Below are 55,634 nucleotides of genomic sequence, written 5' to 3'. Positions count from 1 at the left end.
CCCCGGCTTTGTGTGTAGGAGTAACAATTAATCTATACTCAAAGGTTGATTTGGAAACAAGTACTGCAGCAGCTCCTGCTACATGGAAGCCTATTACAAATAACACCACAAGTTCCACCAGCGGTGCATTATCCTTAGGAAGCTTATCTCCGGGAGCTATTGATGTAGGACAGTCACTAGTTCTTACTTATGTAGGCAGCTTTGAAGCAGGCGACAATTTAAGACTTAGGTTCTATGGGAACCAGAACATTGGAACAGGGGTTTGTACCGGCATTATTGGCGGAAATATATTGTCTTTTTCAATGAATACTACAGGAAACGCAGTGTCAGAAATCATTGTTGAAAAAATAAATATGCAATAAAATGAAAAAGATAATATTAATTTTAGTGTGTTTATTTCAATACGGCTTAAATGCACAGGTAGTCATTGGTGACAACATTCCCAGCAATCAGAATATATTAAAAATAAAAGACGGAACCAGAGGAGCAATACTTCCTTATTCCAATACCTATACCACTTTTCCTAAATATGATGCTGCATCACCGGATCTCTTTAGTGATTATCCTAACCTTGTAGGAGGGCTTATATATGATAAAGCCGACGATCAATATTATAAATACGATGGCTATGCCTGGAACCCTGCAAGACAGATACAGGGAATCTTTCAGCCTAAAGGTTCAAGATTGGGAATTTCTTCCGGGATTACAATCCCCTGCCTGGCTTTTGGTCTTGGAATATGCCTTTCCTTAGGATCTCCCCAGTATCTTGCACCGGATGATAAAAGCCAGGTTCTTGTTGATAACCTTCTTATGAAAAATGCAAGTTCGGTGACCATAAAACAAAATGGAATGTATGATGTAGCAGCAGCTCTAGGTTTTACCGGGGGCAGTGTGGGAGCCCAGATAGGTGTTACAGAATTTAAATTGACACTGCAGGTTAAATATACTCCGGCTTCGGCTTGGGAAACTGTTGTTACCAAGAGTAATTATTCTATTATATTTATCATTGATACTCAGGGAAGTAAAACATCCAGTTTTTCCCAAACAATATCCTTACCTGCTGGTGCAGAACTGAGAGTTGTTCCAACGATAACAACTATTGGGGGGTCCGGAGGATCTCTTGCTGCATACGGAACGGATAGCAGTTCTATCAACTCATATATTGGAGCCCGTTTAATTAAAGCTTATTAGTGATGAAAAAATATATATTCTGCCTGTTCTTGTTTTCAATAAGCATTTACAGTGCGCAAGTTAATTTTACAAACATACCAAACCCTGATTCCAATGCTAATGGTAATGATCAGGTAATGATGTACATAACAAATACAAGTGAAGCAACCGGAGTTAAAGGTTTCGGTTTACCTGCGGTTGAAACTGCCACCGATTTGCCTTATACCGGAGTAAACGCTCCTGCCACAAGGATAGAAGTTTTAAGAGGCATGCTCATATTTGTGAAAAGTACAGGCCAGGTAATGGTATTCGACGGGCTTGTGTGGAGCAAAGCCTTTGAAATTGAATCTGATAATATTTCCAGGTTTACGATAAATCCTGTCAATACGACTTCAGGTTCTGTAATGTTGCCTATTAATTCCTTAATTGACAAGCCTAATTTTTTAGCAGATCCGTTAAAGCTTAAAACAAATGTTCCGACAACAGGTGCAGATCTAAACAGGCTTTATATCCGTCAAAGCGGTTTGTACAGAATTAATGTAAGCCTGAACTTTACAGGTGCTGCAGGTACATTTAGCAGCAGACTGGGAGCAAGTTTATATGTCAACGATGCCAAGAGATTCCAGCTTTTGGAAAATGCGGTGAATTTTGATGGCACGGTCAGAAAAATCAGCCTGGATTTTTCAGTGTATGCAGTTCAGGGACAGTATATTACTTTAGAAGCCATTTCTGAAGTCGGGGGAACAACTGCTTATAATGTGATTAACAACAGTTATGTAACAGTCGAAAAAGTACTTTAAATTAGTCTTCTACTTTTTATTATTTATATTAAATTACCCTTGAGATCATCAGGGGTGATTTTTTTATTCCCGACAGATAATTTCTACATGTGCTGAATCTTTTTTAGCTTTGCTGAAAATTTTTGCGAAATGGAAATGCATAAAGACTTTTTTATATATCAGGCACAGACCACAAAATTTGCCGCAGGTTTTGAAGTGGAAAAGGCAGAAGGAAGTTATATCTACGGAACAGATGGAAAAAAATATCTGGATTTCGTGGCAGGCGTTTCTGCCAATACTTTAGGGCATTCACATCCTAAAGTGGTGGAAGCCATTAAGGAGCAGGCAGACAAATACCTGCATGTAATGGTATATGGAGAATATGCACAGGAAAAACCTGTAGCATTGTGCAAACTTCTTGCAGAAGCTACTCCCGATCCCTTGGAAATTACCTACCTGGTAAACAGTGGGGCAGAAGCTATTGACGGAAGTCTTAAGCTGGCTAAGCGTTATACAGGAAGAGAAGAAATTGTTTCCTTTAAAAATTCATATCACGGTAACACGCACGGCGCATTGAGTGTGTCCGGAAACGAAACCCATAAAAGAGAATTCCGCCCGCTGTTGCCTATGGTCAGCTTTATAGAATTCAATAATGAAAATGATCTGGATAAAATTACAGATAAAACTGCTTGTGTAATTCTTGAAACCATTCAGGGAGCAGCAGGATTTTTAGTTCCGGAAGGCAATTATTTAATCAAGCTTAAAAGAAGATGTGAAGAAGTAGGTGCACTTCTGATCCTCGATGAAATTCAGCCCGGGTTTGGTAGAACCGGTAAATTATTCTCTTTCGAGCATTTCGGAATTGTTCCGGATATCCTTGTAATGGGCAAAGGAATGGGCGGAGGAGTGCCGGTAGGTGCTTTTATGAGCTCCAGGGAAATTATGGAAACCTTGTCACATTCACCAAAGTTGGGACATATTACAACATTTGGAGGCAATCCTCTGATTGCAGCCGCCAGTTATGCTACCTTGAAAGAAGTTTTAGAAAGCGGTCTGATGGATGAAACCGTAGAAAAAGAAAAACTGTTCAGAGAACTGCTTGTCCATCCAAAGATTAAAAATATCAACGGAAAAGGCTTAATGCTGGCCGTAAATCTCAGAACACCAGAATATACCCTTGAAGTGGCTAAAAAGTGTATGGAAAAGGGGCTTATTGTATTTTGGCAGCTCTACAGAAATGAATACATGAGAATTTCGCCGCCACTTACTATTTCGATGGATGAAATCAGACAGGGATGCCAGATCATTCTGGATGTTTTAAATGAAAAATAGACGATAAAACTCTCCATTTTGGAGAGTTTTTTTATGTATTACATGGCAGTTTTCGGACTGAAAATTATATTCATAAAATATTTAAAAGCTGTGATAAATATCATGAAGATTCTTTAAAAAAATAACCGCTTTTTAGTGTAATAAAAAAATTAATTTATATATTGCGGGACGATAAAAACAAAGATTATATGGCTAAACATAAAGTCCATTACGAATTTCCAATGCATTGTTTATCAGAGATTTTATACGAATATCTGGCGACGGCAGAGGGATTATCTGAATGGTTTGCGGATGAGGTAACAGAGAAAGGCGATGATTTCTTTTTTAGCTGGGGAGGAGGACCTGCTGAAAAGGCCACTTTGATTAGATATAAGCCTGAAGGTTTCGTTCGTTTCAGATGGGAAGAAGATGAGGGAACTAAAAATTTCTTTGAAATGACGATCACAATAGATGATATTACAGAAGATTTGGCTTTAAATATTACAGATTTCTGTGAAGAAGGTGGTGAAGAAGAAAATGCACTGTATTGGGAAAACCTTATAGAAAACCTTAGAATAAAATTAGGTGCGGCATAAGCCGTACACTATTGAATGGTAAAACTGATGAACGATTTATCGTTCATTATTTTTTTATAAATAAATCACTTCAAAAATTGGAAAATCAATATTTTACATCAGACGGATTAAATGTAAAGAACAGAGCGTTCCTTTTGGGCGACGCAGTGAAGGTTTCTTTCTTCGTGAGAAACGGAGAATTGATTATGGATGAGGAATGTTATTTCTTCTTAATGGCCTCCATGAGAAAAATGAGAATGAATATTCCGCTTACCTATACCCTGGAATTTTTTCAGACCCTTTTTCATAAAGATGTTATTGATGGCAGAGGAATAAAAAATGGAATAATCAATTTTCAGGTTTTCAGAAATAATGATGCGGTGACCGTTTCAAAATCTTCCGTATCATATTTTTATGAAGTAACGGAATCGGACGATGTACTTGCGGTTCACCAGAGAGCACTGGAAATGGATCTTATCAAGGAAATCAATGTAAACAATAATTTGTTAAGCAATATCAGGGTTCATTGTCCGGAAAATATTTACGGAGGCATTTATGCGGAAGAAAATGATTTGGATGATGTCATTCTGCTTAATCCGAACAAAAGGATTGCGCGTACAACTTCCGGAAATTTATTATTTTTAGAAGGAAATGTCATAAAAGTTCCCAAGCAGTCCGAAGGGGCATACATCTCTCCTTTGATGGAGAATTTCGTGACTTTCTTACATAAAAATAACCTTGCCGATGTTCAGGAACATGAGATAATAGCTTTTGAATCACAAAAGGCAGAAGAGATTTTAATGATCTCTGATGAGAAAGGCATATTTTGTGTAGGTAAAATAAGAAATAAGACTTTTGAAAGTTCCCGTTTTATAGAAATGGTGGAAAGCTGGAAGAATAGTTTTTAAAATTGACAAACCCGGTAAACAACAAAGTACCCAAGTCCTTTACCGGGTTTTATTCTGAATAATCAGAAATTGTTTCTTATTTAGTATTCACGGATGATCTCTGTGAATTTTTGAGCGATTTCTTTTTGTCCGTTTTCGCTGGTAACATATTCCCTGTCTTTAGTATTATTAATAAAGCCAAGTTCTACCAATACTGCAGGAGCTTTTGTTTCTCTCAGCATGTGGAGATTACGTTCCTCGATTTTAGCGACATTAAATTTCTTTGAAATTTTTTCTGCAAGTTTTTTTGAGCCGTCAGTATTCTGAATATACACTTCAGTCCCTTGTTTTGGAGTTTCCTTGTGAGGGCTGCTATTCATATGAAGAGAAATAACAATTTCAGGATTCAGCTTGTTGATTATGGCTGTTCTATCCTGAAGGGTTGGAGATGTGTCAGAATCCCGCGTCAATACCACTTCATACTGATCATGATTTTCACTCAGTTTCTGGATCTCTCTGGCAATATTTATTGTAATCTCTTTTTCAGAGAATTTATCGAATACTGACCCCATATCATTTCCGCCATGTCCGGCATCAATGACAATATACTTTTTATTGATAGGAGTAAATGATAAAAATGAAGCAGAAAAGACTGATAAAGCAAGTAATTTGATTCCTTTCATGTCAGTGGTTTTGGTTTTTCAAATAACGTGAATTCTTTCTTTAAAATTGGTTAACATAATCTTAAAATTTGTTAATGTTTTTAAAGTGTATCAGATAGGAATTCAGCTAGTTAAGAGAAATGTCTTCAGGGGAATTTGCCCATAGCAGATATTCCCCGCCGAGGTTCTGCATAATCGACTTCCAGAGGGTCTGATCATTAGGAAGTGTATAGTCTAAATTATAAATATCTACTACAGTCCACATCTTCCTCTGTATCTCATCATCCAGCTGTCCGGCAGACCATCCTGAGTATCCTGAGAAAATTTTCACATCATTGATGCTGAGTTCTTTATTAAGAACAGCACTGATAATGCTTTCAATGTCTTCCGTAATATAAAATCCCTTACTGATCTCAGAATAGACCTCGGTAACCTTTTTTTCTTTAACGATAAAAAAGACCTTGTCGTTTTCCACAGGACCACCATCATAAACCTCTATTTTGAAATCAAAAAAGTTTTTGAACTTACTACTCATCTGGCTGTTTTTTTTGTTCAATATCAAACCAAATGCCCCGCTTTCGTTATGCTCAACGATCAACACCACCGATCTCGAAAAAATATCGCCGGAAATGTCAGGTGTGGAAATTAATATTTTACCTTTGTATGAGTAATTCATACTCAAATTTAATAAAAAATATTTATGGAAAACCTGCACGACAAGAGAAAAGTGTATGAGAAATCCCAACTTATTGAAAGTGAGATAAAACAAAATCCCATTGAACAGTTTAGAGACTGGTTTCTCGAGGCCAGCAATAGTCCGGCGGTCTCAGAAGCCAATGCCATGGCTGTTTCTACTTTAGAAGAAGATGGATGTCCGAGGACCAGAATGGTGCTGCTTAAGGAATATACTTATGAAGGATTTATTTTCTATACCAACTATACCAGTAGAAAAGGAAAAGCAATAGAAAACAACCATAAGGCCTGTCTTAGTTTTTTCTGGCCAAATCTCGAAAGGCAGATCATTATTAAAGCAGATCTTGAAAGAATTGCAGAAAACCTGAGTGACGGATATTTCCATTCAAGGCCTAAAGGAAGTCAGCTTGGAGCGGTCGTTTCCCCCCAAAGTCAGGCAATTCCGAACAGGGAGTTTCTGGAAGAAAAGTTAAAAGAATTGGAAAAAGAATATGAAACCAGTGAGGTCCCAAGACCTGCTAACTGGGGCGGATATATTGCAAAACCCTATGAGATTGAATTCTGGCAAGGAAGACCCAACCGCCTTCATGACAGGATTGTTTATCGGCTTGAAGACCTGGACTGGAAAATTTCTAGATTGGCACCATAGGAATTAGAAGCTAGAAATTAGAAGTTAAAGGGTGGATGCCGGAGGATGGGAGTTTTGATAGATTTATCAGAATTTGGTAGTCTTTATTCAAAGAATATTCCTGATCTCTTTAATCTTGAAAAATATCATTTAAAATTCAATAGGAGCGGGCTTTAGCCCGCTTTCAATTTATAAACAGTGAAACGGCTTTAGCCAAAACTTAAAGATCAGAATCACTTCTTTTTTGCTTCAATATTTCTGGATGACGGAGGTCCCGAAGCCATTTATATCCATAAAAAAAGACCATTTCCTTAGAAACGGCCTTTGAATTTTTAATCTGAATGATTATTTTTTCTTAGCACCAGAAACTGCATTAGATAAATCAGCTCCTGCTTTGAATTTAGCAACTTTTTTAGCAGCAATTTTGATTGGTTTTTTAGTTGCAGGGTTGATCCCTTGTCTAGCAGCTCTCTCAGCTACTGAGAAAGTACCGAATCCTACTAAAGAAACTTTTCCGTCTTTTTTCTTTAGAGTAGTAGTTACGTTACCAATGAATGATTCTAAAGCAGCTTTAGCTGCAACTTTAGTGATTCCTGCATCTTTTGCGATTGCGTCGATTAATTCAGACTTGTTCATAATTTTTAATATTAAGTTAGTTCGTAATTATAGCAAATATAATACTATTTTCTAATTGTGCAATTATTTTATTAAAAGTTATAAAATTTTTTTGCTTTTTGATGAAAACAGTTAAAATATGATAATTTCACTTTCCACGTAAAATCTACGTTACCGCTCACTAAAATCATGCCAAATGCTTATGAGTATTGACTTTAGCAAAAAATTAATATTATTTCCTGTATTTATTAAATCCTAAATTATGTATAAAGAATTAATATTTTTATCGATATGTTTGTTGATTTTATAAATAATAGCCTGAAAGCTTGTGTAGTACAAAATTAAATGGCTGGGTTTATGGGAGTTTTAAAATGATTTCAAAAGACCGATTTATTAATTTTTATTAATAAATTTGCAGAATGTTAATAGAAGTTTTCAAGTCTAAGATCCATAGGGTACGGGTTACGGCCTCAGACCTTAATTATATTGGGAGTATAACGATCGACGAAGATCTTATAGAAGCTGCCGGTCTGGTAGTAGGAGAAAGAGTCTATATCGTCAATGTGAATAATGGAGAACGTTTTGATACCTATGTTATCAAAGGGAAAAGGAAATCCGGAGAAGTATGCTTAAATGGGCCTGCTGCAAGAAAAGTACAGAGAGATGATATTATTATCATTATTGCTTATGCACAGATGACACCCGAGGAAGCGAAAGTATTCCAGCCAAAAATTGTTTTCCCGGATGAAAAAACAAATCTTCTAACCTAGTCTATGGAGAAAAAATCAAAGAATCCTTTAAAATCAATACTAACAATAGTAATATCGCTTGCTTTTGCAGGCTTTTTTTTATGGCTTGCTTTAAAAGGTCTTGATTTTAAGGTTATTAAGGCATCTTTAGCGAAAGCTAACTACCTGTGGGTACTGTTTGCTTCTGTTTTCGGTATACTGGCTTACTGGTTCAGGGCTGTGCGCTGGAATCTGATGCTGGAACCGATGGGACATAAAATATCTAACTCAAATTCACTTTGGTCCATATCTTTCGGATACCTGATGAATCTTACCATTCCGAGAAGTGGTGAAGTAGCAAGGGCTACAGCTTTATATGGTGTGGAAAAAGTTCCTGTTGACAAATCTTTCGGAACAATTATCCTGGAAAGAGTAGTGGATCTTATCTGTATGCTGGGATTTCTGGGATTGACGATAATATTTAAGTTTGATGCAATAATTTCATTTTATAAATTTGTTACAGAGCAAAAAGCTAAAAAAACTAAATTTGAACCTAATTTTGTTGAAAGATTATTAATGAAAATTGGAGTTAATGATTTTGATTCATTTTATTTTTATTTAAAAATTTCAATAGGTGTATTACTAATATTAGGCTTAATAGTTTTTTATAAATACAAGAAAGAAAAAGTAATCAATTTTGGAAAAGGAATTCTTCAAGGCTTAACTTCTGTATTTAAATTAAAAGAAAAAGGGAAATTCATCCTTTATACTATAGGAATATGGGTTTGCTACTATTTTGCAGCTTATCTTGTGTGTTTTGCACTTCCTGAAACCTCTAATTTTACTATTGCCGATGGCTTTTTTATTATCGTTGTTGGTACTTTAGGAATGATCGTTCCTGCAAGCGGAGGGATTGGTGCATTTAATCTGGCTATGAAGTATGGATTTATGGCTTTATTTATCTCAATGGGGAAAAGCGCGGAATTAGGAGGTGAAATGGGACTGACCTATTCATTTATTTCACTTCCGTTGCAGATCACCATTATGTTGGTGATGGGACTTATTTCTATTCCGATGTTAGCTAAAGCAAGAGAAAAAGCAGTTTCTGAAAAAGAATTTGAAAATTAAGTTCAACAATAACTTTTAATGATACAGTCCAATTTTATAATTGGGCTTTTTTTATGTTAAAACCCTATTAAAATGAAGCATTACCGCATGTCATTCATTTTTTTATCAATAAATTTGGTCATTCCACAAATCACATTTATCTTAAACAAAAAATAATTAATAATCTAAAACACTATGGCAATTAATTTACAGAAAGGACAGAAGATCGAGATAGGACTGACAAAAATGACGATAGGGCTGGGCTGGGATCCGAATGAAGGGACCGGTTTCGACTTCGATCTGGATGCTTCTGCCATCATGATTGACTCCGACAGAAAATTAATCAATGAGGAATGTTTTGTTTTTTATAATAACCTTCAGTCTCCCGATGGTGCACTGACGCATACAGGAGATGATCCGAGCGGTAAAAACAGTGACGGTGACGATGATGAGGCGATTATTGTAGATCTTGAAAAAGTAGATCCGAAAGCTGAAGAAATTCTTTTCGTGGTCACTATTGAAGACTTTGAAAGGAGAAAGCAGAACTTCGGACAGGTAAGAAATTCATACATCAGAATTGTGGATAACAGTACCAATCAGGAGATCGCAAAATATGAGCTGGATGAAGATTTCTCTATCGAAACCGGAGTAGAATTCGGACGTTTATACAAAAGAAACGGAAGCTGGAAATTCGAAGCCTCAGGAATAGGCTACAGGGCAGACCTTGCTTTCTTCCTTGAGAAATACTACAAAGGACAGATCATAAAATAACTATATTTTCAAATACACAAAAACGATAACTATGGCAATTAATTTACAGAAAGGTCAGACGATTGATTTAAGAAAAAATGACCGTGGCGAAAGTGTTTACGACCTTTCAAAAGTAACGATCGGCTTAGGATGGGATGTAAGGAAACAGGGCGGTTTCTTTGGAAAACTGTTCAGCAAAGAGGCGGAGTATGATCTGGATGCCGTTGCTTTTCTTTTAGACGGAAACGGTAAAGTAGCCAATCTTGGAAAAACGGTACAGACTAACGAGGGAAGGCAGATCGCATTGTATCAGGGTGATGTGGTCTTTTTTAATTCCATGCAGCATCCAAGCGGTAATATATGGCTTACAGGAGACAACAGAACTGGTGCCGGAGATGGTGATGATGAGCAGATCATCGTCAAACTCGACCAATTGGACCAGAGTTATCAGAAAATATTATTCCTGGTGACCATTTACCAGGGAAAGCAGAATAACCAGCATTTCGGAATGATCGAGAATGCCTTTATCAGAGCCGTAGATGCCAAAGGTAAAGAGATTACAAAATACAGCCTTTCAGGGGATGCCAGTATGAATGGTAAATGTGCGATGGTTTTTGCTGAAGCCTACCGTCACAATGGTGACTGGAAGTTCCGTGCTATCGGAGAGCCACATCAGACCGATAATTTTATTGAGATCCTTAAACAATACGCATATTCCAATTAGTCCCAGGTTTTTATCAAACATAAAGCCGGCAGGGAAGTTTTCAACTTCCGCTGCCGGCTTCAGAATTAACATCATACCATGAGCAGGAGATTATTAGCATACTTTTTACTGGATACTTCAGGTTCTATGAACGGAGAACCCATCCAGGCACTGAATAACGGATTTAACGGGCTGATAAGCATGCTCCGGGCAGATCCCCAGGCGATGGACAGCCTTCATCTGAGTGTGATTACTTTCGACCGTGAGGTTAAAAATATCATTCCGTTGACCGATCTGGCCAGTTTTTATCCTATGGAAATTACCTGTCCGGACAGTGGACCCACCCATACTGGTGCGGCATTGGAGATGGTTGCGGAATTGGTGAAAAAAGAACTGATCAAAGGATCTTCGGATGAAAAAGAAGACTGGCGGCCGCTGCTGTTCATATTTACTGACGGAAAGCCTTCCGATATCCAGAAATACAGACAAATGATCCCTGTAATCAGAGATCTTGAATTTGGGGCTATCGTAGGTTGTGCTGCAGGTCCAAAAGCAGATGAACAGTTCCTGAAGGAGCTTACAGATCACGTGGTAAAACTGGATACTACCGATGCGATTACGCTTTCCTCATTTTTCAAATGGGTAAGTTCATCCATCACCATGGGAGGGAAATCGCAGGGAACGGGAGAAAGCGCACCGTTGCCTCCGCCGCCATCCGAGCTTAATATTATTATCTAAATCACTTGTCTTTATAATCATGAGAAGACTGCCCATTTATTTTTTAGTCGATGTCTCCGAATCTATGGTTGGAGAACCTATTGAGCAGGTACAGGAAGGTATTGCCAATATCATCAGAGAATTAAAGAAAGACCCGTATTCGTTGGAAACGGTCTATATTTCCATTATAGGTTTCGCGGGAGAGGCTGAGGTCATTACGCCGCTTCAGGATATCATCAGCTTTTATCCTCCAAGAATCCCGATTGGAAGCGGTACATCGCTGTCTCAGGGGCTTATTAAAGTGATGGGCTGCATAGACAGGGATATTGTGAAGACAACTTACGAAAGAAAAGGCGACTGGAAACCGATTGTTTTTCTTTTTACAGACGGCGTTCCTACCGATGATGCTACAAAAGCTATCGAAAGATGGAACAATAAATACCATGGAAAACCCAATACGATTGCGGTTTCGATAGGCGAAAATACCAATTATAAGCTGCTTGGGACTTTGGCGGACAATGTTTTACTGTTCAATAATTCTGATGAAAATTCCTATAAAGAATTTTTCAAATGGGTGACAGATTCCATTAAAACAACCAGCCAGAGTGTTACCGAAGCTAATAAAGAAGGAATTAATCTTTCCAAAATTGATTCTATTATTCTCGAAAAAGTAGACCCTGAACTCGAGCAGAAGTTTCCGGACAATAATTTTGTTGTTTTAAACGGAAAATGCTCAGAAACGGAGAAACTGTATTTAATGAAGTTTAAAAAGACATTCGCCGAATCAAGCATACCGGGAATGTCTACCAGATATTACAGATTGGATGGAGCCTATAAAATTGACGAGAAATCCTATTACAGGCTTTCCTCTTCCCAGAAAAATAATCTTAAAATTTCCATAGAAGAACTTCAGGGAGGAACGTCATGTCCTCATTGTGCCAATCCCATCGCATTGGCAACCTGTTCGTGTGGCGGAATTCACTGTTTGAAAGGAGAAGGGTACAACAAATGCCCATGGTGCGGAACTTCGGATTATTACGGATTTTCCAGTGAAGGATTTGATATTAACCGAACGCTGGGATAACGAAAGGAAATCCTATTGCCGAAACCCAACACAAAACCATGGAAAAAGCTCTTATTTACAGAGAAATAGAAGAATTTAAAGAAGTTCATCTGGTGCTTAAAAATGCCAGTTCAAAGCAGTTTTATGAATACCGTTTTGAGATGGATGACTTTCCGAATATAAAGATTAAAAATATCACCAATCTCCGGGAGACAGGACTTACCTTCGAGAACAACAAAATATCCGGAATTCCGTATGTAAACAGTGTCCATGATCTGGATATTGAATTCTATCATACCCATGATGAAGACAGTACGGAAATCAAAAAAGTACATCTGTTCGTGAATGCAGATCCGAAAGACCTTTGGAAGAATATTCCATCCGACACCAATGATGTTTACCATAAACCTGATGAAACCTCCTACGAAGGGAAATTTCTGGATAAAAAAATCACCATTGTTTCAAAAAGAGGACGTTCACATGCCCATGAAGGAAAATTCAGAGATGATGATTTTGCGGTGAACGAGCTTCCCGGAGGTTGGAGCATTGTTTCAGTTGCTGATGGTGCCGGCTCCGCAATTATGGCAAGAGAAGGTTCAAGATTGGCAGTCGTTTCTGTAAACAGTTTTTTCAATTCAGAAGAAATTTTAAACAGAATCGAACAAAATATTGAAATCGTTTATAATAGTTCTGATTCATCAAAAGAAATACAGTCCGAAGCCGGAGAAAATGTTTTAAAGCTCTTGTATAAAGGTATTCTTCATGTTTATGATATTTTGGATCAAACGGCAGCAGAGCATTCATTTTCTATAAAAGACTTCCACACAACACTGATTTTTGCACTGACAAAAAAGTTTGATTTCGGTTATGTCATTCTCACTTTTGGAGTGGGAGACTGCCCGATCAACCTGATCAGTCCTGATTTTTCTGAAGTAAAGCTTCTGAATCAAATGGATGTAGGAGAATTTGGCGGCGGAACCCGTTTTATCACGATGAAAGAGATCTTCAGTGATGATATGGTTTCAAGATTTGGAATAACCTGTGTGAATGATTTTTCCTATCTCGTACTGATGACGGATGGTATTTACGACCCGAAATTCATGACAGAAAACAAGCTTGAAGATATTGACAGCTGGAAAGCATTCTTTAATGATCTGGCCGGCAACAACGATGACCGGGCGAAAGTAGATTTTATTAACGACACCCATATTGATCAACAGCTTCTTGCCTGGACCGATTTCTGGAGCCGGGGAAATCATGATGACAGAACACTGGCCATAATCTATTAAACATGAAAAAAACCGTTAAAGTTGCTTCTATCCTGGATACAGCAAAATCTTATGAATACGTAGATGAAAGTCCGATTCGGGGCGGAGTGAAAGATGTCTATTTTTCGCCGGACAGGGAATATGTGGTGGCATTTTACCGCACTCCTCTGGATGCCGGACAGAAAGAGCGTATCATGAGGATTGTTTCCACTTATCTCGGAAATATACAGAACGGAAATTCATCGGATTATTTTCTGAACGAAATATTCAGATGGCCGTATGATATTGTAGAAAAAAATAAGCTGACAGGAATTGTGGTTCCTGTTTACCATAAAAAATTCTTCTTTGCGAAGGGATACATCGGATCAGATAATATCAAGGGTCAGGATAAGGTTGGGAAATGGTTCACTGCTCCCATGTTCAGAAACCAGCAATATCCGCTGCGGCTGGATCATTCGGAACTCGGAGATTGGCTGAGCTATTTTCAGATCACCATCAATATCAGCAGAGGGGTGAAAAAGCTTCATCAGATGGGACTGGCGCATTCCGATCTTTCCTACAACAATATTCTGATAGATCCAGTGACGAAATCTGCCTGTATTATTGATATAGACGGATTGGTTGTTCCAAAGCTCTTCCCGCCGGAAGTCATCGGAACGGCAGATTTTATTGCTCCTGAAGTTTTAAAGACCAAACATCTGAGCATGCAGGATCCCGGAAGGCATCTGCCTAATCAGAAGACTGATCTTCATGCACTGGCGGTGCTGATTTATATGTACCTGTTCAGAAGACATCCTTTGAGAGGAGGGAAAATCTGGGATCTGGATTCCGAAAAAGATGAGATCATTTCTATGGGTGAAAAAGCTTTATTCATAGAACATTTCCAGGATCCGTCCAATCAGGTAAAAGCTGACCACCTCAGAAAATGGGATGCATTTTGGGGCGATCCTCAGAAAATTCCTTTTACGGCTGCGGGTCCTTATCTTTCCGAACTGTTTAAAAAAGCATTTATAGACGGGCTTCACGATCCAATCAGACGTCCCACCGCCAATGAATGGGAAACTGCCCTGTTAAAAACCGCCGATCTGATTCAGCCTTGCCACAATCCGGAATGTACCGAAAAATGGTACGTCTTCGATAATACCAGTAACCCGAAATGCCCTTTCTGCGGAACACCACACCGGGGAACGCTTCCTGTACTGGATCTGTATTTTAAATTTGATGATGAGGTCTGGAAACCTGAAAACCACCGATTGATGGTTTATAACAACCAGTATTTATTCAAATGGCATGTGTCAAGAAAGGTCATCAGAAATGAAAATCTTACGATGCAGGATAAAATGCCGGTCGGATATTTCACTTTTCATGAAGGAAGATGGGTGCTGGTGAATCAGAGTCTGACTTCGATGAAGGATGTTACCGAACAGAAAGAGATTCCACCCGGATCTATGGTAGAGCTTACTGATGGAAAGAAAATACTTTTGTCTGCCGAAGAAGGAGGGAGGCTCATCTTTGTTACTTTAGCGAATCAATCATAATTTTTTTAGAGTTAATAATCTTTTTTTAACCACGGATTGCACAGATTTTCACGGATGTTTATGGATATTATCTGAATAAAAATCTTCGATTTTTTCTTAAAACTTCTGTGTGCTTCTTATTCACAAGGTATTTAACTTAGAAAAATAACTTAAGTGTTTAAAATCTTTTGTGACTTTTGTGGTTGATGTTTTTTAACCACGGATTGCACAGATTTTCACGGATGTTTACGCATATTATCCAGTATAAAAATCTTTGATTTTTGAGAACTTATGTGTACTTCTTATCCACCAAGTATTTAGCTTAAAAAATAACTTAAGTGTTTAAAAACTTCTGAGGCTATTGTGGTTAAACTAATCTAAAGCCACCTTGAAACTCCATAAAATAAGAATGCTCATCCTCATCCACAACTTTAAAGCCTAAACTTTTATATAAGTTTTGGGCCTTATTGGTTTTTAATACACTTAATGAGACTATTTTTTCTTCTGCGGAAGCTTCCTTCAGAATATCTGTTAAAATCGTTTTTCCCAGTCCTTTCCCTTGTTGGCTAGGGTCTATCTGAAGCTGCAGAACTTCTGTTTTATCCTCAGCTTTGCTGATCTTTAGTAATCCGGCAGGTTCATTGTTTAAAAGAATGATATGGGCTTTCTCAAATTGATACAGAATTCTCTGAAGTGTTGTTTCTTTATCCGTTGGGAGGTTGGAATCGGCATAGTGCGGATTCATGGTTTTTGTTCTTAAATCAAGAAGATAATCAATGTCGTTTTCTGAGGCTTTTCTATAGGTGATAATCATGTTCATAAGTTGTTTTTGAGATCCGGTTTTAAGCAATAAGGTGATCTTATTTTAGCGCGATCTTTAACCCCATTTCCTTTTTCATATACAGCAAAACTTCGGCATTTCCTTTTGCATCGTCTACAGGATGATGCGTGTGTTCTGTTTTACGGAGATGTTTCCATTGCGCGAAAGTATCTTTTTCCAGCCCGCAATACAGATCAGAAAGCCTTCTTGATGAATAACCGAAAGGATTTTTCCCGGTAAAATGATGAAAGTACCAGCAGATAAACATCCAGTCGAAACCGTTATTATCACTGATGAAAATAGGTCTTCCTTTGGAGTTTTTCTCAATCCATTCTTCAAATTCCAGCATCACTTCTTTTGGATCATCAAACTGCATCGTTTCTTCCCTGCTGAAGCCCGAAACAGCCAAAGCATCCGGATTGAATTTTTCCGAAACAGGTTTCAGTTTTCCGTAGAACGTAGTATCCAGTTCCTCATTCACAAGGACTGCTCCGAAACAGATCATTGAAAAATCTCCGGGAATCGGGCCATCCGATTCAATATCGACCATAATATAGCTCATCACTTTTATTTAATGAAACGAATATATTGAAAATTACCTCACGATTCTGAAGATTCAAACGAGTTCAAAAAAATCTCTTCTTCCGATTTTTACTTTTGTCTGTGAAAGTAATTCAATCTCTTCATCAGGATCCGTTATTTTGATATGATTAACCTGAATGCCTCCGCTTTGGATCATTCTTCGAACCGCCGATTTGCTGAGGTCACTTTTTAACTGACTGCAGAGTTCTACCAGTGTTATCAGCTTTTTTCTATGACGAAGTGAAGCTAGAGAAACAGGTTCATAGACTTTTTCTTCAGCATTTTTGCTTTGAAATTGGCTGCTGAAAAATTCTTCTGCAAGCTCTGCTGCTGCACGGTCATGGTATTGGGTAATGATATTCTTAGCAATCAGCTTCTTAATATTCATTGGGTTTTCACCATTCTCTAATTTTAATTTCAAATCAATTTTTTCTTCAGCAGAAAAATCAGAAGCCAGATCAATGAATTCATTAATCAGGCTATCCGGGATCGACATGGTTTTTCCAAACATTTCATTAGGTTCATCAGTCAGGCCAATAATATTGTTCAGCGACTTACTCATTTTTTCTTTACCGTCAAGACCCTTCAGAAGAGGCATACACATCACAACCTGCGCTGACATAAGATGAACTTCCTGGAGCTGTCTTCCCATGGTGCAGTTAAAAAGCTGATCCGTTCCGCCCATTTCAATATCACTTTCAATCTGTACAGAATCGAAGCCCTGGAGGATAGGGTACACAAGCTCATGCATGGCAATTGGAGTATTTTCCGTGAACCTTTTATTGAAATCATTCCGGTGCATCAACTGGGCTACTGTTACCTTTGACATCAACTGAATCACTTCTGAAAAGTTGAGTGCATCCAGCCAGTCGGAATTAAAAACGATTTTGGTTTTTTCCACATCAATGATTTTCGAAAGCTGAGTGATATACGTCTGTGCATTATGACTGACATCTTCAACACTTAACGGTTTCCTTGCCTTATTTTTCCCTGTCGGATCACCAATTCTGGCTGTAAAACTTCCAACCACAATCACAATCTGATGTCCCAGTTCCTGAAACTGTTTCAGTTTTTTGAGCACGACAGCATGGCCCAGATGCAGGTCCGGAGCGGTAGGATCAAATCCCAGTTTGATAATTAATTTCCTGTTTTCCTGTTCAGCCTGTTTCAGTTTCTCTTCCAGACCGTTTTCCGGAAGAATAATGGCTGTGTTTTCTTTTAGTGTGCTGATCATCTTCTTGATTTTAAATGAAAAAAAGCCCGGACAATGCTGTCCGGGCTCTATATATAATTAAATTATTCTTGTTAAATTACAGGTATAGAAAGTCTTCCCGAACGGTTCGTCGGGGCGTAATATTCACTGAAAAAAGGGAGACGCAATATGCTGTTTAAATGTTTCATCGATAATACAAATGTAAAAGCTTTTTATTAGTATTCCAATATTTAAACCATTAAGATCTGCTGTAAAGTTCCATATCAGTTAAGATTTTAAAAAAACTTACTGTTCTTAACAGTTTATCAATCTTAATGGTCTAAAATAAAGGTTTCAAAACAATTTTACTTATCGGTCGTGGAGCTAATTCCATGCCATAAATCTCTCATAAGTAAAATAAAGAATCATTATAAATAATGTGTATTTTATGATTTATTATTTCATGAGTTCTTTTATCTTGAAACAAAATGAACCAAAAATTCAAGGCTGGAATCTTTCGCTAAAAATTAAAATTTGATCCTAAAATCTCCAAAACTCGTGCGGATTTGCTGTAACCGTTTCAGTTGGATATGCTACCCGCACTCAGACAGTGGGAATTTTTTAACGGATCAAATTTTAATTTTTTTAAAGCTCTAGCTTCCGAGGCCGGTGAGCGAGGTAATCCGTAGAAATTTTAAAGGTTAAAAACCGGCTGCGAATATGTGTTCATGATCTGTTCTTTCCAAATGTCCACTTCCCCAGGAGATGCTTTATCAGCCTTATCAAAAAAGAAGTGTTGAATAATTTCAAAACCGCTGTACAGGAAAATTCCATTATCCGAAGTGAGGGTAAGCGCTTTGTCCATGCCCATACGTTCATATTCTTCGTGAGATTTTCCGTGGGTATTGATAATGACTGCTTTTTTCCCTTTTAACAGGCCCTTTTGTATACCCTGATCATATCGGTAGGCGAAACCGTAACTGAAAACACGATCAATATAGCCTTTCATAATAGCCGGCATTCCGGTCCACCAGATCGGATAGATAAAGGTAATCTGTTCTGCCCATGAAATATAATCCTGCTCTGTTTTTACATCATCCGAAACTTTTCCTGCCATCTGGCCCTGCATATCTTCCAGTGAAAAGACTGGATTAAATCCTATTGTGTTCAGATCTCTTATTTCGATCTCGTGATTGCCTCTCTCCAGATTTTCAATAACAGTTTGAAGCAGATGGTTGTTCAGGCTTTTTTCATTGGGATGGGCATAAATGATTAAATGTCTCATTGTTTTTAGTATTTAAATTATGAGACAAATGTAGAGCAGCAAAAACAGCAAAAATTGTAAGAAAACGAAATAGAATTATTCTGAACCGGAGCGGCAGATGTCTTTCTGAAATTTTAAATATTGGGATGGAGAAATATTTATAAAATGTTTAAAATCGTGGATAAGCTGACTCTGATCGAAATAGCCGCATTCATCAATGATACTGAACCATTCAATTTTTTTGTCGTTTCCCAGTTCTTTTTCAATGGTCGTGATAGCTTTCAGAAAACGAGTGTAGCGTGCTAATTCTTTGGAAGAATATCCTAACTGCTTTTTCTGTTTGAGCTGAATATTTCTTTCGCTTTGGCGGGTCTGTTCTGCAATGGTTTTAATGGGATTCAGGCCGTTGTTTTCGAAATGGCTTAATAGCATGATTATTTTATCCTGATCCTGCAGGTAAGGTCTGCAAAAGCTTAGTATATAATTGACTTTTTCTTCCGGAGAAGGTAAAACCGAGATCTGATGCCAGAGTTCCGTAAAACAATTGTCCTGCAAAAGCTTACCAGGATGTATTCCCTGGCTGGAAATCACAGCTTGTCCAAAAAACCGGTAAAATGCATCATCCTTAAAATTGGCAACAAGAATTGAAGTTCCTGCCGGCAATGTATATTCAATGGGTTGGCGTACTGGCCCTAAAACAATACACTGATTAACTTCAACAGTGGTTTGCTCTTGGGTTGTCATAAAAGCATTTTCTCCAAAGCAGAACAGCATAATCGTTTGGTAGGAGGGGAGCAGAGTTTTTGTAACAGGATGTGAAGAATTGTTTTTCGCGTAGTAAAAATGCGTGAATACGTTTTCGAATTCTTTTGGAACTGATATTTTTGACTGATGATATTCCGGGTTTAAATTCTGCATTGTACAGTTTTTTAATTCAGTTCTTTTTCCATTTTATAGTTGGTAAGACCAATTCCTTTTATGTCAACAGTCTGTTCGCTGATCACTTTAAAACCCATTTTCTCAAAGAAAGATCTTGCTGTTTTACTTACATCAGAAGAGAGTAATTTTTCCTTCCGAAGTGTGGCTTCCTGTTCTATAAAAGTATACATTTTCCGGGCAACTCCCTGTTGCTGAAAATCTTTGTGAACAAAAAGAAGATCAATATAATTTCCTTGATCGAGGGTGCAAAACCCTGCCATTTGACCATTAACTTTAGCTACAATAACAAATTGATGATCTATAACCTGGAGCCACCTTTCCTCATTTTCCGCGCCGGATTTCCATGCATTAATCTGATCGCTATTGTAATCGTGTTTACAGATAGCAGTAATGGTATCTGTAAAAATCTTAAGCATCTCCGTCAGGTCGTTGATATTTCCTTTTCTGATGATCATGATCTAACTGATATATTTTTCTTCATAAAGCTTCTGCTGTTCCTCAGCAAGCAACGGATAAAACAGGTTCATCTGTATCAATGCATAATATTTTACTGCTTCATCTTTGTTGAGCTTAAAAGCAAGGCTGTTATGAATGATCCAGTTATCTGCTATAATAAATATTTGTGTGGTGAGGCTTTTCAGAATAAAGTCAGGAATATCATCTCTAAAAATATTATTCTTCTGAAAACCCTTGAAAATCATCTGAAATTCATTCTTTCTGGTAATGTTAATGGATTCATACTGGGACTGTATGGCTGGAATATGATTTAAAATATCAAAGAAATTCATGAAAATAAACCGGAAAGAATAAAAGATTTCATACATTGAAAAAGTAAAATGATACAGATCCTCCAGTGTTTTATTTTCTATAGTCTGTAAATCATTGAATAAAATGTCCATTTTAATGACCAGTTCGGAAAAAAGGATTTTGATAATATCCTCTGAATGTTTAAAATGATAATGCAGATTTCCCGCACTGATGTTCAGACCGGCTGCAATATGTCTTGTTGTGATATTATTATAGCCTTTTTCATTGAACAGCTCCATCGCTTTTGACAATATTTTATCCTTGGTTTTCATGGTCCAAATATAAGAGAGTTTAAATCATATTTCAAAATTAGAACAAATGATCTAATTTATATTTGGCAGTTGTTAAAATCTGTAGTCGGGAAGGAAATCAAATTTTTATGCATTTAGGCTCAATGCACGTACTCTAAATAACAAAAACGGCGCTATAAAGTGTGAAGCTGAATAATTGATCCTTTATAAAATTTAGTCAGATCATACAGTTCCCCAAAGTAGTTCTGCAAAGCAAGATCATTATTCTCATCAGAACCTTTAGTCCGGAAATGATCTTCCGCAAGGGCATATAAAGACGGATAATCTGTTTTCAAATAATGAGAAAGAGTGGTAGAGTTTCCTTTTTCTTTTAAGGAGATGTCTGTGAAAAACAATCCGTAAAGAAGGAACTGATTGAAATGTTGAGCGTCTACCATAAAATCCAGTTTCTGTTTAGAGTAATTTTCGTATGCTGAAAGCATCTCCTGGAAAGTTTTTACATTCTGTTCTTTCGGAATTTCATAAAAAAGATCAAGTCCATGGATGAAAAGCTGGGTTTTAGCCTCTTCACGGTCAGCCGGATAAATGCTGCTGAACCACGTAAAAATGCTTGAAAGCTCCTCTTTCGAGAGATTTTCTACCGAGTCTTTTACTTTATTTTTGATAATTTCAAGACTTACTTTGGGATCAGCCTGAAGAAATTTCATGATATTTCCTTCTTCACGGCAAAGTTTATTGTACAAATTGATTTTAGCAATACTCGGATTCGTTTTGATGAAATAAAGTTCTTCTGCCATTGCTTTGTACCACATGATCTTTTTGTAAAGTGGTAACTAAAGATACAAAATATGTAGCGATTAAAATTAAAAATATTATGCAGTAAATTATTAATCACTTTGTATAGTTTCGTGAAGTGCAATTCTGTTTCCCTCAGAATCTTCAAATTCAGCAACAGCAAATCCATATTTTTCATTGATTTTTTTAAGATAGAGTATTTTGCCACCATTCTGAAGTACTCTGATCAGGTGCCGATCGATATTCTGCGTTTTAAAATAAATAATAATTCCATCTTTTGTCGGTTTGTACACATCACCTTTCGCCAGAACTCCGTAATACCACTGCTCTTTTCTTCGGATGGAAACAGGGAAATTTCGTAACCGTGAATATTGTCTTTTTCAAAGCTGAAATTAAAAACTGCGGTATAAAACTGCTCAGCACACTACATGTCGGTAACTGAAATTTTAATGTAGACAACAGGATTGGACGGATGCATAATCTCTTTTTTGGAATGACTCAAGATACGGATATCAGTAGTAAGGATGAATTGAGAAGTAGGGCTTTCAACATACTTTTAGTTTGTTTTTTGACTCCCTAAAATAAACTATTCTTATCTTTTCTTAAAAATATATAGATTTATCTATTTTTTATCTACATTTGTAAAAATTTTCAGGATGAAAAAAGAAAAAGTACAGGAAAGAATCATTAGAGTAGCCTCGGATCTGTTTTACAGACAGGGATTCAACTCAACAGGTATCAACCAGATTATTGCTGAGGCAGATATAGCCATAGGATCCCTGTACAATCATTTCTCATCCAAAAATGATCTTCTCCAGGCTTATCTGATCAAGGAAGAGACTGAGTGGTTCCAAGGGTTTGAAGAGCATTCGGCTAAAATTTCCGATCCGGGAGAAAAGATATTTTCCTTGATTGCTTACCGCAAAAAGCTTCAGCAGTCTTCTACATTTGCAGGCTGTCATTTCATTAAAATTATTGCTGAAGTGGGAGAGAGCAATCCAGCAGTTTCTGATTTTGTACAAAACCACAAGGAAAAACAGAAAGGGATGATAAGAAGTTTAGTCTATGAATATGCAGAAGGCAAAAAGAGTATCGACACTGAAATGATTACAGAACATATTTTCCTTTTGATAGAAGGCGCTGTGGTAACTTCTACAATCAATAAAAGCGCAGATTCTTTTGATCAGATCCAAAAAATGGTTAAGGCTCAGTTGTCTTAATTTTTTTTAATATTTAAAAATAGATATATCTATATAAAAATGAATTCTACATATTTGAAAATGATGGTAATACTATCCGGTCAGTTGCTTACTATCATGGATATTTTCATTATCAATGTATCCATTCCGTCTATCCAGCGTGACCTTCATGCTTCCAATGGCGAAATGCAGATGATGATTGCATCTTATCTTATCGGTTTTGCTTCATTTCTGATCACAGGAGGAAGGCTTGGGGATTTATATGGAAGGAAAAAGATCTTTATGATGGGTTTGCTATTTTTTATGCTGAGCTCTGTTGTATGTGGAATTTCGTCTGGTGCGGTGCTTCTTGTCATCTCCCGTTTCATTCAGGGGGTCAGTGCAGCGTTGATGTCTCCGCAGGTGCTGTCGATGATACAGATCCTGTTTGCCGGACATGAAGAAAGAACGAAGGCGATGGGCTGGTATGGAATCACGATTGGCGCGGGAACAGTTCTGGGGCAGTTTCTTGGGGGCTATTTCTCATCAATAAACCTGATGCAGGAATCCTGGAGACTTATTTTTCTTATCAATATTCCGGTATGTATCGTGGCGATATTTTTCAGTCAGAAATTATTAAATGAATCTAAAATCTCAGCTAAAAAAAATACTTTTGATTTCGCTGGTGTAATCATATTGGCTGCAGGGCTTTTCTGTTTTACGTATGCTCTTACCATGTCTGAACATCAGGGAATTCAATTTAAAAGTATAATAATGATGCTGTTTTCAGTACTCATTTTAATTTATTTTATTAAAAATCAAAAGATGAGGTTAAAGCACGGAAAACCTTACCTTATGGATTTTGGTTTATTCAACTATAAAAATTTCAATCTGGGGATACTGGCAGTTTCTTTTTTCTTCATTATGCTGGATTCTTATTTTTACATTCTGTCGCTGTTTTTTCAGGACGGGCTGCAGATAGGATCATTAGCGGCAGGAGAAATCATTGTTTTCCAGGGCTTTGGTTTTATTTTGGCCTCCCTGTTTTCTGCAAAACTGATTTTAAGATATGGTAAAAAGTTTTTAATAACTGGATTAGGTTTAATCATGACCGTTCTTATTCTTCAAATCCTTTTATTTGACGGGGAAACACCTTTTGTTGTGCTTTGTCTTTTGCTATTCTTTCATGGAATTGGCGTGGGATCTATTATTCCTTCATTGGCTAATATTGCTTTGTCAGGACTACCGGAAACACTTGCCGGCAATGCCTCGGGAGTTTACAATACTTTTCAGCAGGCCGCTGCGATTGTAGGAATTATTGTGGTGGGAAGTATTTTCTATTATTTTCTTGGAGCGAAGCCTTCTGCACAGCATTATTATGGAGCCTTCTCGGTGGCTTTGGCTGTCAATATTATCTGTCTTTTTATTGTCTTATTTTCGATAATAAAAGTTCCGGACCATATACTTCCCGTAGGAAAACGAAAATTTTTTAAATCCTAATTATTTTAAATGCTGTTCTATTACAGTTTCCAGAGTTTCCTGTCCGCCCAGTTCTTTTGAAAGAATCTTTCCGTTTTGGTCTACTACAATGAAAAGCGGATAGCCTCCGGCGTTGAGCTTCTTGGTGAATTCTTTGGTAGTGTCAAAATAGTTTTTCCAGCTGACATTGTTCTCTTGGAATATTTTAGTGGCCAGATCAATTCTCTGCTGCGTTTTTTCGTCTGCTACGCTGATGAAATTCACTCCTTTATCTTTGTACTTTTCATACAGTTTAACAAGTTCAGGGAGCTCTTGAATACAGGGTTTGCAGCTCGTGGACCAATAGTCGATCATGGTAATTTTATAATTTGAGAATACCTCTTTTGTGATCTTGCCTTCAGAACCGAAATCGATTTCGGGGAAATTTCCCCCTACATTCGTTGAGTTTTCAAGATACATTATTTTTTCAAAATCCTTAAAACATGATGAAGCTTTTATTTTTTTTGAGAATAAGGGAAGATCAGTTAAGTAACTTTTATGGAAGCCATATTTTGAAAAAACATCAATGATTTCCCAGAAGGCAGGATATGATCCCGGATTTTTTCTGATGTATGCTTTAAGGAGTTTTTCTTTAGTTTCAAGGTCTGCAGGATCATTTTTCTCAAAAGGCTTGAGTTTTTCGTCTACCTGTTGAAGATATTTTTTCAGTTTTTTATAATCATTATTGATGGTTGCATCAGGTGGCAGAACCAGCGTTAAATTCTTATCACTGACCTGAACTTTTAAATTCCCGTTTTCAATAAAAAATAGCTCGGACAAATAGAACCCCTTCCTATCTTCTTTAGAACTCATTATCATCATGGGCAAAGGGCAAGGGACAATTCCGCTGATGTTATTCTGAGGCAGGATTTTAATGAGTGCTCCTTTTGAATTTCCTATAGATTTTACATTTTTGTTGTTCTCATTTAAAGTAAGACTATACAGTGATATGATATTTCTTGAAGTGGGTGGTGGCGCTAAAAACAGGGAGTCTTTTTCAAATAAAGGTGCCGTTAATTCAATATTAAACTGTTCCTGGGAAAATGCTGAAGTACTTACTACAAATAAAAGGATTTGTAAAATTCTTTTCATATCAATGGTTTGGATCATAAAGATATTATTTCGTCATTGGGTATACAAATTTATTTGCTTTTTCAGATCTGCGTATTCGTATACAGTCTGGTTTCCAGAATCTTTTGTAAAAACAATTATTTTTTTACTGACTGTAATGCAATTTTTGCCATATTTCTGGTCATTTCCGTTGGCGAGTGGCAGTCACAGTTACTGAGTCCAATAACATACATATCTTCACTGGGAATATATACCCCCATACTTTTAAACCCAAAAATACTTCCGCCATGCTCCCTGTCCGGACTTCCATTGATGTCTTTAAGATGCCATCCGTAACCGTAAGTGAACTCTTCTCCGTTGTTTAATTTATACTTCTGGAAGGCTTTTTTTGTTTCTATTTGATTAAGAAGCACATTTTGGTTCAAAGCCTTTTGCCATTTCAGCATATCATCCACAGTTGACATTAAAGAGCCGGATGAAAAAGGAACACTGAAGTTGATGACTGTTCTGTTGACAAATCCCTGTTCTTTTTGGTGGTATCCATATGCTCTTTTTGGAATAAGCTGACGGTCGGTGGCATAGTAAGAATGAACCATGCCCGCTTTTTCAAAGATATTTTTTTTAATGAAATCTTCATAAGTCTGGCCTGATACCTGTTCAATAATATATCCTAGCACCACATATCCCGAATTATTGTATTCAAATTTTTCTCCGGGCGCAAAATCTACCGGTTCGTTTTTGAAAAAATCTACCATCATGGCGGGCTTCATTTCTTTCTGTGCAATCGTAGACAGAGCTTTCATTTTCGTAAAATCCTTGATTCCTGAAGTATGGGTTAGCAGATGGTGGATCGTGATTTTGTCTCCTGAAGGATATTCCTTGATGTATTTTGAAACAGGATCATTGACGTTTAATTTTCCCTGCTGTTCCAGCATAAGAATAGCTACCGATGTAAATTGCTTAGTCATGGAACCAAGCTGGAAAACATTTTCAGGATTCATATTGACATTCAGTTCCAGATTGGCCTTTCCAAAAGCTTTACGGTAAATGGTTTTTCCTTTATGAGAAACCATAAATACACCTCCGGGTCCGTTTGGGTCATTGAATTCAGTAGCAATTAAACTGTCTAGTTTCTTTTCATAGGTTTGTGCGCTGATATTGCAAAAAAGCAAAAGAAATGCTAGTACTGAAAATAATTTTTTAGTAATCATAATTATTATTTTGTAATGCAAAGATATAATATATTTTCATTACTATGTTATACTTTATAGTGATTAATAAAAAAATGACCAATGCGGTCATTTTTATTTTCTGTAGAGCGTTACAGCTTTGTTTTTATTCTTCGAAACTTATAGCTTCAAGCGTAATTTTGTATCAGAATCAGGTCCGTGTTTTTTATCATACTTAAGGGTCAGAATTTGTTTTTTTATGGAGTAAGTGCCCAGTCCGATAAGATCAATGTCGGCCTTGGTAAGCTGCTCAAAGCGGTTGTCCGGAAGCAGCGTTAAACATGATCTTTCTGTTTTTGTGCAGTATTTTCCAGTTTCAATAACCCGAGAAAAAAAGGTGTTAAAAAAGAAGATGAGTAAAGATGTACAAATTAGTTTTTTCATAAAAATGAATGGTGTACTGCCGTTTATCTTTGATTTTGTTTGATCGTGCGAATGAGTTTTTCATTGCGTCGGTCTGCTCTTGCACTGTTTAAGGATAAGGCAGCCCAGATGGCAGCAGGAAGCCAGCCAATGACAGTGATTTGCAAAATTAAACAGATGATTCCGGTAAGAATTTTCCCCCGGACCATGAAAGACAGAAAAGGAAGTAGGATTGCTAGTAACATGATTTTAAGTTTTGATGATATTTTTTATTGGGTTTTCTGATTTATAAGTATCAATACAATCCTATTTGTTACTAAATCATAAAATAATGAATCTGAATAAATAAAACTAAAAGCAATGAATTCAGAGAATCTTTTTTTGAATTAATACTTTCTGATTTTCACACTGGAAACTCCATCAATTTTTGTTCTTCCTCCCATTTTTTTTAATAAACCAGTTTCAGGGTTACGCCTAAATACAAAAACATTTCCGGTGGCTGCATTGGTTACAATTAAAAATTTTCCGGTCTCATCCATATCAAAAACTCTTAACTGTTTCCCGAAAGTCGGCTGATAACCAATGTTTTTTAATGTTCCGTCTTCAAGGATTGAAAAAATAGCGATATTATTTTCGTATCCGCGGTTAGAAGCGTATAGAAATTTACCATCCGGGGAAATGTGAATATCAGAACTTTCAAACTGCTCTTTGTATTGGTCTGTATGTGCATTAATTATCTGAATACTTTCCATACCGGAGTTTTCATACCGATAGGCATTGATAGTTCCAGATAACTCATTGATACAATAGGCAAATTTTCCGTTGGGATGAAAGGTAAAGTGCCTTGGCCCACTTCCTAATGCGGATTGTATATACGGTTGATTTGCCAGTTGAAGAGGCTCTGTTTTATCAGTGTCAAACCTATAAGACCTGATTTTATCGGCACCGAGATCTGGTAAAAACAGCTGCTTGAATTCCGGAGAAAAAACAGCTGCGTGGATATGCGACCTGTCCTGTCTTCCTTTATTGATACTTCCCTCTGAAAACTGAAAATTCTGTACATATGGATGTATCGTTCCATCTTCAGACAATGGATATACAGAAACGCTGCCTTCGGTATAATTGGAATTAACTAACCATTTACCATTTTTATGAACAGTTACGTAAACTGGATTTTCACCACCGCTTTTCTGGCTGTTTATAAAAGTAAGTGTTTCATCTTTAGGGTTGAATTTAAAGCTGCTGACACTTCCTGCATTGGGCGTTTTACTCTCTGTACAGACAAAAATGTTTTGACCGTTTGGGGATACAGTCAGAAATGATGGATTTAAAATTCCTTTTACAGAAGTTACTTTGGATAATCTTCCTTTTATGGTGTCCAATTTGTACACATACAATCCTTCTGTTGTTTTATTCCGGTTAAATGAACCAAAAAAGACGTATGTTTTTTGAGAATATAAATGGATGGAAGTTAAAAATAGGATTATTAGGCTTAGTGTATTTTTCAATTTTTCGGATGTATTATGGTGGTGGGCTTTATGGTCAATACAAATGTACTATTTCAATCCGGTTGTTTTTTTAATCCTTTATGATTTCCTCCTCAATATTGATTAATCTTTTTGACCAGGTATCTAATACACTTTTCCTCTCCTTTTCAGTAAGTCGCTCTACGGAATAAACTACTTCCGGCTGTACCACTGAAAAGCCAAGAAACTCGAGAATTCCGCGATGTATTGGAAACAAGATTGAATTTATATGTCCATATCTGTCATCTACATAATTTTTTTCAGGACCGCCGGTCGTCACAGAGAGCATTGCTTTTTTCCCTGCAGAAAATCCATTGTCAAAAATTTTTCCGTTATCATAGAATTTCCCCATTGTAAAAACCTTGTCGATCCAGCCTTTTAAGATGGCAGGGACCGAAAACCAATACAAAGGAAACTGCCAGATCATCATTTCACACCATTCGATTTTTTCCTGTTCAGATATAATATCCGGCATGAATGTAGACTGCTGTAAGGCAAATACCTCTTCGTCCTGCTGTTTGAAATAATCTGTATTTTTTAACCGGGTGAAATTTCCTTTTCCGCTTACAGGCTGGTAGTTATCTTGATATAAGTTAGTTGTTTTGACTTCGTGGCCTTCATTTTCTAAAGTGCTGATCGCAGTGTTGAACATAGCTGCATTGAAACTTTTTTCTTCAGGATGAGCAAGAATAATAAGTATTTTCATTTTTTCTAAATTTGTACTATAATTAATTGAGTTACAAAATTATTTTTAGTACACTGAATATGCAATAACTATCTAAACAGATAGGCTAAATAACATTAAAATGAAAACAGAATGCATTGGGGATCACGTGAAATTGAAAGGGAAAATATATCCTTGTACAGTAAGCCTTACCATGGATTTGGTAGGTGGAAAGTGGAAAACAGTTATACTTTACCATTTGAAAGACGAATCTAAAAGATATAGCGAACTTCGTAAAGAGCTGGCAACAGTTACCGAAATGACGTTGAGCTTACAGTTAAAGCAATTAGAAAAAGACGGTTTAGTATCAAGAAAAGTTTTTGGTAAAAAACCGCCTATTAAAGTAATGTACAGTTTAACAGATCTTGGAAAAACTTTTATCCCTGTTTTAGAGGCAATTACAGAATGGGGCAACCAGGTTGTTGTGAAAAATGGTGAATTTATAAATGTCCAGGAGAAAGAACCTGATTAACTTTTACTTTTAATCTATTGATTTTAAGTCATTTTTCACCTGCTTTTGGTTTACTATCTTATCAAATGCTGCTGGAAATATACGAAATGATGCTCAATAGACCTGCTCCAGTACTCCGTATTATGGTCACCCGGCTGGCTGATAAAAGTTACCGGGATTTTCAGACTTTCGGTTTGTTGTTTCAAACTGATGGAATTTGAATATAAAATGTCTTCTGTTCCGCAGTCAAAAATAAAGGCTCTTTTAAAATCCGGATGCTGTTTCAAAAGAGTAGATATACTGAATTGATTCCAATTTGTGGTTTTCGGATTACCCAACTTTTTTGTCAGGTCCTCTGGCATTCTGTTGTTCTGCCAGAATTGCTGGCTTACCTTCTGAAAATTCAGATAATCAATTTCCAGGGCCCCGCTTGTGGAACCTGCTGTATTAAAGTAATCAGGATGTAAAATAAAATACCGCAAGGCACCGTAACCACCCATGCTTAAACCGCTGATGAAGATATTCTTATCATCAATATTAAATGAATGATGCACTTTCGGGACTAATTCTTTGAAGAAAAAATCTTCATACTGCGAACCTTTGTTGATCGGGCTATTGATGTAATAAGAGGTAAAACCGTCGGGAGTAACAATAATAAAACCATATTGATCGGCCATTTTTTGTAAATCTGTAGTTTGTGACCATTGTTTGTAATTTTCGCTGTAACCGTGTAAAAGATACACCAAAGGAAATTTTTCTGTTTTATTATATGCCTTTGGCTTAAAAACCAGAATGGTGTCTGGTTGTGCTAAATATTCAGATTTTATAATCCATTTTTCCTGTGCTTTTAATGAAATTGCAGTCAATAATCCAATGATCGTAAAAATTACTTTGCTCATATTTTGTATTTTTATTGCAAAATTCGGCAAGCAATTTGTCGTATACAATAACGAACAAAATTGTGAGCTGTTAAAATGATGAGTTATGCGTAAAGAAAATTCCACCAATGCGATAAATGAGCAGTTCTTATTTCAAGTCTGTGAATTAAATTCAGCAATAGCAATGATTGGCGGCCGTTGGAAGTCACAAATTGTTTATTCCATTTCACAGGGAAACAACCGCTTTCATTTGCTGAAAAAGGAGCTGCCGAATATTTCTGAGCAGGTCTTGAGCAGGCAACTCAAAGAATTGGAAACACACGCAGTAATTGTCAAGAAAGAAATTCCCGAAACTGTTCCTATTGGGGTTAAGTATGTTTTGACCAATAAAGGTCAGGACTTAGTTCCTATTCTGGAAAGCCTTTGCGATTGGGGAAAGACGTATGCTGAGGGTAAAGAAATTTCAGTTTGTTCTTTGTTGTAGTTTTTGTGATGGTGTTACTTTGCCTCAAATCCATCCCGTATGGCTGCTTCAAGCACGTTAATGTTGATATCTTTTAAAGCCTTGAACTTAATGCAATACCCGGTCACGCTTGCCTTGCCGATTGTTTTTCCATACGTTTCAGCTAAGTAAGCCTTATCCTTGATGCTAAGGATATAAACAGAAATTCCGGTTGTGTTTGCACTGAGCCCGATTTGATAAAACTCTTTGATTTTTCCATCAGCATAGTGTATGGTGTAAAGTCCATATCCAATATTAGGATTGGCAACAGTTTTACCTTCATCGTTTTTACCATCCAAGAACCATAGTTTACATTCTGACATGATTTCCTGAATGATGCGGTGCAGCTCTTGCATGTCACTTCGTTTTGGCTCAGGCTGACTTGTGATATATTCTTTGATGTATTCCTGTATGTTCATATAAAATCACTATGTAAAATGCTTCGGCACTACAGCCTTCATTGGGAAATATTCATATGTATTTATTTCTCCTGCCGGGTCATTGACAATGAAGTCTTTTAACTCTTGTTCATTTTCTACCGCTATAACTCCCAATCCGTAAATTTCTTTTGGATCCATAACAGGCCCGAAAGCATATACTTTTCCTTGCTGCATTTTTTCTGTCCAGTAAGCAACATGTTCCATCATAATTGCCCTTTCATGGTCTGTCATGGTCGTAGCAAAGTCAGGTCTTGAGGGGTTTAAATAAACTGCATAAAATTGTTTTTCCATATTGTTTTTTTATTATCATCCATTATATTCTAACGGGCCCTGTTTTTTTATTTTTAAGGCTATATATTCAGGCTAATTTATACATTTTTATAGAGATGCAAATTAAAATTCAGATTGAAACACTTGTTTTTACTCTATGGTTCAGGTTTAAACAAGAAAAGAACAGCTATTCACTGTTCTTTTTATAAATTAATTAATATATTGATTATCCAAACGCCCTTTTCAACAAACTCTCCACTTTTGGCTCACTTCCTCTGAAACTCTTATACAACTCCATCGGATCCTTTGTTCCGCCGGAAGAAAGAAGAACTTTATATTTTGCAGCAGTTTCAGGATTGAAAATTCCGGTCTCTTTAAAATATTGGAATGCATCTGCATCCAGAACTTCTGCCCATTTGTAAGAATAATAGCCGGCAGAATATCCACCCTGGAAAATATGAGAGAAACTTGGACTCATAGCGGTTTCAGGATTAACAGGATAAAGTGTTGTTGCTTTTGTATATTTATCCTCAAAAGCCTTCACGCTTTCACCTTCTAATTCTTCAACTTTTGTATGATAGTTCATATCCAGAAGTCCAAAACCAAGCTGCCTCATGGTTTGGTAACCTTCCATGAAATTTTTAGACTGTTCAATCTTTTCGATCTTTTCATCCGGAAGAACTTCGCCTGTTTTATAATGTTTGGCAAATGTTTTTAAAAACTCAGGCTCGTAGCAGAAATTTTCCAGAAACTGAGATGGAAGTTCTACAAAATCCCATTTCACAGAAGTTCCGGAAAGGCTTGGATATTGTGTATCTGCCATCATCCGATGAAGCGCATGCCCGAATTCGTGAAATAAGGTTGTCACTTCCTGGAATGTCAGTAGACTTGGGGTATCTTTTGTTGGCTTGCTGAAATTGCAGACAATAGAAATATGCGGCCGGGAGTTTTCGCCGTCTTTTTTATACTGATTTTTATAGCTGGTCATCCATGCTCCGGCTCTTTTGCCTTTTCTTGGAAAATAGTCTACATAAAGCAATGCTTTGAACTTCTTTTCAGGCTGCTCTTTTCCATCTTCCACCTTCACACTTCCAGCCTCAGAAACCTCATATACTTTCACATCCTCATGGTATTTCGGAATATCATTTCTTTCCTCAAAACTAAGTCCGAAAAGTTTTCCTGCCAGGCCGAAAACAGCTTCCTGTACCTGGTTCAAAGGGAAATACGGCTTCAGTTCTTCATCATTAAAATCATATTTCTGTTTTCTCAGCTTTTCTGCGTAGAAAGTATGATCATATCCCTGCAATTCATCTATTCTGTCTGCTTTGGCAAGGGATTTCAGCTCTTCAATCTCTTTATCTGCATAAGGCTTTGCTTTCGTTAAAAGTTCATTTAAAAAATCAAAAACTTTTGCCGGAGATTTTGCCATTCTTTCTTCGAGAACATAATCTGCATAATTCTGATAGCCCAATAATTCAGCTTTCTGCTGCTTTAACTGCAGAAGCTCCTTGATGAGCTCCTGGTTGTCAAATTCTCCACTGTCAAAAGATTTTTTACCATTGGCCAGAGCAATTTCCCTTCTCAGCTCACGGTTTTCAGCATAGGTCATGAATGGAATATAGCTTGGATACTGTAATGTAACCACCCAGCCTTCCAGTTCCCTTTCTTTTGCTTCATCAGCATATTGCTCAAGGATGGCTTCCGGAATTCCTGCGAGCTCTTCTTTATTGATAATATGTTTAAAATAAGAATTGGTAGATGCTAAAACATTCTGCCCGAACTGAAGTGACTTCAAAGACAGATCCATATTGATCTTCTGCAGCTTTTCTTTATCCTCCTCATTCAGCAGAGCGCCACTTCTTACAAAACCTTTATAAGTTTCGTTCAACAGCATTTTTTGTTCTTCATTCAGATGGTATTTTTCTTTTTCGTCGTATACTTTTTTAATCTTACTGAAAAGAGCTTCATTTTGAGAGATCTTTGAAGAATATTCGGTTAAAAGCGGAGAAACTTCCTGGGCGATCTTTTGAATTTCGTCACTTGTTTCTGCAGAATTTAAATTGAAAAAAATATTTGAGACCACATCCAGCTGCTCACCTGAATAAGCCAATGCTTCAATGACATTCTCAAAAGTAGGTGCCTCGGGATTACTGACAATAGCATTGATTTCGTCTTCAGATTTTTTGATCAGTTCCGTAAAAGCAGGAAGAAAATCTTCATTTTTAATGCCGTTAAAAGGCGCTGCATGATATGGTGTATTGAATTTCTCTGTTAAAATATTCATTTTTCGATTTTTATATGAAAGGTAAATTTAATGATTCATTGGGAATCAGAGCTGAAATCCACAAAAATAATGCCCGGATATCGAGATGTGACAAAAAAACTTTATCTTTAATAATCTTGTCATATGAAAAGAGCCGGCGAGGGTGGAATGACTAATTTTGAAAACAGGGAATTATAAACTTTGGACAGCTATTAAACTGCTAGAGTTAAAAAATTAAAACAAAATAACTCAAAATAATCAAAAACTATGAAAACACTCTTAAAAATCCTTGGCGTAATCATCCTTTTAGCCGTAGTATATGCAATTATTGCACTGCTGGTTTTCGATAAAAATTATCACTTTGAGAAATCAGTCGTGATCAATGCACCGAAAGAAAAAGTGTGGCAGCATGTTGGCTCATTAAAAGAATACAATGTCTGGGATCCTTTTTCCAAAGCGGACAAGGATATCGTAATTACCTATTCCGGAGCCGGCGACAAAGTGGGAGATTCCTACCACTGGAAAGGGAATGATCAGGTAGGAGAGGGCGAGCAGTCCATCACTGAAATTGTACCCAATGAAAAATTAATTACAAAACTTCATTTTATCAAACCTTTTGAAAGTGACGCTAAAACTGCTTTTGTGTTAACTCCTGACGGAAACGGAACCAAAGTAACCTGGGCAATTGATTATGAACTGACTACCATGATGAAGATCATGAAACCTATGATGGATATGAATATGAAAAAGATGTTTGACCAGGGGTTGGGAAATCTTAAAAAGATTGCTGAAAAATAAAGATATAAGCCTTGTAGAAATGCAAGGCTTTTTTTGGGACCACACATTTTATTATCCGGGCTCAGGTTATTTTAAAAAATTATTATCTTTATGTAAAGATTAGATTCATGGAGAAGATCGTATTTGAAAAAAGTGATATAAGAAATTATGTGAAAACAGTTATTTCTGAAAAAATAGAAAAACTTAAAAATTTTATCGAGTTTACCCTGGAAGCAAGCCGTGATATTAAAAAGACCCCAAAATATGACAGTATGAGGGAGGAAATGCAGGAAGAAATTTATCAGATGCAACGTCAGCTGGGCGCTTTGAATGATCTTAAAAGAAATATGTCAAAAGTTCTGAACACTTCTACAGAAAAGATACAGCTGGGTTCCCTGGTAATTACTAACAAAGCCCGTTTCTATATTTCGGTTTCATTGGGAGAATTCTTTTATGAAGGCGACCGTTTTTACGCTATTTCCCCGGAAAGCCCTATGGCTAAAAAAATGATGGGAATGAAATCCGGCGATGCTTTTACATTGAATAATATCCACCAGAAGATTGTAGAGGTGATTTGATTGAGAATGCAAGAGCCAAGAATCAAAATGCCAGATAATTTGTAAACTCAGATACCCTCAAACTCTCAAATCCTTTCATTTCTATTCACGAATTATAAAATGAACAGAAAACAAAATTTACTATTGAAAAATCAGGCATAAATCAATAGAATGCATTCAATTACATATTGTAAATTTGCAGTATGAATCATGCAGAAATTTTAAAACAAATCATAGAGCAGAGGAGAAGCATCTTTCCAAAAGATTATTCTGAAACGGAAATATCCCAGGAAATCCTGGATGAAATTCTACACTCCGCAACCTTAGCCCCTAATCATAAACGTACAAAACCGTGGCGTTTTAAGATTTTTAAAGGAGAGGAAAAAGCAAAATTGGCTTCAGAAATGCAGGCTATTTACAAAGCAACACAACCCGAACAGACTTTTTTGGAGAAGAAATATCAGGACATTGGTTTTAAAATCAATAAAGCAGATGCTGTTGTTTCCATTGTGGTCAATTTCAGTGGTATGGTTCCGGAATGGGAAGAGATTGCTGCTGTTTCCATGGCCGTTCAGAATATGTACCTTACCTGTACAGCCAATAATATAGGCTGTTACTGGAGTTCTCCCGCTATTGTAAACCACCTTAAAGAATCTTTAACCATTGAGGAAAACCAGAAATGCCTGGGACTTTTTTATATGGGAAAAGTAGATTAAAGTAACTATATAAAAGTTGGATAATTTACCAATGAATTTCTAGTTTAAGAGAACCAAAAAACACTGTTATATTGCTAGATTGATAAATTGTTACATTTAATAATTGTTGGATAAAATTTTTTATATATCTTTGCACTCTTAAATATTTAACTGGGACGAGTTCCCATAAAATTCACAACATTATGTCAGTAAAAATCAGATTACAAAGACACGGTAAAAAAGGTAAGCCTTTCTTCCACATCGTGGTTGCAGATTCTAGAGCTAGAAGAGATGGTAGATTCATCGAGAAGCTAGGAACTTACAACCCAATTACTAACCCTGCAACTATCGATTTGAACGTTGATTCTGCTGTAAAGTGGTTAAACAACGGTGCTCAGCCAACTGATACTGCAAGAGCGATCCTTTCTTATAAAGGTGCCCTTTACAAAAAACACTTACAAGGTGGTGTTGCTAAAGGAGCTTTTGACGAAGCTGAAGCTGAAAAAAGATTCAATGCTTGGGTAGAATCTAAAGAACAAAAAGTACAAGGTAAAGTAGAAGGTTTATCTAAAGCTCAGGCTGATGCTAAGAAAGCTGCTTTAGAAGCTGAAGCTAAAGTAAACGAAGCCAGAGTTGCTGCTGCTGCACAAGCTGAGGCTGATGCTAAAGCTGCTGAAGAGGCTGCTAACGCACCTGCTGAAGAAGTTGCTGAAGCTACAGAAGGAGAAGCTCCTGCTGCTGAAACTGAAGAAAACACTGAAGCTTAAGAATAATCCTGTATGCGTAAAGAAGATTGCTATTTATTAGGAAAAATCACACGCAGACATGGCCTTGCGGGAAACGTTATCCTTAAACTGGATACCGACCAGCCCGAGCTTTACAATAAATTGGAATCAATATTCGTTGAAATCAACGGATTATTGGTTCCATTTTTTATTGCCAAATCGGCATGGAGTAAAAATGATGCTCTGAATCTTGCCTTTAAAAACTCTTCCGAAGCATTAGTAGACCAATCTTTAGGGAAAAACGTTTACTTACCGCTTGCTACCCTGCCAAAACTTTCAGGAAAGCAGTTTTATTATCATGAGATCATCGGATTCGATATCCTTGATGAAAACGATAAAGAATGCGGTGTGATAAGATCTGTAAATGACCAGACTGCCCAAAACTATTTCGTGACCAATCTGGACGGAAAAGAAGTGGTAATTCCGATCATCAAAGACTGGATCCTTGAGGTGAACCGGGAAGAAAGATTCATCAAAATGCAGCTTCCGGAAGGACTTATCGACGTCTTTTTAGTTTCTTCTAAAAAAGACGAATAATCAGCTTCTCAGATAATAGATCTGAAACTTACCCTCTTTCAATTTACTTCCTGAAAAATATTTCTCCGCTTTGATTTGTATAGGATCAGACGCGAATCTTTCTCCAATTTTATACATCCTATAAATACTATAATTAATCAGGTCATACTTCCGGGAAAACTATGGGAGACTATTACTCATTGTTTATTATTAATGGCCGGAAGCAAATACTCCTGAACAATTTTTTCTACCTGTATATGGGCATAAGGTCTGTTGTAAGCTTTTGCTGTAACTACGATCACAACAGGAATTTCTGTGAATATGATAATCTTGTTACCACCGTTTCCACTGGATTGGTAGGCCTCAAAATTCTGGTTTCCCACTTTATAAATTTTCCTCCAGAATAAATAGCCATACCCTTCAAAATCATGATCATTCGGAAAATAATTAGTGAAAGATTTCTTGATCCAGTTTTTGTCAATGATATTTTTGCCGTTCCATATTCCGTTATTTTTATAAAGCTGCCCGAATTTTGCAAAATCCAATGCTCTCATACGAAGTCCACCAGCCAGAGAAGGCTTCTGCTGTGGGGTAAACTGCCATTTGTAATTCGTGATTCCAAGAGGTTGAAATAACTTTTTCTCAGCATAATTTTCAAGGCCTTTAGGAACTTTTTTATCTAAAATATCTCCGGTCAGTACCACACCTGAAGTGAAATAATTCCAGGTTTTTCCGGGCTTGTTTTGTGTTGTAGGCAGATCCAGGGCAAACTTCACCCAATTCTCTGTAGGATACATATTTTCCTCATTGCCGGGAGAGCTTTCGTCTGCATCATTTCCGTCAAATCCGGAACTCATCGTCAGCAGGCTTTTGATAGTAATGCTATCTTTTCGAGGCGAATAATTTTTGAATTGCTTCAGATCATAAAATTCTTTCAGCATTTGATTTTCACTTTTAAAATATCCGTCATTAATGGCAATACCCATCAGAGCCGAGGCAAAAGACTTTCCTACAGAACGCGTGTCCTGCAAAGAATCTCTTCCGGACTGGCTGAAATATTCTTCCAAAAGAAGCTTTTCATTTTTGATGACCACAATACTGGTGATATCTCTGAACCTGTTTTCTGCAATTTTTGTATTTAAAAGCCTGATTTTTTCCTGATCCAATTTTTCATCAGACACTTTCCAGCCGCTGTTAGGTTGTATCTTTTGAATGGCAATTTGCTGCTCCGAGCTATTTTTGTGAGGAACTGTTATGTGAATTTCACCTGCAGCAATAGTATTTCCAACTTTTAGGGATGAAGTTTTTAAATAAGGTTTGACTTCAATTTTCAAAACATGATTTCCTTCCTCCAGTGCATCAATTCCGCCATTACCCAGATAAAATCTCATCCACATATATTTTCCCCACGAATCTTCATTTTTTGAACTTAATAGAGGAATTCTAAAGGTAGTTTTCTTTTTTTTATCTTCTGAAATTCCTGCTCCGGTATTCAGGTTTTCAGTGTAGATCAGCTTTTCGTCAACATAGAAACTGAATTGATAATTTCCTTTTTTCAGTAATTCATCTGGTGATAAAGAGGAATCAAGCTGATGTAAATAATTAACCAAAGAATTGTCCATAAAAATACGGATGTCAAGGTCTTTATCTTCCTGAAATACTATTGTTTTGAGAAAATCAGATTCTTTTATCTGGTCTGGAGAGACGGTCTTATCCAGGAAAACAATTTTGTTGATGTATTTTTTATGCAGAGGATGTATGATGGTGTCGGGGGCTATACTATTTTTGGACTGCCCTGAAGAGAGTCCGAAACTAAGAAGCAAAACAAACAGTAGAATAGATTTCATTTTGATATTTTATCTAAGCAAAAATATAAAGTCGTCCTTAGAAAAAATAGAACGAAATTAACATTGTTATTTCTTGAGAAGGTTTTTATACTGTAACGGGGTAATTCCTGTATTTTGTTTGAATGATCTGATGAAATGACTTTGATCTGCAAAACCGCATTCCAGAGCTACTTCAGCTAAAGACGGATAAGTGTTGAGAAGTGTTATGGATTTATTGATCTTCAGTTTTCTTATATATTCTCCTAAATTGCAATGAAAATGTTTCTGGAAATCCCGGCTCAAATGAACCGGATGTATATCTATAGTTTTAGAAAGATCTGTCAGGTTCAGTTTTTCCGTAAAGCTTTCATGGAGTATTTCATCAATTTTGTTTACCCAGCTTGGTTTTTTATCAGAGTTCTGAGCCCTATCGGATAATTCGCTGAAAATGTTGAATAAAAGCTCATGAACAGAAAGTTCAAAAGACGGATCATTCAATTTCGTTTCTCTGAAAATCCTGTACATTAACAGTTTTAAAGCCGGATTTTTCAAATTAAAGCTTCCTTCAATAGAATTTTTTGAAATCTGAAATTGTTCAAACCAGTTTTCAGTAATTTCAAGATGAAATCCTCTTGTAAAGATATCTGGTTTGATGTTGTAATGGGCATCTTCCCAATGATGATAAAGCAGCGTTCCGGCGGGACAGTCATAAGTTTCTTTTTTGTTTCCTTCTGTCATATTTCCCTGCAGCATAAAAGTGAAATAAGCATTTTCATGATAGTGCCAGTCGACGTAAGGATGCGTATATTCCGTATCCGTAATAGTCAGTCCATCGAAACGCAGGGTTTCATTGGTCTTTCCGAAAAATTCACCATTATGGAGGCTTTTCATATTATAGTTTTTGTTTTAAATTTTCAACCTGCTCATACATTTTATTGAAAAATATTTTTCTGTCGCGGTTTCCGGAAGTGTTCAGAGACTTTGAATTTTTAATCTGATGCTCAAAATAATTTATCGCTTCACCACAGGTTTTCTCATCATTTATCAAAATATACCCAAACATATTCACAGGTATAGCAAAAAGGGATTGGTGCGGATGGTGAAAAAAAATGTCATTGGAAAGATGCATCAGTTCGTTTTCATACAGGTGAAACTTTGGATTGTTTTCGGTCTTCTGTTCAATGTATTCTATAAGTTCTTTGAGCTCTTGCAGAATAATTTCACCTTCATTTTTTCGTAAAAGTCCGGTTTCGTAATAAAATAAAATCTGTTGCAAAATACTGGAAATAGTCCTGTCATTCCACAGTTCCACTATGCTTTGTGCTTCGTATTTTTTCTTGAGCTCCTGTGTGTTGGATTCAAAATAAGGAGGCGAGAACTGCAGAAAGGGAACGAAAACCTGTTTCGCGTTAAGCAGATTCATCCAGACATAAATTTTAAAACGGGAGAGTAAAGTATCTGAAAGCGTATAGAAAAAAGGAATATCTTTCGCAGAATAATAGATGGTCATTTCATCAGAAAGCGGCAGATTTTCAAAGATGCTGAGATTATTCTGGAAGAATGACTGCAAGTCTTCTGTTTCGTTCACCACTGAGGTTTTCTGAACCACAATCTGTTGATCCGAGGTGATAAATTGATTGAGGGAAATCTGATAATATTTGGCCAGTTCCAAAGCTTCTTCAAAACTGAATTTAGCCTTTATAGATGTCCTTCTGTGTGCCGCATCATAACTTATATTGAGGATATTGGCAATCTCATCATTTAAAGATTTGTTACCAATTTTTCTGCGGATTTCCTTAAGTAAAAGTTCCTGATACATGTTTTTGTGATTTTCACAAATATACTTCTTTATTTTAATTTTTTTTCGCATTCAGATTTGTGTTTTCCACAGATACTTTTGAAGTATAATTTTAAAACAATAAGTTATGGAAATAAAGCTTTTGATAATGATCGGCCTTTTTACAGGAAGTGTTATCGGTGCTCAGGATAGCTTGATTACTACATCGGATAAGACTAAGTTTATCGCTTTTTCCCCTTCGAAAGAAACTAAAAAGGTTAATGGAATGTTGATTAAATATTATGATGAAATTGATAATGAACTACAGCCTAAGAAAGTAAATGGCGTTGGCTTGGGGTTTAATGGATTGGGATTTTTTTTTCCTGTATTGCTTCTCGTCAATATTGCATCCATTGATAATTGGGCAATTAATGATGTTGATTTTGAACCCTTACCTGCTAAAATGAATACAATTAACGGAATGCAACTCTCTATCATCAATATGGAGCCTACCGTCACCAACGGTCTGGAATTAAGTTTATCCAGTAATATAAGTGCACCATCGGTAACTAACGGGGCTGCCGTTTCGCCGCTGTACAACTTTCACCATACCACAAAAGGTGTTGCCATTTCTACTTTTGCGAATGTGAGTCAAAAATGCAGAGGCGTCCAGATAGCCTTGATTAATGTGTGTAAAGATTCAAGGGGGATACAGATCGGTTTTTGGAACGAGAATGAAAAAAGAAAACTTCCCCTGATTAATTGGAATTTTAAAAATAAAAAGTCATGAAAAAGCTACCGTATCTGCTTATCGCAACCCGATTTATCCTTGCTCCGGTTATTCTGTTATTGGCGTATTATAAAGGCACAGAATCAAGGTTCTTAATTGTAGCTTTAATGTATTTAGGGTTATTAACGGATATCTTCGATGGAATTATTGCCCGAAAGATCGGTATTTCCTCAGAAAAGTTAAGAAGACTAGACAGCCAGACCGATCTGATTTTCTGGCTTTCATTGGGATTTGCGTCCTATTTTCTCAATCCTGGATTGATTAAAAATGAATGGCAGGGAATTCTTTTAATCTTCATCATGGAAGCGCTTTGCTATGTTGTCAGTATCTGGAAATTTGGAAAAGAAACCTGTACCCACGCTTTTTTGTCAAAAATGTGGGGTTTGAGTCTGCTGATTGCTTTTACCTATTTAATAGGATTTCAACAAACAAACTGGGCGTTTTATCTGGCGGTAGGATTAGGATTTGTATCTCATATTGATGTTATTTTGATTGTTCTGCTGCTTCCCAAATGGCAATACGATGTACCAAGTTCCTATCACGCCTGGAAAATCAGAAACGGAAAAGAACGGAAGAAAACCGTATTCTTTAATTAGAGATTGTATCTAAGGAAGCGGGAAGTTTAAAAGTATTACTGTCACTCGTTTTCATTGACTTTTTGCAGCTTGGTGAACTGTCTAAGTCTTATCCTTGTCAAGGTTCAAAACCTTGACAAGGATGCCAATCACGAACATACAGTCACTTCCAGCTTCCTTCTTCCAGTTTCCAAGCTCCCAATTTACTTTAAATAATATCCATAGCATAGTTTTAGATTCAATATTTTGATAAATGATTTTTTTAAAGGACAGCGTAATCACCAAGTTGCGCTGTTTTTTTGTAACTTTGCAGACGTTAATTTTTATAAGAAAATTTATAATCAACAAATGAAAAAGCAGACGATTAAAGAAATCCTACAGGATTACAAGAAAGTATTACATCATGACATTACGGTTTACGGTTGGGTAAGAACATTCCGCGCCAATCGCTTTATAGCACTAAATGATGGTTCTACAATTAATAATTTGCAAATTGTTGTTGATTTTGAAAATTTCGATGAAGAAATTATCAGTAAAATCAGTACAGCTGCCTCATTAAAGGTAGTAGGTGAAGTTGTAGAAAGTCAGGGAGCCGGACAGAATGTGGAGATTGTAGCTAAAAAAATTATTATTTTAGGAGATAACTTTACGGAAGACAGAGATAAAACGATTCTTCAGCCTAAAAAACACTCTCTGGAAGTTCTGAGAGATCAGGCCCATTTAAGATTCAGAACGAATTTATTCGGAGCTGTTTTCAGAGTGCGTCATGCGGTTAGCTTTGCGGTGCATTCATTCTTTAACAAAAACCAGTTCTTCTATATTAACACACCCGTGATTACAGGAGCCGATGCGGAAGGAGCAGGAGAAATGTTTGGAGTAACGAACTTTGACCTAAACAATATCCCAAGAACTGAAGACGGTGAAATTGATTTTGCACAGGATTTCTTCGGAAAGAAGACCAACCTGACGGTTTCCGGACAGCTTGAAGGAGAAACTGCAGCAATGGGGCTGGGCAGAATTTATACATTCGGACCTACTTTCCGTGCGGAAAACTCAAATACAACAAGACACCTTGCTGAATTCTGGATGATAGAGCCGGAAGTGGCATTTAACAACCTTGAAGACAATATCGACCTTGCAGAAGATTTCTTAAAATATGTGATCCAGTATGTTCTGGACAATTGTAAAGATGATCTTGAGTTCCTGGACAAACGTTTTGAGGAAGAGCAGAAAGGAAAACCAGAAAAAGACAGAGCAAAAGAAGGACTTATCGAAAAACTTCAGAATGTTATAGCTAAACGTTTCAAACGTGTAAGCTATACGGAAGCAATTGAGATCCTGATGAACTCAAAAGAAAATAAAAAAGGAAAATTCCAGTATCCGGTTGAAAACTGGGGAACGGACCTTCAGTCTGAACATGAAAGATACCTGGTGGAAAAACACTTTGAAAGCCCGGTAGTATTGTTCGACTATCCTAAAGAGATCAAAGCTTTCTATATGAAACTAAACGATGACAATAAGACCGTTGCAGCAATGGACGTTCTTTTCCCAGGTATCGGAGAGATCATCGGAGGATCAGAGAGAGAAGCAAGATTGGACGTACTTAAACAGAAAATGGCAGATATGCATGTAGACGAGCACGAGCTTTGGTGGTACCTAGATACCCGAAAATTCGGTTCTGTACCGCATGCAGGCTTTGGTTTGGGATTGGAAAGACTGGTTCTTTTCGTAACAGGAATGACCAATATCAGAGATGTAATTCCTTTCCCTAGAACGCCGAAAAGTGCTGAGTTCTAGATCAATAAAAAAGCCTTAATATAAAAATTAAGGCTTTTTTTATTTTCTAATAGTTTATTATGTTAATAAGTTAATGCAAAAATCATGCTAAATGTGTTTTTTGTCGAATTAATTTATTAAATTCGTAGATATGTTATGTTAAAACACAACGACTAATATGCTTAAACAACACTTACAACTCAAATTAGGACAGAAGCTGGCGCCTCAGCAGATTCAGTTGATGAAGCTTATTCAGCTTCATACACTGGAATTTGAAGAGGAGCTGGAAAGAGAGCTAGAGGAAAATCCTGCTTTGGAAATTGTAAAGGAAGATCCTAAAGAAGATGAATATTCTTCTCTTGAAGATGCTTATCAGGATGAAGGAACAGAAAGTATTCAAACGGATTTTGACGTCAACGAGTATATTTACGATGACGAACCTAGCTATAAAACTGCATCAAGCAACTATTCTCCTGACGATGAAGAATTCGACAACGAAAGTCTTCTTACCGAAGGGCAGTCCTTGTACGACTATCTACTGGAGCAGATCCATTTGGTCAATATCAATGAAGAAGACGAGAAGATTGCTGAATATGTGATTGGAAATTTAGACACTGATGGATATTTAAGAAGAGAGATCAAAGCGATTGTAGATGACCTTGCTTTTTCTCAGGGAATTTATACTACCAAAGAAAAAGTGGAAGATATTCTGGAGAATTATATTCAGAAGCTTGATCCGCCAGGAGTAGGAGCAAGAGGTCTTCAGGAATGTCTGCTGCTTCAGATTGAGAAAAAAGTAAGCTCTGATAAAGCGGTTTCTCTGGCTGCCAATATTTTAAGATATCAGTTCGATGCTCTTACCAATAAGCATTATAACAAGATTATCCAGAAATATGATATCGAAGAAGATGACCTTAAAGATGCTTTGGACGAGATTTCCAAACTTTCACCAAAAGTAGGAGGAAACTTTGATACACAGACGATCACCATTAATCAGGAAATTATTCCGGATTTTGTGATCCAGGTGAAAGATGGGATGGTAATTCCGATGCTTAACAGTAAAAATGCGCCAACTCTAAGAGTTTCTGAAGAATATAAAGATATTTTAACTACCTATTCGCACGATAAAAACTCTTCTGAACATAAACAGGCGGCGTTATTCATCAAACAGAAATTAGATGCGGCAAAATGGTATATAGATGCTATTAACCAGCGCCAGAACACCCTGTTGCAGACGATTACAGCTATCGTAAAATTTCAGAAGGATTATTTTATTACTGGTGACGAAAAATCACTGAGGCCAATGATCTTGAAAGACATTGCTGATATTACCGGATTTGATATTTCTACCATTTCAAGGGTAGTAAAAAGTAAATATGCAGATACCTCGAACGGAATTGTTTATCTGAAAGATCTTTTCTCTGACAGCCTGACCAATGATGATGGTGAAGAAGTTTCTACCAAAGAAATCAAGACTCATCTTCAGGAAGTAATCGGAAAGGAGAATAAAAGAAAACCCCTTACAGATGATGCGCTGGTAGTGATGCTGAAAGAGCAGGGCTATAATATTGCCAGAAGAACGATCGCTAAATACCGCGAACAGCTCAATATTCCGGTAGCGAGATTAAGAAAAGAACTTTAATAAGTTTTCTATACATAAGTAAAGCCCAGTATTTCTGGGCTTTTTTGTTTTTAAAGTGAAAATATGCTCGATCTGCAAGATATTTTTAACGCAAAGTTTTATTATAATATTTTCCTTAGGAACGCTGTTTCAATTTATCCAGTTCCAGTTCTTTTATAGAAATCTCACGCATCTCTACTTTTCTTATTTTTCCGGATATTGTCATTGGGAATTCATCCACAAATTTCCAGTATTTCGGAACTTTATAATGAGCAATTCTTCCCTGGCAGTATTCTAAAAGTTCGGTTTCTGATACCTCAAATCCTTTTCTCACTTTTACCCAGGCCATGACTTCCTCTCCGAATTTCTCACTCGGAACCCCGATGATCTGTACATCCAGTATATTTGGATAAGTGTATAGGAAATCTTCAACTTCTTTAGGCGAAATGTTTTCACCGCCGCGAATGATGAGGTCCTTTATTCTTCCGGATATGGTAATATAGCCATCGTCATCCATTACGGCCATATCGCCGGTATGCATCCATCGGGCGTCATCCAGTACTTTCTTTGTATTTTCCGGATCATTCCAGTATTTCAGCATTACGGAATAGCCTCTGGTGCATAATTCGCCGTGTTCACCACGTTGTACGGTTTTCCCGTTTTCATCAATAATCTTTATTTCAAGATGGTCCTGCACGGTTCCTACAGTACTGACCTGTTTTTCCAATGGCGTTCCTATCAGCGTCTGTGTAGAAACCGGAGACGTTTCCGTCATTCCGTAACAGATACTCATTTCTTTAATGTTCATCAGGCTTTCCACCTTTTTCATGATTTCGGGCGGGCATACAGACCCAGCCATTACGCCGGTTCTTAAGTTTGAAAAATCATAGGAGGGAAAATCCTTCACAGCCAGTTCAGCGATAAACATTGTTGGAACTCCATATAAGGAGGTACATTTTTCTTCAGAAACTGTTTTTAAAGTAATTTCAGGATCAAAGCTGTCATTAGGGATCACCATGCATGCGCCATGGGTTGTACAGCATATATTTCCGATCACCATTCCAAAGCAATGATAGAATGGCACAGGAATACAGACACGGTCTTTCTCCGAGTATTTTAAGCGAATGCCGATAAAATATCCGTTATTTAAAATATTGTGATGGGAAAGAGTAACACCTTTTGGAAAGCCTGTTGTTCCGGATGTATACTGAATATTCACGGGATCATCAAATTGTACATGCTCTTCAAAGCTGTGAAGCGTATCATCCGAAATATCCTGTCCGTTGTTCAAGAAATCTTCCCAGTTGTCATCAAAGAAGATTTCATGCTCCAGGCTGGGGCATACTTCCTTGGCATATTCTACCATTTCCTTATAATTGCTCGTTTTAAAGCTTAAAGAAGAAAACATAAACCGAATTCCGGATTGATTGATCACATATGTAAGTTCGTGTGTTCTGTAAGCAGGATTGATATTGACCAGTATGGTACCTACCCGGGCTGTAGCATACTGAAGCAAAACCCATTCATAGCGGTTCGAAGCCCAGATTCCGATTCTGTCTCCTGCTTTGGCTCCTAAAAAGATTAAAGCTTTAGCAACAGCGGTGGTCTGATTATAAAATTCCTGATAGGTAGCTCTGTAATCCTGATGAACACAGACTAAGGCTTCATGGTTTGAGAATTTTTCAACAGTCTTTTTAAGATTCCCTCCAATGGTTTGTCCCAGTAATGGAATAGCAGAGGCTCCATAGACGTAAGATAATGGCATAGTTTAAGATTTGGTGGAATAAAATTAATGAAAAATCTTGAAATGATGCCTGTCTATCTAATTTTCCTGAGATTCTATGTCTTTAAGCTGTTTTAGATTTTTGTCCAGTTTTCTAATGATAATCCCATACACAAGCCTGTAGTAGAGCCAGATCAGCAGGACACATAATACCGTACTTACAATGATTCCAATAATAACAATAATAAGGTTGGTATTATCCGGCCGTACGTTTTGGGAATTTAATACATAGAAAATAAAGGCTGTGAATACAAATGTAAAAGCTACCAGCAGCGCGATGCTGATAAGGATAAAAGCATTCACTGTTTTCTTAAACTTGATGATCCGTATAATAAGACCTTTTAGGTTTTCTTCGATCCTTATTTTGCGGTAATTCTGATAAAACTTTAGGACAAAATAAGCTGTAATTAAAAGACTTAAAATTTTTATGGCTAAATAAGCATGGTCAAAATTAGTTTCTATTTCAGGGGCTTTCTGAGCTCCCAGTTTTTCTAAGATCTTACGGAAGCTATCCGACTCCTCGTCCTGAAAGAAATAAAATAATCCTAGAACGGAAAAGAATAAAAATTCTGCCACGCTGATCCAAAAAATATACTTCACGTAATTGCGTGATTTTTTGTTCAGCATCTGAAGAATCTCATTGCTGTCGTATTTTGGCTGAACAGGCTGCTCTTGCCATGTTTTCTTAAAACTGTCTAAATCAAAATCAGGCATATTTTTGCATCTGTTCTTTAAGGGTTTTCTTTAATCTGTTCATTTTTACACGCGCATTAACTTCGGTAATCCCTAGGTTTTCTGCAATATCCTTATAAGGCAGGTCGTCAAGATACATCATTACAATTGCTCTTTCTACATGGGGAAGTGTTTTAATTACGGTATACAGAAGCGATATCTGCTGCTGCTTATCGTCGTCGTCCTCTACAAAATCCCTGTGATTGATATCCAGCTCGTTCGTAAGAAGGCTTTTGCTTTTTTTTCTGAAAAGTGTAATGGCTGTATTAAGCGCTACGCGGTACATCCACGTAGAAATTTTAGAATTTCCTTTGAAAGAATCGTAGCTTCTCCAAAGCTGGAGGACGATCTCCTGAAACAGATCTTCTTCATCTTCAAGAGAATTGGTATACAAGCGCGAAACTTTAATAATCAGGCCCTGATTATCCTTAATAAGCTGCGCAAATTCTTTTTCCCTGGAAGTCATAGATATATAATGGCACGAAGATAATAATAATGCGGTAATTTGTTGATATATGATCGTATAATTTGTTCATTTGAAAAGGCCCTGCATTTTAAGATTTCAAATTGGCATGTTTCCACATTCTCAATTGTCGAAATTATCGTGTATCTTTGCAACCGCGAGAAAATCGGCTTGTTGATTCCTGTTTCGGCAGGGGTAGGAAAGTCCGGACACCATAGAGCAGCAAAGCGGATAACATCCGTCACCCGTGAGGGTAGGACAAGTGCAACAGAAAGCAGGTACAGTTCGGCTGTAGTGAAACCAGGTAAACTCTTTGCGGTGCAATGATAAGTATATCGGTTCTTTTCAGTAATGGAAATAGGGGCGGCTCGTCCTGAAAGCCGAGGGGTAATCAGCTCAAGTTTTACAGCAATGTAAGACGTAGATAAATAACAGGCACTTCTTCGGAAGAACAAAATCCGGCTTATAGATTTTCTCGTGATTTTTATTCAATACAAACTGTTTAAAATAAAAAAGCGGAGATCAGTCTCCGCTTTTTTTATGGATAAATACTGAAATAGGTTACCTTTCCGGTAGATGTTGTAATGGTAAACCATTCTGCTTCTATCCCGCTGCTGGCACCTATCTGATATGCGTTTGCCGTTACACCTGCATTAATTGCAACAGCAGGATCTCCCACGAGATAGGAATCAATGGCGTTTCCGGAGCTGTCACGCAGCGTAAAATGAAATGAAGCCCACTCGTTAATAGCTGACATTGTAGATGTTATAAAGCTATGATTGTAAGGATAAGATGCGTTATTGGATGTATTGGTAGGATCAGTCACATTCCACTGCATCATATTCATAGGGAAAGGCGCCAGGCCGGTGGTGCCGAAAGAGGCGTAAGATGAAGAAATTCCTGCCGGCATTGTATACGAACCAAAAGTACCGTTTGGAGAGGCATACATATATTTAATCAGTCCGGGAGTCGGGCTGCAGGTCATCAGTCTTCCTACTGCATCATAGATATTATAGTTATTAAATACAAAAGAAGAAGTCTGGGCTGAGGAAAGTATTCCCGCTAAACCCAATAATAAAGCTGCTGTTTTTTTCATGGATATATTTGTAGATAAGTTGTTGTTTCAGTACCTGTTGTAATGGTAAACCATTCTGCAGAACCGTCCGGAGTAGAAAAATAATCAACACTGGTGACGCATGTATTCGGGGTTGCATCTCCCAGGTTCGTGTTGAATCCGAAAACCTTGTTGCCTGTTCCTGCATAATACATGGCAAACTTAGACGTCACCCACTTGGTATTGTTGGCGATTACACCGCCCGGCATAAGGCTGGGGTTATTCCATTGTCTTACGGTTGCTGGTGATGGCCCAAGTGTTACAAGCCAGCTGGTGATAGGATACAGGGAATTACTGAACTGGTCTCTGTAGTTATCTATCTTCCAGGCAAGGCTGTTGCCCATATGTGAATTGGCAGGGACAATAATTGTGGCAGGATCATTGTTTATGACGGCCGGAACACAGCCGCTAAGATTGATGGCCATAAGATTTCCGTGATAATCGTGAGGGGAATAATTGTTAAGCATGAACATCCCTTGGGAATAAGCGAACGACGTTGCAGTGATTCCCAATATGGTTAATAACTTTTTCATTATTTATCAGATTTGATATTCTTACGGATCTCGTCACTTTTCTGCATATAAATTTGTGTAGCCCATACAATAATCTGGCTCATGTCGCCACCGGTTTTTCTCATTAATTCGGTCTCGGAAACTCCTGTGGACAGGATTAATTCTTTGGATGCGGGAACAAGAAGAGCCTTTCTTCTGTCGCTCAGTTCGGAAGTATTTCTTTTTCTTTCCTCTTCGGTAGGTCTGTTTTGCGGATCACCAAGACTTTTAAAAGCTTTATCGAAGTTTTCCATCTGTGGAGTTTTCATGCTTTCCACCGTATTGACAGCATTTCCTTCATTGTTACATGAAACCAAAGTTAAAGCGGCAAAAGCTGCCGATAAAAAAAAAATTTTCATAATTAATTAGAATTTAGATTTGATTTTTTGATTAATAAAGCTGGATATATGTGGTCACATTACTTCCGCTGGTAATGATAAACATTTCCCCGCTGTTAAGTCCATTTGGGGTCGTAAAATAATCAGGATAAGTATAACATGGATTTCCTGCTATAGCTATATTAGCACTAAAACCAACAACATTATTATTGGTTCCTGCATATACCATCCCGAATTTAGTTATACCCCATCTCGTATTGTTTGAAAACGTACCTCCGGGAACTAAAACCGGGTGATCCCATGGTCTTACATTCGTGGTGTTGGGAGAGGTTCCGACACTCCATTCAGCCATCGGATACAAAGAAGAAGTATACTGATCCCTGAAGTTATCATATTGGAGCTGGGTTCCTGTTCCTGTATTGGAATTGGCGGGCACTATGATAGGAACATTGTTGACCACTCTAGGATAGCATGGGGCAAACATATTGTGTGCAATTACATCTCCCCTGTAATCATAAATTGTATAATTATTGATAATAAGGGTTCCTTGCGCATATGCAGCTATGGAGGCTGCAATACCTAATATTGACAAGATCTTTTTCATTATTTATCAGATTTGATGTTTTTACGGATTTCGTCACTCTTTTGCATATAGATCTGCGTAGCCCATACAATAATCTGGCTCATGTCGCCACCGGTTTTTCTCATTAATTCGGTCTCGGTAACTCCTGTGGATAAAATTAATTCTTTGGAAGCCGGAACGAGAAGAGCTTTTCTTCTGTCGCTCAGTTCGGAAGTATTTCTTTTTCTTTCCTCTTCCGTAGGTCTGTTTTGTGGATCTCCCAGGCTTTTGAAAGCTTTATCGAAGTTTTCCATCTGTGGAGTCTTCATACTTTCCACCGTATTGACAGCACTTCCTTCATTGTTACATGAAACCAGAGTTAAAGCGGCAAAAGCTGCCGATAAAAAAAGTTTTTTCATAATTAATTAGAATTTAGGTTTGATTTTTTTGACTAATAAATTTGCAAATAAGAATAATCTACATTTCCTGTAGTAATATTGAACCACTCTGCATCCCCATATGGCGTTGATATATACCCTGTGGCACCTGTACACGGATCGGGAGATTCTCCGATCAGCCCGCTGAAAGATGGTTCCGGTGTGGAAGTTCCTGCAAAATACATCTGAAACTGTGAAGAAGCCCATTTCACATTCGAAGCAATAACTCCTCCGGGTGCTATACTTAGATGGTTCCAGGCACGTATCTGGGATGTAGTAGGGCTCAGCTGTACTGTCCAGTTTGTAGTAGGATACAATGAGCCGGTAAACTGGTCTCTGAAATTTTTATAGGCAAGTTCCTGACCATTACCTGTATGCGAATTGGCAGGAACAGTAATCGCCGCAGGTGTGCTGGATGTTACATAGGGATAGCATCCTCCTGAAAAATTGTGAGCACTGATATTTCCCTGGAAATCGTAAGTGGTAGAATAATTATTAACAATCATCATACTGCTTTGGGAATATGCAACTGAGAACAATGCTAAGGAAAGAATGGTGAATATTTTTTTCATAAGGAATTCAAATTAATAGATTTGGATATAAGTATAGGTAATTCCACCACTTGCTATGGTGAATATTTCTGCACTATTGTTTCCTGTTGAAGTCGTCATATTGTCAGAGGCACTGTAGCAGTTGGAGTTGCCGGCAAGAGTGATGGCACCGTTAAAATTATCCGGAGCAAGGGTTGTTGTTCCTGGATAATACATTACAAATTTGGTGGTGGCCCATTTTGTATTGTTTGAAAGAACCCCGCCGGGCATTACGGCTGGGTGGTTCCATAACCTTGGTATGCCGGGCGCAGATGATGTGCTGACGTGCCATTCCGTCATCGGGTATAAGGAAGAATTGAATTGATCTCTGTAGTTGGTATATCTCAGCTCCTGACCATTGCCAATATGAGAATTGGCGGGAACCGTTACCATATCCGGATTGTTGGAGCTGATGTAAGGATAGCACCCTCCGGCAAAATTATTAGCTACTATGAATCCTTTGAAATCATATTGTGAATAGTTGTTCAGAATAAGCGTTCCTCCTTGTGAATAACCGAAAGAAAAGGCTGCTAATCCCAGTAATGTTAATACTTTTTTCATGATAATTATTTTTAAGATTTGATGTTTTTACGGATTTCATCACTTTTTTGCATGTAAATTTGAGTTGCCCAAACAATGATCTGGCTCATGTCGCCGCCTGTTTTTCTCATTAATTCGGCTTCTGTAACCCCTGTGGATAGAATTAATTCTTTAGATGCAGGAACAAGAAGAGCCTTTCTTCTGTCACTCAGCTCAGACGTATTTCTTTTTCTTTCCTCTTCCGTAGGTCTGTTCTGTGGATCACCAAGGCTTTTAAAAGCTTTGTCAAAGTTTTCCATCTGTGGGGTTTTCATAGTTTCCACCGTATTGACGACAGCGCTTTCATTATTGCATGATGCCAGAGTTAATAGGGAAAAGACTGATGATATAAGTAGTTTTTTCATAAGTATTTAAATATTTGTTTTTTTAATTACGTTAAACTTCTGGTTGTGTAACGGGAATTAATAGATTTGGAAATAGGTAACCTGTCCGCCCGTTGTTGTGATGGTAAACCAGTCTGCAGAAACAGTGGTATTGGGCCCTGTCTGGGTTGAGCTTAAGAAACCGTTGGAAAGAATCGGATCCCCTACCTCAAAAGTATCATATGTATATCCCGTGGTATCTGTGAGCCTGAAAGCAAAGCCCATCCACTCATCAACAGGAGTAACCGCTGTGATTATAGGATGATTGTACGGATAATTGCCGGTGTTGGAACTGTTTAAAGGATCGATATAGTACCATCCGGGAATGGGAATGGGATTCGGGCTGCCTGTATTATCGAATTTGTCATATTTCGTGTGACCTCCTGCAGGAATAGTATATACTGAGTAAGGAGGATTCGGAAGGGCATACATATAGGGCTGAGACGATCCTGTGCCGGCTGATCCTACTGTCATAAACCTGCCTTCAGCATCATAAGCGCTGTAATTATGGATTACTATTGAGGAAGATTGTGCAGAAATACCTATTCCTGCTAGCATTCCTAGAATAACAGTTAATTTTTTCATACTTTAATAAATTGAATGGTTAGTGTTTATTTATCGGATTTAATATTTTTTCTGATCTCATCGCTTTTCTGCATATAGATCTGCGTAGCCCAGACAATAATCTGGCTCATATCGTCACCTGTTTTTCTTGTCAGTTCAGATTCTGTCACGCCTGTGGATAGAATTAGCTCTTTAGATGCCGGTACAAGAAGTGCTTTTCTTCGGTCACTCAGCTCAGATGTATTTCTTTTTCTTTCCTCCTCCGTAGGTCTGTTCTGTGGATCTCCCAAGCTTTTGAAAGCTTTGTCGAAGTTTTCCATCTGCGGGGTTTTCATACTTTCCACCATACTTACAGCAGAACTTTCATTGCTGCATGAGGTTAAGATTAATAAGGCAAAAGCTGCCAGTAAAAAATGTTTTCTCATAAAGAATTAGGATTTAATTGGATAAACTGATTAATATATCTGTACATATGTAGATGTGGTAGTACCGGAAGTAATCGTAAACCATTCTACCATTGCCTGAGGTGTGTTGAAAATATTGGGAACAGGATTGCATGTATAAGTAGTATCTCCCACAGCTCCTACCGATAAAGATGTTCCTGACTGATAAAACTGAAATTGAGAGACCACCCATTTCGTATTGTTGGAGATTGTTCCTCCCAGGGCAAGACTTGGATTACTCCCCAATCTCAGGGTCGCAGGCGAAGATGATGTAGATACTTTCCAGGTCGTCCCCGGAATATTGTAGCTGTTGTAACTGACAGAATTACCACCGGAAATTACAAGCTCAGGATTGTCTAAAGCGACATAAAAATAACATCCCGGTGTAAACAGATTGGCCGCAGTAACTCTTGTATGGAAATCATACGATGTATAATTGTTGATAACAAGAGGCCCACCCTGTGCATAGGCAAAAGATAAGGATACCAATCCTAGAATAGCTAAATACTTTTTCATAATTATTTCTCTGATTTTAAATTTTTTCTGATATCGTCACTTTTCTGCATATAGATCTGCGTAGCCCAGACGATAATCTGGCTCATATCACCGCCTGTTTTTCTTGTCAGTTCAGCTTCTGTAATGCCTGTGGATAGAATTAGCTCTTTAGATGCCGGAACCAGAAGGGCTTTCCTCCGGTCACTCAGCTCGGACGTATTTCTTTTTCTTTCCTCTTCCGTAGGTCTGTTCTGCGGATCACCAAGGCTTTTAAAAGCTTTGTCAAAGTTTTCCATCTGTGGCGTTTTCATGCTTTCCACAGTATTTGCAACAGTATTTTCATTGCTGCATGCTGCTAATGTTAAAACGGCCAGTAAAGCCGATAAAAAGATTTTTTTCATAATTAAGTTGTATTAATATAAGGTAAATGATTAGTGAAATTGGGGCATATGATATCCCTCGGAGAGCAAAACTGTTGCTTTCCGTAAGGGATGTTCAATAAAATAGGCAGCTGCAGAACAGCTGCCGTTTATCTAGAATATCTGCAGGTAAGTGGTCGGGCCGCTAGGCGTGGTTATTGTAAACCAGTCTGCGCTCGAAAAAGCTCCTGTTCCTGAAGCTGTGAATCCTGAATATACCACAGGATTCCCAAGCTGATACATATCAGTT

General features: G+C 37.4%; 69 protein-coding genes and 1 other RNA gene (2 of these 70 only partly in view). 29 read left to right on the top strand and 41 right to left on the bottom strand.

Translation table 11 applies throughout. The features are described 5' to 3' along the window. The 6 genes from LC418_RS17590 to LC418_RS17565 form a co-directional block, all read left to right on the top strand. On the top strand, positions 1–362 hold the end of the coding sequence (locus LC418_RS17590; protein ID WP_223560090.1) for a hypothetical protein. 562 nt of this gene lie to the left of the window's left edge; the window shows 362 of its 924 coding nt (coding positions 563–924); the start codon falls outside the window, past its left edge; it ends in the stop codon at positions 360–362. Position 363: 1 nt separating this feature from the next. Beyond that, the gene (locus LC418_RS17585; RefSeq protein ID WP_111956376.1) at positions 364–1,191 is read left to right on the top strand and encodes a hypothetical protein; all 828 of its coding nucleotides are present in this window, start codon (positions 364–366) and stop codon (positions 1,189–1,191) included. Between the two features lie 2 nt (positions 1,192–1,193). Next, a complete protein-coding gene (locus LC418_RS17580; protein WP_223560089.1) occupies positions 1,194–1,970 on the top strand; it encodes a hypothetical protein in 777 nt (258 codons plus the stop codon). A 135-nt stretch (positions 1,971–2,105) separates the two neighbouring features. Next, complete coding sequence (locus LC418_RS17575) at positions 2,106–3,281, top strand: aspartate aminotransferase family protein (protein ID WP_223560203.1); 1,176 nt, start codon at positions 2,106–2,108, stop codon at positions 3,279–3,281. Between the two features lie 188 nt (positions 3,282–3,469). Next, complete coding sequence (locus LC418_RS17570) at positions 3,470–3,856, top strand: START-like domain-containing protein (protein WP_111956890.1); 387 nt, start codon at positions 3,470–3,472, stop codon at positions 3,854–3,856. Positions 3,857–3,933: 77 nt separating this feature from the next. Next, positions 3,934–4,743, top strand: a complete 810-nt coding sequence (locus LC418_RS17565) for an aminotransferase class IV (protein WP_111956380.1) — start codon at positions 3,934–3,936, stop codon at positions 4,741–4,743. A gap of 80 nt (positions 4,744–4,823) precedes the next feature. On the opposite strand, the gene LC418_RS17560 is transcribed toward LC418_RS17565, so the two are convergent. Together LC418_RS17560 and LC418_RS17555 are read right to left on the bottom strand one after the other, a co-directional pair. Next, the gene (locus LC418_RS17560; RefSeq protein WP_223560088.1) at positions 4,824–5,405 is read right to left on the bottom strand and encodes an N-acetylmuramoyl-L-alanine amidase family protein; all 582 of its coding nucleotides are present in this window, start codon (positions 5,403–5,405) and stop codon (positions 4,824–4,826) included. 106 nt (positions 5,406–5,511) lie between these two features. After that, positions 5,512–6,060, bottom strand: a complete 549-nt coding sequence (locus LC418_RS17555) for a YqgE/AlgH family protein (RefSeq protein WP_111956384.1) — start codon at positions 6,058–6,060, stop codon at positions 5,512–5,514. 24 nt (positions 6,061–6,084) lie between these two features. Here LC418_RS17555 and pdxH point away from each other — a divergent pair, with 24 nt between their 5' ends. Continuing rightward, entirely contained in the window at positions 6,085–6,726 is a 642-nt protein-coding gene (gene pdxH / locus LC418_RS17550) for a pyridoxamine 5'-phosphate oxidase (RefSeq protein ID WP_223560087.1), read from the top strand. A gap of 324 nt (positions 6,727–7,050) precedes the next feature. On the opposite strand, the gene LC418_RS17545 is transcribed toward pdxH, so the two are convergent. Next, the gene (locus LC418_RS17545) at positions 7,051–7,341 is read right to left on the bottom strand and encodes an HU family DNA-binding protein (protein WP_002976900.1); all 291 of its coding nucleotides are present in this window, start codon (positions 7,339–7,341) and stop codon (positions 7,051–7,053) included. 398 nt (positions 7,342–7,739) lie between these two features. Here LC418_RS17545 and panD point away from each other — a divergent pair, with 398 nt between their 5' ends. The 8 genes from panD (at position 7,740) to LC418_RS17505 (ending at position 15,194) form a co-directional block, all read left to right on the top strand. Continuing rightward, positions 7,740–8,090: an aspartate 1-decarboxylase gene (gene panD, locus LC418_RS17540; RefSeq protein WP_034706528.1), complete on the top strand. Its 351-nt coding sequence runs from the start codon at positions 7,740–7,742 to the stop codon at positions 8,088–8,090. A 3-nt stretch (positions 8,091–8,093) separates the two neighbouring features. After that, a complete protein-coding gene (locus tag LC418_RS17535; protein WP_223560086.1) occupies positions 8,094–9,176 on the top strand; it encodes a lysylphosphatidylglycerol synthase transmembrane domain-containing protein in 1,083 nt (360 codons plus the stop codon). A gap of 174 nt (positions 9,177–9,350) precedes the next feature. Then, positions 9,351–9,926, top strand: a complete 576-nt coding sequence (locus LC418_RS17530; RefSeq protein ID WP_111956392.1) for a TerD family protein — start codon at positions 9,351–9,353, stop codon at positions 9,924–9,926. 31 nt (positions 9,927–9,957) lie between these two features. Further along, on the top strand, positions 9,958–10,629 hold the full coding sequence (locus tag LC418_RS17525) for a TerD family protein (RefSeq protein WP_111956394.1): 672 nt from the start codon (positions 9,958–9,960) through the stop codon (positions 10,627–10,629). 78 nt (positions 10,630–10,707) lie between these two features. Next, a complete protein-coding gene (locus LC418_RS17520) occupies positions 10,708–11,346 on the top strand; it encodes a vWA domain-containing protein (protein WP_223560085.1) in 639 nt (212 codons plus the stop codon). A 19-nt stretch (positions 11,347–11,365) separates the two neighbouring features. Next, the gene (locus LC418_RS17515; protein WP_223560084.1) at positions 11,366–12,409 is read left to right on the top strand and encodes a TerY-C metal binding domain-containing protein; all 1,044 of its coding nucleotides are present in this window, start codon (positions 11,366–11,368) and stop codon (positions 12,407–12,409) included. 38 nt (positions 12,410–12,447) lie between these two features. Beyond that, entirely contained in the window at positions 12,448–13,677 is a 1,230-nt protein-coding gene (locus tag LC418_RS17510; RefSeq protein WP_223560083.1) for a PP2C family serine/threonine-protein phosphatase, read from the top strand. Positions 13,678–13,679: 2 nt separating this feature from the next. Continuing rightward, entirely contained in the window at positions 13,680–15,194 is a 1,515-nt protein-coding gene (locus tag LC418_RS17505) for a helix-hairpin-helix domain-containing protein (protein WP_111956402.1), read from the top strand. Positions 15,195–15,540: 346 nt separating this feature from the next. On the opposite strand, the gene LC418_RS17500 is transcribed toward LC418_RS17505, so the two are convergent. From LC418_RS17500 to LC418_RS17460, 9 genes are all read right to left on the bottom strand, one after another. Further along, positions 15,541–15,993, bottom strand: coding sequence for a GNAT family N-acetyltransferase (locus LC418_RS17500; protein ID WP_223560082.1), 453 nt, complete (start codon positions 15,991–15,993; stop codon positions 15,541–15,543). A 40-nt stretch (positions 15,994–16,033) separates the two neighbouring features. Then, positions 16,034–16,555, bottom strand: coding sequence for a 3'-5' exonuclease (locus LC418_RS17495; protein ID WP_111956404.1), 522 nt, complete (start codon positions 16,553–16,555; stop codon positions 16,034–16,036). 54 nt (positions 16,556–16,609) lie between these two features. Then, positions 16,610–17,809, bottom strand: a complete 1,200-nt coding sequence (gene tyrS, locus LC418_RS17490) for a tyrosine--tRNA ligase (protein WP_223560081.1) — start codon at positions 17,807–17,809, stop codon at positions 16,610–16,612. Between the two features lie 652 nt (positions 17,810–18,461). Beyond that, positions 18,462–19,052, bottom strand: coding sequence for an NAD(P)H-dependent oxidoreductase (locus LC418_RS17485; protein ID WP_223560080.1), 591 nt, complete (start codon positions 19,050–19,052; stop codon positions 18,462–18,464). A 75-nt stretch (positions 19,053–19,127) separates the two neighbouring features. Beyond that, complete coding sequence (locus tag LC418_RS17480) at positions 19,128–19,949, bottom strand: helix-turn-helix domain-containing protein (protein WP_223560079.1); 822 nt, start codon at positions 19,947–19,949, stop codon at positions 19,128–19,130. Between the two features lie 11 nt (positions 19,950–19,960). Beyond that, positions 19,961–20,425 (bottom strand): GNAT family N-acetyltransferase, encoded by a 465-nt coding sequence (locus tag LC418_RS17475; RefSeq protein WP_223560078.1) that lies wholly within the window; start codon positions 20,423–20,425, stop codon positions 19,961–19,963. Positions 20,426–20,428: 3 nt separating this feature from the next. Next, positions 20,429–21,049, bottom strand: a complete 621-nt coding sequence (locus LC418_RS17470) for a TetR/AcrR family transcriptional regulator (RefSeq protein ID WP_223560077.1) — start codon at positions 21,047–21,049, stop codon at positions 20,429–20,431. A 152-nt stretch (positions 21,050–21,201) separates the two neighbouring features. Further along, positions 21,202–21,840 (bottom strand): hypothetical protein, encoded by a 639-nt coding sequence (locus LC418_RS17465; RefSeq protein WP_223560076.1) that lies wholly within the window; start codon positions 21,838–21,840, stop codon positions 21,202–21,204. A 75-nt stretch (positions 21,841–21,915) separates the two neighbouring features. After that, complete coding sequence (locus LC418_RS17460; protein WP_223560075.1) at positions 21,916–22,116, bottom strand: VOC family protein; 201 nt, start codon at positions 22,114–22,116, stop codon at positions 21,916–21,918. A gap of 363 nt (positions 22,117–22,479) precedes the next feature. On the opposite strand from LC418_RS17460, the gene LC418_RS17455 reads away from it, so the two are divergent. Together LC418_RS17455 and LC418_RS17450 are read left to right on the top strand one after the other, a co-directional pair. Beyond that, positions 22,480–23,043, top strand: a complete 564-nt coding sequence (locus LC418_RS17455; RefSeq protein WP_223560074.1) for a TetR/AcrR family transcriptional regulator — start codon at positions 22,480–22,482, stop codon at positions 23,041–23,043. A 39-nt stretch (positions 23,044–23,082) separates the two neighbouring features. Further along, on the top strand, positions 23,083–24,501 hold the full coding sequence (locus LC418_RS17450; protein ID WP_223560073.1) for an MFS transporter: 1,419 nt from the start codon (positions 23,083–23,085) through the stop codon (positions 24,499–24,501). Here LC418_RS17450 and LC418_RS17445 read toward each other — a convergent pair whose 3' ends face one another. The 6 genes from LC418_RS17445 to LC418_RS17420 form a co-directional block, all read right to left on the bottom strand. Then, positions 24,502–25,611 carry a TlpA family protein disulfide reductase gene (locus LC418_RS17445; protein WP_223560072.1) on the bottom strand — a complete coding sequence of 370 codons (1,110 nt, stop codon included), beginning with the start codon at positions 25,609–25,611 and terminating at the stop codon, positions 24,502–24,504. A 116-nt stretch (positions 25,612–25,727) separates the two neighbouring features. Then, positions 25,728–26,801, bottom strand: a complete 1,074-nt coding sequence (locus tag LC418_RS17440; RefSeq protein ID WP_223560071.1) for a serine hydrolase domain-containing protein — start codon at positions 26,799–26,801, stop codon at positions 25,728–25,730. A gap of 138 nt (positions 26,802–26,939) precedes the next feature. Then, the gene (locus LC418_RS17435; protein ID WP_223560070.1) at positions 26,940–27,203 is read right to left on the bottom strand and encodes a hypothetical protein; all 264 of its coding nucleotides are present in this window, start codon (positions 27,201–27,203) and stop codon (positions 26,940–26,942) included. A gap of 23 nt (positions 27,204–27,226) precedes the next feature. After that, on the bottom strand, positions 27,227–27,427 hold the full coding sequence (locus LC418_RS17430; protein WP_202974502.1) for a YqaE/Pmp3 family membrane protein: 201 nt from the start codon (positions 27,425–27,427) through the stop codon (positions 27,227–27,229). A 141-nt stretch (positions 27,428–27,568) separates the two neighbouring features. After that, positions 27,569–28,690 carry a lactonase family protein gene (locus LC418_RS17425; protein ID WP_223560069.1) on the bottom strand — a complete coding sequence of 374 codons (1,122 nt, stop codon included), beginning with the start codon at positions 28,688–28,690 and terminating at the stop codon, positions 27,569–27,571. Between the two features lie 70 nt (positions 28,691–28,760). Next, positions 28,761–29,414, bottom strand: coding sequence for an NAD(P)H-dependent oxidoreductase (locus tag LC418_RS17420; protein ID WP_223560068.1), 654 nt, complete (start codon positions 29,412–29,414; stop codon positions 28,761–28,763). Between the two features lie 100 nt (positions 29,415–29,514). Here LC418_RS17420 and LC418_RS17415 point away from each other — a divergent pair, with 100 nt between their 5' ends. Further along, the gene (locus LC418_RS17415) at positions 29,515–29,904 is read left to right on the top strand and encodes a winged helix-turn-helix transcriptional regulator (protein WP_223560067.1); all 390 of its coding nucleotides are present in this window, start codon (positions 29,515–29,517) and stop codon (positions 29,902–29,904) included. Positions 29,905–29,957: 53 nt separating this feature from the next. Here the strand turns inward: LC418_RS17415 and LC418_RS17410 are convergent, their stop codons facing one another. Then, complete coding sequence (locus tag LC418_RS17410; protein WP_223560066.1) at positions 29,958–30,782, bottom strand: alpha/beta hydrolase; 825 nt, start codon at positions 30,780–30,782, stop codon at positions 29,958–29,960. Between the two features lie 85 nt (positions 30,783–30,867). Here LC418_RS17410 and LC418_RS17405 point away from each other — a divergent pair, with 85 nt between their 5' ends. Continuing rightward, complete coding sequence (locus tag LC418_RS17405) at positions 30,868–31,245, top strand: winged helix-turn-helix transcriptional regulator (RefSeq protein WP_111956436.1); 378 nt, start codon at positions 30,868–30,870, stop codon at positions 31,243–31,245. Positions 31,246–31,259: 14 nt separating this feature from the next. Here LC418_RS17405 and LC418_RS17400 read toward each other — a convergent pair whose 3' ends face one another. The 3 genes from LC418_RS17400 to LC418_RS17390 all read right to left on the bottom strand — a co-directional run bounded on the left by LC418_RS17400 (position 31,260) and on the right by LC418_RS17390 (position 34,257). Next, positions 31,260–31,619, bottom strand: coding sequence for a DUF1801 domain-containing protein (locus LC418_RS17400; protein ID WP_223560065.1), 360 nt, complete (start codon positions 31,617–31,619; stop codon positions 31,260–31,262). Between the two features lie 72 nt (positions 31,620–31,691). Continuing rightward, a complete protein-coding gene (locus LC418_RS17395) occupies positions 31,692–31,994 on the bottom strand; it encodes a YciI family protein (protein WP_223560064.1) in 303 nt (100 codons plus the stop codon). 205 nt (positions 31,995–32,199) lie between these two features. Continuing rightward, positions 32,200–34,257: a M3 family metallopeptidase gene (locus tag LC418_RS17390; RefSeq protein WP_223560063.1), complete on the bottom strand. Its 2,058-nt coding sequence runs from the start codon at positions 34,255–34,257 to the stop codon at positions 32,200–32,202. Positions 34,258–34,503: 246 nt separating this feature from the next. Here LC418_RS17390 and LC418_RS17385 point away from each other — a divergent pair, with 246 nt between their 5' ends. The 5 genes from LC418_RS17385 to rimM all read left to right on the top strand — a co-directional run bounded on the left by LC418_RS17385 (position 34,504) and on the right by rimM (position 37,587). After that, positions 34,504–35,034 carry an SRPBCC family protein gene (locus LC418_RS17385; protein ID WP_111956444.1) on the top strand — a complete coding sequence of 177 codons (531 nt, stop codon included), beginning with the start codon at positions 34,504–34,506 and terminating at the stop codon, positions 35,032–35,034. Between the two features lie 107 nt (positions 35,035–35,141). Continuing rightward, positions 35,142–35,591: a hypothetical protein gene (locus LC418_RS17380; protein ID WP_223560062.1), complete on the top strand. Its 450-nt coding sequence runs from the start codon at positions 35,142–35,144 to the stop codon at positions 35,589–35,591. A 182-nt stretch (positions 35,592–35,773) separates the two neighbouring features. After that, positions 35,774–36,286, top strand: a complete 513-nt coding sequence (locus tag LC418_RS17375) for a nitroreductase family protein (protein ID WP_223560061.1) — start codon at positions 35,774–35,776, stop codon at positions 36,284–36,286. 182 nt (positions 36,287–36,468) lie between these two features. Next, positions 36,469–37,032 (top strand): 30S ribosomal protein S16, encoded by a 564-nt coding sequence (locus LC418_RS17370; protein ID WP_111956448.1) that lies wholly within the window; start codon positions 36,469–36,471, stop codon positions 37,030–37,032. Positions 37,033–37,044: 12 nt separating this feature from the next. Beyond that, the gene (rimM, locus tag LC418_RS17365) at positions 37,045–37,587 is read left to right on the top strand and encodes a ribosome maturation factor RimM (protein WP_111956450.1); all 543 of its coding nucleotides are present in this window, start codon (positions 37,045–37,047) and stop codon (positions 37,585–37,587) included. Between the two features lie 176 nt (positions 37,588–37,763). On the opposite strand, the gene LC418_RS17360 is transcribed toward rimM, so the two are convergent. From LC418_RS17360 to LC418_RS17350, 3 genes are all read right to left on the bottom strand, one after another. After that, entirely contained in the window at positions 37,764–39,413 is a 1,650-nt protein-coding gene (locus LC418_RS17360; protein WP_223560060.1) for a serine hydrolase domain-containing protein, read from the bottom strand. A gap of 66 nt (positions 39,414–39,479) precedes the next feature. After that, on the bottom strand, positions 39,480–40,283 hold the full coding sequence (locus LC418_RS17355; RefSeq protein WP_223560059.1) for a helix-turn-helix domain-containing protein: 804 nt from the start codon (positions 40,281–40,283) through the stop codon (positions 39,480–39,482). A gap of 1 nt (position 40,284) precedes the next feature. Further along, entirely contained in the window at positions 40,285–41,211 is a 927-nt protein-coding gene (locus LC418_RS17350) for an XRE family transcriptional regulator (RefSeq protein WP_223560058.1), read from the bottom strand. A gap of 106 nt (positions 41,212–41,317) precedes the next feature. On the opposite strand from LC418_RS17350, the gene LC418_RS17345 reads away from it, so the two are divergent. From LC418_RS17345 to rpoN, 4 genes are all read left to right on the top strand, one after another. Then, entirely contained in the window at positions 41,318–41,959 is a 642-nt protein-coding gene (locus tag LC418_RS17345) for a hypothetical protein (protein WP_223560057.1), read from the top strand. Then, on the top strand, positions 41,956–42,555 hold the full coding sequence (locus LC418_RS17340) for a CDP-alcohol phosphatidyltransferase family protein (RefSeq protein WP_223560056.1): 600 nt from the start codon (positions 41,956–41,958) through the stop codon (positions 42,553–42,555). The genes LC418_RS17345 and LC418_RS17340 overlap by 4 nt, the downstream gene beginning before the upstream one ends. 327 nt (positions 42,556–42,882) lie before the next feature. Further along, the gene (gene asnS / locus LC418_RS17335) at positions 42,883–44,331 is read left to right on the top strand and encodes an asparagine--tRNA ligase (protein WP_111956462.1); all 1,449 of its coding nucleotides are present in this window, start codon (positions 42,883–42,885) and stop codon (positions 44,329–44,331) included. A gap of 157 nt (positions 44,332–44,488) precedes the next feature. Beyond that, a complete protein-coding gene (gene rpoN / locus LC418_RS17330) occupies positions 44,489–45,952 on the top strand; it encodes an RNA polymerase factor sigma-54 (RefSeq protein WP_111956464.1) in 1,464 nt (487 codons plus the stop codon). A 115-nt stretch (positions 45,953–46,067) separates the two neighbouring features. Here the strand turns inward: rpoN and LC418_RS17325 are convergent, their stop codons facing one another. The 3 genes from LC418_RS17325 to LC418_RS17315 are packed head-to-tail and all read right to left on the bottom strand — an operon-like array spanning position 46,068 to position 48,912. Next, positions 46,068–47,696, bottom strand: a complete 1,629-nt coding sequence (locus LC418_RS17325; RefSeq protein WP_223560055.1) for an AMP-binding protein — start codon at positions 47,694–47,696, stop codon at positions 46,068–46,070. 57 nt (positions 47,697–47,753) lie between these two features. Beyond that, positions 47,754–48,428: a beta-carotene 15,15'-monooxygenase gene (locus LC418_RS17320; protein WP_223560054.1), complete on the bottom strand. Its 675-nt coding sequence runs from the start codon at positions 48,426–48,428 to the stop codon at positions 47,754–47,756. Next, the gene (locus LC418_RS17315) at positions 48,421–48,912 is read right to left on the bottom strand and encodes an RNA polymerase sigma factor (protein WP_111956470.1); all 492 of its coding nucleotides are present in this window, start codon (positions 48,910–48,912) and stop codon (positions 48,421–48,423) included. The genes LC418_RS17320 and LC418_RS17315 overlap by 8 nt, the downstream gene beginning before the upstream one ends. 155 nt (positions 48,913–49,067) lie before the next feature. On the opposite strand from LC418_RS17315, the gene rnpB reads away from it, so the two are divergent. Next, positions 49,068–49,391, top strand: an RNA gene (gene rnpB, locus LC418_RS17310) — RNase P RNA component class A. Positions 49,392–49,447: 56 nt separating this feature from the next. On the opposite strand, the gene LC418_RS17305 is transcribed toward rnpB, so the two are convergent. The 13 genes from LC418_RS17305 to LC418_RS17245 all read right to left on the bottom strand — a co-directional run. Then, positions 49,448–50,005 carry a hypothetical protein gene (locus LC418_RS17305; protein WP_223560053.1) on the bottom strand — a complete coding sequence of 186 codons (558 nt, stop codon included), beginning with the start codon at positions 50,003–50,005 and terminating at the stop codon, positions 49,448–49,450. Continuing rightward, positions 50,002–50,556 (bottom strand): hypothetical protein, encoded by a 555-nt coding sequence (locus LC418_RS17300; protein WP_223560052.1) that lies wholly within the window; start codon positions 50,554–50,556, stop codon positions 50,002–50,004. Before LC418_RS17300 ends, LC418_RS17305 begins: the two co-directional genes overlap by 4 nt. Further along, on the bottom strand, positions 50,556–50,933 hold the full coding sequence (locus LC418_RS17295) for a hypothetical protein (protein WP_223560051.1): 378 nt from the start codon (positions 50,931–50,933) through the stop codon (positions 50,556–50,558). Before LC418_RS17295 ends, LC418_RS17300 begins: the two co-directional genes overlap by 1 nt. Before the next feature lie 31 nt (positions 50,934–50,964). Beyond that, positions 50,965–51,516: a hypothetical protein gene (locus LC418_RS17290; RefSeq protein WP_111956478.1), complete on the bottom strand. Its 552-nt coding sequence runs from the start codon at positions 51,514–51,516 to the stop codon at positions 50,965–50,967. Beyond that, complete coding sequence (locus LC418_RS17285; RefSeq protein WP_111956480.1) at positions 51,516–51,893, bottom strand: hypothetical protein; 378 nt, start codon at positions 51,891–51,893, stop codon at positions 51,516–51,518. Before LC418_RS17285 ends, LC418_RS17290 begins: the two co-directional genes overlap by 1 nt. Positions 51,894–51,925: 32 nt before the next feature. Continuing rightward, a complete protein-coding gene (locus LC418_RS17280) occupies positions 51,926–52,483 on the bottom strand; it encodes a hypothetical protein (RefSeq protein WP_223560050.1) in 558 nt (185 codons plus the stop codon). Positions 52,484–52,495: 12 nt separating this feature from the next. Continuing rightward, positions 52,496–53,062, bottom strand: a complete 567-nt coding sequence (locus LC418_RS17275) for a hypothetical protein (RefSeq protein WP_223560049.1) — start codon at positions 53,060–53,062, stop codon at positions 52,496–52,498. 11 nt (positions 53,063–53,073) lie between these two features. After that, positions 53,074–53,445 carry a hypothetical protein gene (locus LC418_RS17270; protein ID WP_223560048.1) on the bottom strand — a complete coding sequence of 124 codons (372 nt, stop codon included), beginning with the start codon at positions 53,443–53,445 and terminating at the stop codon, positions 53,074–53,076. Positions 53,446–53,502: 57 nt separating this feature from the next. Continuing rightward, positions 53,503–54,048, bottom strand: a complete 546-nt coding sequence (locus LC418_RS17265) for a hypothetical protein (protein WP_223560047.1) — start codon at positions 54,046–54,048, stop codon at positions 53,503–53,505. A 26-nt stretch (positions 54,049–54,074) separates the two neighbouring features. Beyond that, entirely contained in the window at positions 54,075–54,452 is a 378-nt protein-coding gene (locus LC418_RS17260; RefSeq protein WP_223560046.1) for a hypothetical protein, read from the bottom strand. 30 nt (positions 54,453–54,482) lie between these two features. Then, positions 54,483–54,986, bottom strand: a complete 504-nt coding sequence (locus LC418_RS17255) for a hypothetical protein (protein WP_223560045.1) — start codon at positions 54,984–54,986, stop codon at positions 54,483–54,485. Positions 54,987–54,988: 2 nt separating this feature from the next. Further along, positions 54,989–55,366: a lipoprotein gene (locus tag LC418_RS17250; protein WP_111956494.1), complete on the bottom strand. Its 378-nt coding sequence runs from the start codon at positions 55,364–55,366 to the stop codon at positions 54,989–54,991. Between the two features lie 132 nt (positions 55,367–55,498). Beyond that, on the bottom strand, positions 55,499–55,634 hold the 3' portion of the coding sequence (locus tag LC418_RS17245) for a hypothetical protein (RefSeq protein ID WP_111956496.1). Its footprint extends 389 nt past the window's final position; 136 of the gene's 525 nt are visible here — the last part of the coding sequence; the start codon falls outside the window, past its right edge; the stop codon is at positions 55,499–55,501.

The organism is Chryseobacterium lathyri (assembly GCF_019970085.1).
Lineage (GTDB): Bacteria > Bacteroidota > Bacteroidia > Flavobacteriales > Weeksellaceae > Chryseobacterium > Chryseobacterium lathyri.
The sequence above is the reverse complement of the archived record's forward strand: the minus strand, read 5'-3'. Positions and strand labels throughout refer to the sequence as shown.

Bases quoted from the DNA above. Each gene is read 5' to 3' on its own strand.
- LC418_RS17360 (WP_223560060.1), bottom strand. From the start codon at position 39,413: ATGAAATCTATTCTACTGTTTGTTTTGCTTCTTAGTTTCGGACTCTCT.
- LC418_RS17355 (WP_223560059.1), bottom strand. From the start codon at position 40,283: ATGAAAAGCCTCCATAATGGTGAATTTTTCGGAAAGACCAATGAAACC.
- LC418_RS17495 (WP_111956404.1), bottom strand. From the start codon at position 16,555: ATGAGCTATATTATGGTCGATATTGAATCGGATGGCCCGATTCCCGGA.
- LC418_RS17510 (WP_223560083.1), top strand. From the start codon at position 12,448: ATGGAAAAAGCTCTTATTTACAGAGAAATAGAAGAATTTAAAGAAGTT.
- LC418_RS17250 (WP_111956494.1), bottom strand. From the start codon at position 55,366: ATGAAAAAAATCTTTTTATCGGCTTTACTGGCCGTTTTAACATTAGCA.
- LC418_RS17570 (WP_111956890.1), top strand. From the start codon at position 3,470: ATGGCTAAACATAAAGTCCATTACGAATTTCCAATGCATTGTTTATCA.
- LC418_RS17295 (WP_223560051.1), bottom strand. From the start codon at position 50,933: ATGAAAATTTTTTTTTTATCGGCAGCTTTTGCCGCTTTAACTTTGGTT.
- LC418_RS17260 (WP_223560046.1), bottom strand. From the start codon at position 54,452: ATGAGAAAACATTTTTTACTGGCAGCTTTTGCCTTATTAATCTTAACC.
- LC418_RS17390 (WP_223560063.1), bottom strand. From the start codon at position 34,257: ATGAATATTTTAACAGAGAAATTCAATACACCATATCATGCAGCGCCT.
- LC418_RS17470 (WP_223560077.1), bottom strand. From the start codon at position 21,049: ATGAAAACCAAGGATAAAATATTGTCAAAAGCGATGGAGCTGTTCAAT.
- rpoN (WP_111956464.1), top strand. From the start codon at position 44,489: ATGCTTAAACAACACTTACAACTCAAATTAGGACAGAAGCTGGCGCCT.
- LC418_RS17435 (WP_223560070.1), bottom strand. From the start codon at position 27,203: ATGAAAAAACTAATTTGTACATCTTTACTCATCTTCTTTTTTAACACC.
- LC418_RS17535 (WP_223560086.1), top strand. From the start codon at position 8,094: ATGGAGAAAAAATCAAAGAATCCTTTAAAATCAATACTAACAATAGTA.
- LC418_RS17520 (WP_223560085.1), top strand. From the start codon at position 10,708: ATGAGCAGGAGATTATTAGCATACTTTTTACTGGATACTTCAGGTTCT.
- LC418_RS17485 (WP_223560080.1), bottom strand. From the start codon at position 19,052: ATGAGACATTTAATCATTTATGCCCATCCCAATGAAAAAAGCCTGAAC.
- LC418_RS17400 (WP_223560065.1), bottom strand. From the start codon at position 31,619: ATGCAAGAGCTGCACCGCATCATTCAGGAAATCATGTCAGAATGTAAA.
- LC418_RS17505 (WP_111956402.1), top strand. From the start codon at position 13,680: ATGAAAAAAACCGTTAAAGTTGCTTCTATCCTGGATACAGCAAAATCT.
- LC418_RS17530 (WP_111956392.1), top strand. From the start codon at position 9,351: ATGGCAATTAATTTACAGAAAGGACAGAAGATCGAGATAGGACTGACA.
- panD (WP_034706528.1), top strand. From the start codon at position 7,740: ATGTTAATAGAAGTTTTCAAGTCTAAGATCCATAGGGTACGGGTTACG.
- LC418_RS17305 (WP_223560053.1), bottom strand. From the start codon at position 50,005: ATGAAAAAAACAGCAGCTTTATTATTGGGTTTAGCGGGAATACTTTCC.
- pdxH (WP_223560087.1), top strand. From the start codon at position 6,085: ATGGAAAACCTGCACGACAAGAGAAAAGTGTATGAGAAATCCCAACTT.
- LC418_RS17255 (WP_223560045.1), bottom strand. From the start codon at position 54,986: ATGAAAAAGTATTTAGCTATTCTAGGATTGGTATCCTTATCTTTTGCC.
- LC418_RS17415 (WP_223560067.1), top strand. From the start codon at position 29,515: ATGAAAACAGAATGCATTGGGGATCACGTGAAATTGAAAGGGAAAATA.
- LC418_RS17585 (WP_111956376.1), top strand. From the start codon at position 364: ATGAAAAAGATAATATTAATTTTAGTGTGTTTATTTCAATACGGCTTA.
- LC418_RS17455 (WP_223560074.1), top strand. From the start codon at position 22,480: ATGAAAAAAGAAAAAGTACAGGAAAGAATCATTAGAGTAGCCTCGGAT.
- LC418_RS17300 (WP_223560052.1), bottom strand. From the start codon at position 50,556: ATGAAAAAGTTATTAACCATATTGGGAATCACTGCAACGTCGTTCGCT.
- LC418_RS17465 (WP_223560076.1), bottom strand. From the start codon at position 21,840: ATGTGGTACAAAGCAATGGCAGAAGAACTTTATTTCATCAAAACGAAT.
- LC418_RS17395 (WP_223560064.1), bottom strand. From the start codon at position 31,994: ATGGAAAAACAATTTTATGCAGTTTATTTAAACCCCTCAAGACCTGAC.
- LC418_RS17475 (WP_223560078.1), bottom strand. From the start codon at position 20,425: ATGATCATCAGAAAAGGAAATATCAACGACCTGACGGAGATGCTTAAG.
- LC418_RS17440 (WP_223560071.1), bottom strand. From the start codon at position 26,801: ATGATTACTAAAAAATTATTTTCAGTACTAGCATTTCTTTTGCTTTTT.
- LC418_RS17430 (WP_202974502.1), bottom strand. From the start codon at position 27,427: ATGTTACTAGCAATCCTACTTCCTTTTCTGTCTTTCATGGTCCGGGGG.
- LC418_RS17340 (WP_223560056.1), top strand. From the start codon at position 41,956: ATGAAAAAGCTACCGTATCTGCTTATCGCAACCCGATTTATCCTTGCT.
- LC418_RS17420 (WP_223560068.1), bottom strand. From the start codon at position 29,414: ATGAAAATACTTATTATTCTTGCTCATCCTGAAGAAAAAAGTTTCAAT.
- LC418_RS17380 (WP_223560062.1), top strand. From the start codon at position 35,142: ATGGAGAAGATCGTATTTGAAAAAAGTGATATAAGAAATTATGTGAAA.
- LC418_RS17325 (WP_223560055.1), bottom strand. From the start codon at position 47,696: ATGCCATTATCTTACGTCTATGGAGCCTCTGCTATTCCATTACTGGGA.
- LC418_RS17265 (WP_223560047.1), bottom strand. From the start codon at position 54,048: ATGAAAAAATTAACTGTTATTCTAGGAATGCTAGCAGGAATAGGTATT.
- LC418_RS17580 (WP_223560089.1), top strand. From the start codon at position 1,194: ATGAAAAAATATATATTCTGCCTGTTCTTGTTTTCAATAAGCATTTAC.
- LC418_RS17555 (WP_111956384.1), bottom strand. From the start codon at position 6,060: ATGAATTACTCATACAAAGGTAAAATATTAATTTCCACACCTGACATT.
- LC418_RS17270 (WP_223560048.1), bottom strand. From the start codon at position 53,445: ATGAAAAAACTACTTATATCATCAGTCTTTTCCCTATTAACTCTGGCA.
- LC418_RS17545 (WP_002976900.1), bottom strand. From the start codon at position 7,341: ATGAACAAGTCTGAATTAATCGACGCAATCGCAAAAGATGCAGGAATC.
- LC418_RS17575 (WP_223560203.1), top strand. From the start codon at position 2,106: ATGCATAAAGACTTTTTTATATATCAGGCACAGACCACAAAATTTGCC.
- LC418_RS17525 (WP_111956394.1), top strand. From the start codon at position 9,958: ATGGCAATTAATTTACAGAAAGGTCAGACGATTGATTTAAGAAAAAAT.
- LC418_RS17290 (WP_111956478.1), bottom strand. From the start codon at position 51,516: ATGAAAAAGATCTTGTCAATATTAGGTATTGCAGCCTCCATAGCTGCA.
- LC418_RS17350 (WP_223560058.1), bottom strand. From the start codon at position 41,211: ATGTATCAGGAACTTTTACTTAAGGAAATCCGCAGAAAAATTGGTAAC.
- LC418_RS17315 (WP_111956470.1), bottom strand. From the start codon at position 48,912: ATGACTTCCAGGGAAAAAGAATTTGCGCAGCTTATTAAGGATAATCAG.
- LC418_RS17450 (WP_223560073.1), top strand. From the start codon at position 23,083: ATGAATTCTACATATTTGAAAATGATGGTAATACTATCCGGTCAGTTG.
- LC418_RS17405 (WP_111956436.1), top strand. From the start codon at position 30,868: ATGCGTAAAGAAAATTCCACCAATGCGATAAATGAGCAGTTCTTATTT.
- LC418_RS17445 (WP_223560072.1), bottom strand. From the start codon at position 25,611: ATGAAAAGAATTTTACAAATCCTTTTATTTGTAGTAAGTACTTCAGCA.
- LC418_RS17410 (WP_223560066.1), bottom strand. From the start codon at position 30,782: ATGAGCAAAGTAATTTTTACGATCATTGGATTATTGACTGCAATTTCA.
- asnS (WP_111956462.1), top strand. From the start codon at position 42,883: ATGAAAAAGCAGACGATTAAAGAAATCCTACAGGATTACAAGAAAGTA.
- LC418_RS17345 (WP_223560057.1), top strand. From the start codon at position 41,318: ATGGAAATAAAGCTTTTGATAATGATCGGCCTTTTTACAGGAAGTGTT.
- LC418_RS17375 (WP_223560061.1), top strand. From the start codon at position 35,774: ATGAATCATGCAGAAATTTTAAAACAAATCATAGAGCAGAGGAGAAGC.
- LC418_RS17280 (WP_223560050.1), bottom strand. From the start codon at position 52,483: ATGAAAAAAATATTCACCATTCTTTCCTTAGCATTGTTCTCAGTTGCA.
- LC418_RS17385 (WP_111956444.1), top strand. From the start codon at position 34,504: ATGAAAACACTCTTAAAAATCCTTGGCGTAATCATCCTTTTAGCCGTA.
- LC418_RS17285 (WP_111956480.1), bottom strand. From the start codon at position 51,893: ATGAAAAAACTTTTTTTATCGGCAGCTTTTGCCGCTTTAACTCTGGTT.
- LC418_RS17320 (WP_223560054.1), bottom strand. From the start codon at position 48,428: ATGCCTGATTTTGATTTAGACAGTTTTAAGAAAACATGGCAAGAGCAG.
- rimM (WP_111956450.1), top strand. From the start codon at position 37,045: ATGCGTAAAGAAGATTGCTATTTATTAGGAAAAATCACACGCAGACAT.
- LC418_RS17480 (WP_223560079.1), bottom strand. From the start codon at position 19,949: ATGCAGAATTTAAACCCGGAATATCATCAGTCAAAAATATCAGTTCCA.
- LC418_RS17275 (WP_223560049.1), bottom strand. From the start codon at position 53,062: ATGAAAAAAGTATTAACATTACTGGGATTAGCAGCCTTTTCTTTCGGT.
- tyrS (WP_223560081.1), bottom strand. From the start codon at position 17,809: ATGATCAGCACACTAAAAGAAAACACAGCCATTATTCTTCCGGAAAAC.
- LC418_RS17515 (WP_223560084.1), top strand. From the start codon at position 11,366: ATGAGAAGACTGCCCATTTATTTTTTAGTCGATGTCTCCGAATCTATG.
- LC418_RS17370 (WP_111956448.1), top strand. From the start codon at position 36,469: ATGTCAGTAAAAATCAGATTACAAAGACACGGTAAAAAAGGTAAGCCT.
- LC418_RS17500 (WP_223560082.1), bottom strand. From the start codon at position 15,993: ATGAACATGATTATCACCTATAGAAAAGCCTCAGAAAACGACATTGAT.
- LC418_RS17560 (WP_223560088.1), bottom strand. From the start codon at position 5,405: ATGAAAGGAATCAAATTACTTGCTTTATCAGTCTTTTCTGCTTCATTT.